Origin of the sequence: Streptomyces umbrinus (assembly GCF_030817415.1) — a bacterium.
In the GTDB taxonomy this organism is placed as follows: Bacteria; Actinomycetota; Actinomycetes; order Streptomycetales; family Streptomycetaceae; genus Streptomyces; species Streptomyces umbrinus_A.
The window spans coordinates 3,206,443-3,262,796 of sequence record NZ_JAUSZI010000002.1 but is presented as its reverse complement, the minus strand read 5'-3'; the positions used below and the strand labels follow the sequence as shown (position 1 = coordinate 3,262,796).

51 protein-coding genes (1 of these 51 running past the window's edge) are annotated in these 56,354 nt (G+C 70.3%); 19 read left to right on the top strand and 32 right to left on the bottom strand.

The genetic code is table 11. From position 1 onward, the window contains the following. Window positions 1-26, top strand: the final stretch of a protein-coding gene (locus QF035_RS14380) for a LysR family transcriptional regulator (RefSeq protein ID WP_307520679.1). The gene continues 877 nt to the left of window position 1, outside the view; 26 of the gene's 903 nt are visible here — the last part of the coding sequence; the start codon falls outside the window, past its left edge; its stop codon occupies window positions 24-26. A 93-nt stretch (window positions 27-119) separates the two neighbouring features. Here QF035_RS14380 and QF035_RS14375 read toward each other — a convergent pair whose 3' ends face one another. Beyond that, complete coding sequence (locus QF035_RS14375; RefSeq protein ID WP_307520677.1) at window positions 120-971, bottom strand: phosphotransferase enzyme family protein; 852 nt, start codon at window positions 969-971, stop codon at window positions 120-122. A gap of 224 nt (window positions 972-1,195) precedes the next feature. On the opposite strand from QF035_RS14375, the gene QF035_RS14370 reads away from it, so the two are divergent. The 6 genes from QF035_RS14370 to QF035_RS14345 all read left to right on the top strand — a co-directional run bounded on the left by QF035_RS14370 (window position 1,196) and on the right by QF035_RS14345 (window position 8,240). After that, a complete protein-coding gene (locus tag QF035_RS14370; RefSeq protein ID WP_373466651.1) occupies window positions 1,196-2,152 on the top strand; it encodes a carbohydrate ABC transporter permease in 957 nt (318 codons plus the stop codon). Beyond that, entirely contained in the window at window positions 2,149-2,982 is an 834-nt protein-coding gene (locus QF035_RS14365) for a carbohydrate ABC transporter permease (protein ID WP_307520674.1), read from the top strand. Before QF035_RS14370 ends, QF035_RS14365 begins: the two co-directional genes overlap by 4 nt. Then, window positions 2,982-4,274 (top strand): ABC transporter substrate-binding protein, encoded by a 1,293-nt coding sequence (locus QF035_RS14360; protein WP_307520673.1) that lies wholly within the window; start codon window positions 2,982-2,984, stop codon window positions 4,272-4,274. The genes QF035_RS14365 and QF035_RS14360 overlap by 1 nt, the downstream gene beginning before the upstream one ends. Window positions 4,275-4,791: 517 nt before the next feature. Next, a complete protein-coding gene (gene erm / locus QF035_RS14355) occupies window positions 4,792-5,574 on the top strand; it encodes an ErmE/ErmH/ErmO/ErmR family 23S rRNA (adenine(2058)-N(6))-methyltransferase (RefSeq protein WP_307520671.1) in 783 nt (260 codons plus the stop codon). A gap of 65 nt (window positions 5,575-5,639) precedes the next feature. Further along, window positions 5,640-6,854, top strand: coding sequence for a macrolide-inactivating glycosyltransferase (gene mgt / locus QF035_RS14350; RefSeq protein WP_307520670.1), 1,215 nt, complete (start codon window positions 5,640-5,642; stop codon window positions 6,852-6,854). A 330-nt stretch (window positions 6,855-7,184) separates the two neighbouring features. Further along, entirely contained in the window at window positions 7,185-8,240 is a 1,056-nt protein-coding gene (locus QF035_RS14345) for a CDP-alcohol phosphatidyltransferase family protein (RefSeq protein ID WP_307520669.1), read from the top strand. Window positions 8,241-8,316: 76 nt separating this feature from the next. On the opposite strand, the gene QF035_RS14340 is transcribed toward QF035_RS14345, so the two are convergent. Next, a complete protein-coding gene (locus tag QF035_RS14340) occupies window positions 8,317-10,599 on the bottom strand; it encodes an MMPL family transporter (protein WP_307520668.1) in 2,283 nt (760 codons plus the stop codon). Between the two features lie 463 nt (window positions 10,600-11,062). Here QF035_RS14340 and QF035_RS14335 point away from each other — a divergent pair, with 463 nt between their 5' ends. Both QF035_RS14335 and QF035_RS14330 read left to right on the top strand, forming a co-directional pair. After that, window positions 11,063-11,608, top strand: a complete 546-nt coding sequence (locus QF035_RS14335; RefSeq protein ID WP_373466950.1) for a DUF1697 domain-containing protein — start codon at window positions 11,063-11,065, stop codon at window positions 11,606-11,608. Further along, a complete protein-coding gene (locus QF035_RS14330; RefSeq protein ID WP_307520665.1) occupies window positions 11,601-11,984 on the top strand; it encodes a nuclear transport factor 2 family protein in 384 nt (127 codons plus the stop codon). The genes QF035_RS14335 and QF035_RS14330 overlap by 8 nt, the downstream gene beginning before the upstream one ends. On the opposite strand, the gene QF035_RS14325 is transcribed toward QF035_RS14330, so the two are convergent. Together QF035_RS14325 and QF035_RS14320 are read right to left on the bottom strand one after the other, a co-directional pair. After that, window positions 11,956-12,855, bottom strand: coding sequence for a transglutaminase-like domain-containing protein (locus QF035_RS14325; protein WP_307520663.1), 900 nt, complete (start codon window positions 12,853-12,855; stop codon window positions 11,956-11,958). The two genes, QF035_RS14330 and QF035_RS14325, sit on opposite strands and share 29 nt — an antisense overlap. A 54-nt stretch (window positions 12,856-12,909) precedes the next feature. Continuing rightward, window positions 12,910-13,779, bottom strand: a complete 870-nt coding sequence (locus tag QF035_RS14320; protein WP_307520662.1) for an aldo/keto reductase — start codon at window positions 13,777-13,779, stop codon at window positions 12,910-12,912. Between the two features lie 38 nt (window positions 13,780-13,817). Here QF035_RS14320 and QF035_RS14315 point away from each other — a divergent pair, with 38 nt between their 5' ends. The 4 genes from QF035_RS14315 to QF035_RS14300 all read left to right on the top strand — a co-directional run bounded on the left by QF035_RS14315 (window position 13,818) and on the right by QF035_RS14300 (window position 17,816). Then, window positions 13,818-14,855: a ketopantoate reductase family protein gene (locus QF035_RS14315; RefSeq protein ID WP_307520661.1), complete on the top strand. Its 1,038-nt coding sequence runs from the start codon at window positions 13,818-13,820 to the stop codon at window positions 14,853-14,855. Between the two features lie 79 nt (window positions 14,856-14,934). Further along, complete coding sequence (locus tag QF035_RS14310; RefSeq protein WP_307531111.1) at window positions 14,935-15,522, top strand: TIGR03086 family metal-binding protein; 588 nt, start codon at window positions 14,935-14,937, stop codon at window positions 15,520-15,522. Between the two features lie 315 nt (window positions 15,523-15,837). After that, on the top strand, window positions 15,838-16,470 hold the full coding sequence (locus QF035_RS14305; RefSeq protein WP_307520660.1) for an SMI1/KNR4 family protein: 633 nt from the start codon (window positions 15,838-15,840) through the stop codon (window positions 16,468-16,470). Between the two features lie 104 nt (window positions 16,471-16,574). Next, window positions 16,575-17,816 (top strand): lanthionine synthetase LanC family protein, encoded by a 1,242-nt coding sequence (locus QF035_RS14300; protein ID WP_307520659.1) that lies wholly within the window; start codon window positions 16,575-16,577, stop codon window positions 17,814-17,816. Window positions 17,817-17,868: 52 nt separating this feature from the next. On the opposite strand, the gene QF035_RS14295 is transcribed toward QF035_RS14300, so the two are convergent. The 21 genes from QF035_RS14295 to QF035_RS14200 form a co-directional block, all read right to left on the bottom strand. After that, on the bottom strand, window positions 17,869-18,369 hold the full coding sequence (locus tag QF035_RS14295; RefSeq protein WP_307520658.1) for a hypothetical protein: 501 nt from the start codon (window positions 18,367-18,369) through the stop codon (window positions 17,869-17,871). Between the two features lie 241 nt (window positions 18,370-18,610). Further along, window positions 18,611-19,348, bottom strand: a complete 738-nt coding sequence (locus QF035_RS14290) for a sirohydrochlorin chelatase (protein WP_307520657.1) — start codon at window positions 19,346-19,348, stop codon at window positions 18,611-18,613. A 6-nt stretch (window positions 19,349-19,354) separates the two neighbouring features. Further along, entirely contained in the window at window positions 19,355-20,245 is an 891-nt protein-coding gene (locus tag QF035_RS14285) for an ABC transporter permease (protein WP_307520656.1), read from the bottom strand. Further along, on the bottom strand, window positions 20,232-21,020 hold the full coding sequence (locus QF035_RS14280) for an ABC transporter ATP-binding protein (protein ID WP_307517768.1): 789 nt from the start codon (window positions 21,018-21,020) through the stop codon (window positions 20,232-20,234). Before QF035_RS14280 ends, QF035_RS14285 begins: the two co-directional genes overlap by 14 nt. Window positions 21,021-21,068: 48 nt before the next feature. Next, window positions 21,069-22,181: an aliphatic sulfonate ABC transporter substrate-binding protein gene (locus QF035_RS14275; protein WP_307520654.1), complete on the bottom strand. Its 1,113-nt coding sequence runs from the start codon at window positions 22,179-22,181 to the stop codon at window positions 21,069-21,071. Window positions 22,182-22,441: 260 nt separating this feature from the next. Further along, window positions 22,442-23,797, bottom strand: coding sequence for a sulfate adenylyltransferase subunit 1 (locus tag QF035_RS14270; RefSeq protein WP_143641816.1), 1,356 nt, complete (start codon window positions 23,795-23,797; stop codon window positions 22,442-22,444). Window positions 23,798-23,799: 2 nt separating this feature from the next. Beyond that, window positions 23,800-24,741: a sulfate adenylyltransferase subunit CysD gene (gene cysD / locus QF035_RS14265; RefSeq protein ID WP_307520653.1), complete on the bottom strand. Its 942-nt coding sequence runs from the start codon at window positions 24,739-24,741 to the stop codon at window positions 23,800-23,802. After that, complete coding sequence (gene cysC / locus QF035_RS14260; RefSeq protein WP_373466650.1) at window positions 24,738-25,313, bottom strand: adenylyl-sulfate kinase; 576 nt, start codon at window positions 25,311-25,313, stop codon at window positions 24,738-24,740. The genes cysD and cysC overlap by 4 nt, the downstream gene beginning before the upstream one ends. A 2-nt stretch (window positions 25,314-25,315) precedes the next feature. After that, window positions 25,316-26,065 (bottom strand): phosphoadenylyl-sulfate reductase, encoded by a 750-nt coding sequence (locus tag QF035_RS14255; RefSeq protein WP_307520652.1) that lies wholly within the window; start codon window positions 26,063-26,065, stop codon window positions 25,316-25,318. Further along, complete coding sequence (locus tag QF035_RS14250) at window positions 26,062-26,241, bottom strand: hypothetical protein (RefSeq protein WP_055616311.1); 180 nt, start codon at window positions 26,239-26,241, stop codon at window positions 26,062-26,064. The genes QF035_RS14255 and QF035_RS14250 overlap by 4 nt, the downstream gene beginning before the upstream one ends. 178 nt (window positions 26,242-26,419) lie before the next feature. Further along, window positions 26,420-28,117 (bottom strand): nitrite/sulfite reductase, encoded by a 1,698-nt coding sequence (locus tag QF035_RS14245; RefSeq protein WP_307520651.1) that lies wholly within the window; start codon window positions 28,115-28,117, stop codon window positions 26,420-26,422. A gap of 147 nt (window positions 28,118-28,264) precedes the next feature. Next, entirely contained in the window at window positions 28,265-28,348 is an 84-nt protein-coding gene (locus tag QF035_RS55770; protein ID WP_313904670.1) for a putative leader peptide, read from the bottom strand. Window positions 28,349-28,487: 139 nt separating this feature from the next. Further along, window positions 28,488-29,057, bottom strand: coding sequence for a GNAT family N-acetyltransferase (locus tag QF035_RS14240; protein WP_307520650.1), 570 nt, complete (start codon window positions 29,055-29,057; stop codon window positions 28,488-28,490). Window positions 29,058-29,135: 78 nt separating this feature from the next. Further along, the gene (locus QF035_RS14235) at window positions 29,136-30,539 is read right to left on the bottom strand and encodes a hypothetical protein (protein ID WP_307520649.1); all 1,404 of its coding nucleotides are present in this window, start codon (window positions 30,537-30,539) and stop codon (window positions 29,136-29,138) included. A gap of 269 nt (window positions 30,540-30,808) precedes the next feature. After that, window positions 30,809-32,098 carry a helix-turn-helix domain-containing protein gene (locus tag QF035_RS14230; protein WP_307520648.1) on the bottom strand — a complete coding sequence of 430 codons (1,290 nt, stop codon included), beginning with the start codon at window positions 32,096-32,098 and terminating at the stop codon, window positions 30,809-30,811. A 322-nt stretch (window positions 32,099-32,420) separates the two neighbouring features. Beyond that, window positions 32,421-34,055: an acyl-CoA dehydrogenase family protein gene (locus QF035_RS14225; protein ID WP_307520647.1), complete on the bottom strand. Its 1,635-nt coding sequence runs from the start codon at window positions 34,053-34,055 to the stop codon at window positions 32,421-32,423. 84 nt (window positions 34,056-34,139) lie between these two features. Further along, entirely contained in the window at window positions 34,140-35,129 is a 990-nt protein-coding gene (sbnA, locus tag QF035_RS14220) for a 2,3-diaminopropionate biosynthesis protein SbnA (RefSeq protein WP_307520646.1), read from the bottom strand. Between the two features lie 62 nt (window positions 35,130-35,191). After that, window positions 35,192-36,262 carry a 2,3-diaminopropionate biosynthesis protein SbnB gene (gene sbnB, locus QF035_RS14215; protein WP_307520645.1) on the bottom strand — a complete coding sequence of 357 codons (1,071 nt, stop codon included), beginning with the start codon at window positions 36,260-36,262 and terminating at the stop codon, window positions 35,192-35,194. Next, window positions 36,259-37,263 (bottom strand): TauD/TfdA family dioxygenase, encoded by a 1,005-nt coding sequence (locus QF035_RS14210; RefSeq protein WP_307520644.1) that lies wholly within the window; start codon window positions 37,261-37,263, stop codon window positions 36,259-36,261. The genes sbnB and QF035_RS14210 overlap by 4 nt, the downstream gene beginning before the upstream one ends. A 119-nt stretch (window positions 37,264-37,382) precedes the next feature. Continuing rightward, complete coding sequence (locus QF035_RS14205; RefSeq protein WP_307520643.1) at window positions 37,383-39,713, bottom strand: non-ribosomal peptide synthetase; 2,331 nt, start codon at window positions 39,711-39,713, stop codon at window positions 37,383-37,385. A gap of 65 nt (window positions 39,714-39,778) precedes the next feature. Next, window positions 39,779-42,274 (bottom strand): Pls/PosA family non-ribosomal peptide synthetase, encoded by a 2,496-nt coding sequence (locus tag QF035_RS14200; RefSeq protein WP_373466649.1) that lies wholly within the window; start codon window positions 42,272-42,274, stop codon window positions 39,779-39,781. An 802-nt stretch (window positions 42,275-43,076) separates the two neighbouring features. On the opposite strand from QF035_RS14200, the gene QF035_RS14195 reads away from it, so the two are divergent. Beyond that, the gene (locus QF035_RS14195) at window positions 43,077-44,228 is read left to right on the top strand and encodes a YihY/virulence factor BrkB family protein (protein WP_307520642.1); all 1,152 of its coding nucleotides are present in this window, start codon (window positions 43,077-43,079) and stop codon (window positions 44,226-44,228) included. 57 nt (window positions 44,229-44,285) lie between these two features. On the opposite strand, the gene QF035_RS14190 is transcribed toward QF035_RS14195, so the two are convergent. Beyond that, window positions 44,286-45,122 carry an NmrA family NAD(P)-binding protein gene (locus QF035_RS14190; protein WP_307520641.1) on the bottom strand — a complete coding sequence of 279 codons (837 nt, stop codon included), beginning with the start codon at window positions 45,120-45,122 and terminating at the stop codon, window positions 44,286-44,288. 80 nt (window positions 45,123-45,202) lie between these two features. Between QF035_RS14190 and QF035_RS14185 the strand changes: the two genes are divergently transcribed. Beyond that, window positions 45,203-46,138 (top strand): AraC family transcriptional regulator, encoded by a 936-nt coding sequence (locus QF035_RS14185; protein WP_307520640.1) that lies wholly within the window; start codon window positions 45,203-45,205, stop codon window positions 46,136-46,138. Window positions 46,139-46,148: 10 nt separating this feature from the next. Next, window positions 46,149-46,883 (top strand): helix-turn-helix domain-containing protein, encoded by a 735-nt coding sequence (locus QF035_RS14180; protein ID WP_307520638.1) that lies wholly within the window; start codon window positions 46,149-46,151, stop codon window positions 46,881-46,883. A gap of 71 nt (window positions 46,884-46,954) precedes the next feature. Here the strand turns inward: QF035_RS14180 and QF035_RS14175 are convergent, their stop codons facing one another. Continuing rightward, complete coding sequence (locus tag QF035_RS14175) at window positions 46,955-47,356, bottom strand: VOC family protein (protein ID WP_307520637.1); 402 nt, start codon at window positions 47,354-47,356, stop codon at window positions 46,955-46,957. A gap of 89 nt (window positions 47,357-47,445) precedes the next feature. Further along, complete coding sequence (locus QF035_RS14170; protein WP_307520636.1) at window positions 47,446-48,309, bottom strand: LysR family transcriptional regulator; 864 nt, start codon at window positions 48,307-48,309, stop codon at window positions 47,446-47,448. 93 nt (window positions 48,310-48,402) lie between these two features. Between QF035_RS14170 and QF035_RS14165 the strand changes: the two genes are divergently transcribed. After that, window positions 48,403-49,140: an SDR family oxidoreductase gene (locus tag QF035_RS14165; protein WP_307520634.1), complete on the top strand. Its 738-nt coding sequence runs from the start codon at window positions 48,403-48,405 to the stop codon at window positions 49,138-49,140. Here the strand turns inward: QF035_RS14165 and QF035_RS14160 are convergent. Further along, window positions 49,127-50,515 (bottom strand): amino acid permease, encoded by a 1,389-nt coding sequence (locus QF035_RS14160; protein ID WP_307520632.1) that lies wholly within the window; start codon window positions 50,513-50,515, stop codon window positions 49,127-49,129. The genes QF035_RS14165 and QF035_RS14160 overlap by 14 nt on opposite strands. 187 nt (window positions 50,516-50,702) lie before the next feature. Here QF035_RS14160 and mmuM point away from each other — a divergent pair, with 187 nt between their 5' ends. Further along, window positions 50,703-51,704: a homocysteine S-methyltransferase gene (mmuM, locus tag QF035_RS14155; protein ID WP_307520630.1), complete on the top strand. Its 1,002-nt coding sequence runs from the start codon at window positions 50,703-50,705 to the stop codon at window positions 51,702-51,704. Between the two features lie 12 nt (window positions 51,705-51,716). Here the strand turns inward: mmuM and QF035_RS14150 are convergent, their stop codons facing one another. Then, a complete protein-coding gene (locus QF035_RS14150) occupies window positions 51,717-52,745 on the bottom strand; it encodes a LacI family DNA-binding transcriptional regulator (RefSeq protein ID WP_307520628.1) in 1,029 nt (342 codons plus the stop codon). Between the two features lie 379 nt (window positions 52,746-53,124). On the opposite strand from QF035_RS14150, the gene QF035_RS14145 reads away from it, so the two are divergent. After that, window positions 53,125-54,702: a carboxylesterase/lipase family protein gene (locus QF035_RS14145; RefSeq protein WP_307520627.1), complete on the top strand. Its 1,578-nt coding sequence runs from the start codon at window positions 53,125-53,127 to the stop codon at window positions 54,700-54,702. Window positions 54,703-54,753: 51 nt separating this feature from the next. Here the strand turns inward: QF035_RS14145 and QF035_RS14140 are convergent, their stop codons facing one another. Together QF035_RS14140 and QF035_RS14135 are read right to left on the bottom strand one after the other, a co-directional pair. After that, window positions 54,754-55,431, bottom strand: coding sequence for a ThuA domain-containing protein (locus QF035_RS14140; protein WP_307520625.1), 678 nt, complete (start codon window positions 55,429-55,431; stop codon window positions 54,754-54,756). A 91-nt stretch (window positions 55,432-55,522) separates the two neighbouring features. Then, window positions 55,523-56,227 (bottom strand): hypothetical protein, encoded by a 705-nt coding sequence (locus QF035_RS14135; protein WP_307520624.1) that lies wholly within the window; start codon window positions 56,225-56,227, stop codon window positions 55,523-55,525. Window positions 56,228-56,354: the final 127 nt, after the last annotated feature.

The following is a 56,354-nucleotide window of genomic DNA, read 5'->3' as shown; positions in this document are numbered from 1 at the left end:
CCGGGACGATCCGCGACCGCGGCTGACCCCTCTTATTTTGGGCTCGGTTCGCCTCCGGCGCGCCCCTTCGGCTCACTCGCCTATCGGGCATTCGAAGGGCGCAGTCCAAGAGAGCAGCCTCAGAAGGGGTACCAGCGAACCGTTTCGTCGCCGTCCCGCAGTGACGCCACCCGGCGCTCGAACTCCGCCAGCGCCTTCGGATTGCTCGGTGCGTGCTGGGAGACCCAGGCGCAGCTCGCCGTCTCGCGGGCCCCGCGCAGTACCCCGCAGCCGTCCCACTCGCGTACGTCCCAGCCGTACGTCCGGGTGAACGCGTCGTACGCCTCGGCGGGCAGCCCGTACCGGTCGCGGGACAGCGCCATGACCACGAGGTCGTGTTCGCGAAGGTCGGTGGAGAAGGTCTCCAGGTCGACCAGGACCGGCCCGTCGGGGCCGATGTGGACGTTGCGGGGCAGCGCGTCGCCGTGGATCGGGCCCCGCGGCAGATGCGGGGTGAGTGCGGCGGCGGCCGTGGCGAAACCGTCGCGCCGGTCCCTCAGGAACGCGGCGTCCGCCGGGTCGATCGCGTCGCCCGCCAGCCGCAGCCACCGCTCGACCCCGCCCAGCAGCTCGCGGCGCGGCAGCGCGAAGGCGGGGGAGGGCAGGGCGTGCACCAGACGCAGCAGCCCGGCGAGATCGCCGGGTGCGGCGGGACGTACGGGAGCGGGCAGCCGGTGCCACACCGTCACCGGGTGACCGGCCACGGACCGCGCCTCGGACTCGGCGGCCCGCACGGCGGGGACGCCCGCCCCGGCGAGCCAGACGGCGATGGCCAGTTCCCGCCGCGCCCGGTCGAGCAGCTCGGCGTCGCGGCCCACCTTGACCACCAGGTCACCGGCGGCGAACACGGCGTTCTCGCCCAGCGCGAGCAGCTCCGAGCCCCGGTCGAACCCCGCCTCGGCGAGCACGCCCCGCGCCTGTGCCTCGTCCATCACTCGCCTCCCGTGGAGCCCTTGGTTCTCGTCCGGTTGTCCTGCGGTTCTCGTCGCGTCGGCGGTCGAGATCACGCCATACGCCGCCCAGTGTCGCATTCACACTGGTGAGAGCCCTCGGGAGGGTGTGTGCGCTGTCTTGACGGCGTGTCAGTACGTCAGCACGATGACGGGGGCCGCCGGGACGGCCAGACCCGTACGAGCCGCCCAGAGGAGCTGATTCCGTGACATCGGCGACCGTGAGGAAGCGGTCAGTGAAACGGTCAGCGAGAGGTGCGCCGGATGGCGGAGGCGGAGGCGCGGGTGACCGTCTCGTCGACCACGGCGCCTGGTTCCTGGTGCTGCCCGCGCTGATCCCGATCCTGGTGCTCAGCGTCGGACCGCTCCTCTACGGCATCGCGCTGGCGTTCACCGACTCCCAGTCGGGCCGCACCGAGCCCACACAGTGGATCGGCACCCTCAACTTCCAGGACCTGCTGCACGACACCCTGTTCTGGGACTCGTTCCGGATCGGCCTGCTGTGGGCGGTGGGCGTGACGATCCCGCAGTTCCTCCTCGCCCTCGGCCTCGCCCTGCTGCTCAACGAGAACCTCCGCTTCCGCTGGCTGGCACGGTCGCTCGCGATCATCCCGTGGGCGATGCCCGAGGTGGTGGTCGGCATCATGTGGCGGCTCGTCTACAACCCGGACGCGGGCATCCTCAACGAGACGATCCGCGACCTGGGCCTGGGCGATGGCCGTGACTGGCTGAGCGGCCTCGCCACCGCCCTGCCCGCGGTGATCGTGGTCGGCGTATGGGCGGGCATGCCCCAGACGACGGTCGCCCTGCTCGCAGGACTGCAGAACACACCGCGCGAACTGCACGAGGCGGCCGCGATGGACGGCGCGGACGCCTGGCGCCGCTTCCGCACGGTGACCTGGCCCGCCCTCAAACCGGTCGCGCTCGCCATCACCGCGCTCAACTTCATCTGGAACTTCAACTCCTTCGCCCTGGTGTACGTCCTGACCAACGGCGGTCCCGGCGGGCGCACCCGGCTGCCGATGCTGTTCGCGTACGAAGAGGCCTTCCGCTACGGGCAGTTCGGGTACGCGGCGGCGATGGGGTGTGTGATGGTCGCGGTGATCTCGGTGATCCTCGCGCTCCATCTGGTCGGCCGGCTGAGGGGAGGCGACGACGCGTGAGGACTCGGAAATCGGCTCGCGCGGGACAGTACCTCGCGCTTCTCGCCTATCTCGTCTTTCTCGCCTTCCCGTTCCTCTGGCTGATCTCCACCGCCTTCAAACCGCCGCGCGAGCTGGGGAGTCTGCATCCGACCTGGATCCCCAAGGACCCGACCCTCGCCAACTTCCGGCAGGCCTTCGACGAACAGCCGCTGCTGGACGCCGCGTTGAACTCGCTGATCGCGGCGGTCGGCGCGGCGGTGATCGCCGTACTGATCGCGACCCCGATGGCGTACGTCATGGCCCGGCACCGCACACGGCTCGCGAGGGCGGCGACCGGCTGGGTCGTGGTCAGCCAGGCGTTCCCGTTCGTGCTGGTGATCATCCCGTTGTTCCTGGTCCTGAAGAACCTGCGGCTGATCAACTCCGTGCCGGGTCTGATCATGGTGTACGTCGTGTGGGCGCTGCCGTTCGCACTGTGGATGCTCGTGGGGTACGTACGGGCCGTGCCGACCGAGCTGGAGGAGGCCGCGGCCGTGGACGGGGCCGGCAGGCTGCGGACGCTGGTCTCGATCACCGCGCCGCTGCTCGCGCCGGGGATCGTGGCCACGGCGCTGTTCGCGTTCATCAGCGCGTGGAACGAGTTCTTCTTCGCGCTGGTGCTCCTCAAGACCCCGGAGAAACAGACCCTTCCGGTCGTCCTCACGCACTTCATCGGCGCGGAGGGCGTGGCGGACCTCGGGCCCCTCGCGGCCGCCGCGTTCCTGGCGACCCTGCCCTCGCTGGTCGTCTTCGCGGTCATCCAGAAACGGATCACGGGCGGGATGCTCGCCGGGGCGGTGAAGAGCTGATGCGGACGAAACGGCTCGTCGCGATGGGCGTGGCGCTGCTGCTCATGGGCAGTGCGGCCTGCACCGGCGGTGACGGCGGTGCGGAGGACGGCAGGATCACCCTCCGCTTCCAGTCCCTCGCCTGGCAGGAGGAGTCCGTCGACGTCAACAAGGAGCTGGTGAAGGAGTGGAACGCCACCCACTCGGACGTCAAGGTCGAGTACGTACAGGGGAGTTGGGACAGCGTCCACGACCAGCTGCTCACCTCCTTCGAGGGCGGTGAGGCGCCGGACATCATCCATGACGCCTCGGACGACCTCGCGGACTTCGCGTACGGCGGGTATCTCGCGGATCTGCGTGACCTGCTGCCGGAGCGGCTCAAGTCCGATATTCCGCAGCGGAGTTGGGAGACCGTGACCTTCGGGGACGGGGTCTACGGGGTGCCGTTCCTCCAGGAGCCGCGCGTTCTGATCGCCAACGCCAAGTGGCTGCGGGAGTCGGGCGTACGGATTCCCACGCCCGAAAAGCCCTGGACCTGGGGTGAGTTCAGAGAGATCACTGATGAACTGGGCGATGAGGAAGGTAAGTACGGTGTGGCCTGGCCGCTCAAGGAGCCCGTCTCGGCGACCCTGAACCTGTCGCTCGCGACCGGCGGGCAGTTGTTCCACCGGGGTGCGGACGGCAAGGTGCGGATTCGGTTCGGGGCCGGCGACGAGGTGGTGCCCCGGACTATTCACGACCAGGTCAACACCGATGGCAGCGCGTCGAGTTCGACGCTCGGCAGCGGTGGGTCCGACACTCTCCCCGGCTTCTTCGGCGGCAAGTACGCGATGGTTCCGCTCGGGTTCTCCTACCGGCAGCAGATCGTGCAGCAGGCGCCGAAGGGCTTCGAATGGCAGGTGCTGCCCGCGCCGGCCGGTGCGGATGGGCTCACTCAGGGGGTTAGCCCTCAGACCCTGTCCGTTGCGGAGGACAGTCCGCACAAGAAGGAGGCCGCCGCGTTCATCGGCTTCCTGCTCCAGCCCTCGAACATGGTGCGGCTCGCGCTCGGCGACTGGATGCTGCCCACCGGTACGGGGGCACTCCGGGATCCGGCGTTGCGTGTCGAGGAGGACGGGTGGGCGATCGGGGCGGGGCTTGCGCGGTATCTGCGGTCGGCACCGGCGCAGTCCGTGCGGGGGTATCCGGAGTGGAAGGACAAGGTGGCTACGCCTGCGTTTCAGGAGTACTACAGCGGGGCGATTGGGCTTGGTGAGTTGCGGGAGCGGTTGGTGAGGGACGGGAATCTGGTGCTTGCGCGGTATCAGAGGTGACGGTTCGCTGCCGCTGGGCTTGGGGGATGGGGTGGTTTGCTGGGTGCCGGTTGGTGGGGGCTGGTCGCGCAGTTCCCCGCGCCCCTAAAAGATTGCGCCGTTCCCCGCGCCCCTAAAAGCCCGCGGGTCGTCTGGCCCCTGGACGGACGTGCGGGGCGCTACTGGGAGGTGCGCGGTTCCTCGCGCCCCTGGAAGGCCCCGGGGGTGAAAATCGGTTGGCCGGGGCCGGCCCGGACGCCTAGCGTGCCGGGTGTGGGTATCAATGCGATTTTTTCTTCCGGTCTTGGCCGGGGCTGTGCGTACTCCGTTCGGATGCGTTGCGCCCCCGGTGCCCTGACCGGCCCGGGGATCTGCGCTCGCTGACGGCATTTGCCGCAGGGGCGCCCCCTCTCACGTACGCCTTGAAGCAGGTACGCGGCTGACGCGTGCCCGCCTGTGCGCGTCCTTCTTTCTTGCCTTCCGGTCGGGGCCTTCGTCTGCCCGTTTTCGTCCTCACGGAAGACAAGGACCGCAGGCCATGGCCCGCCCCACCCACGTTTCGCGCGCGCTCTCGCAGAACTTCCTCACCGACCGCGCCACCGCGGACCGCTTCGCCCGGCTCGCCGTACCGCGGCCGCACCACCCGCCCCTGGTCCTCGAAGTGGGCGCGGGCAAAGGCGCGTTGACCGAGGTGCTCGCCCCACGCTGCCGGGAGCTGCTCGCCTACGAGATCGACCCACGACTGGTACCCGCCCTGCGCACCCGCTTCTCCGGAACCCCTCAAGTACGGGTGATCGGCGGCGACTTCCTTGCCGCGCGGCCACCGGGCAGCCCCTTCTCCGTCGTCGGCAACGTGCCCTTCTCACGCACCGCGGACGTCGTCGACTGGTGTCTGCACGCGCCCGGCCTGACGGACGCCACGCTCCTCACCCAGCTCGAATACGCCCGCAAACGCACCGGTGACTACGGGAGTTGGACCCTGCTCACCGTCCGCACCTGGCCGCGCTACGAGTGGCGGTTCCTCGGGCGGGTCACGAGGGCGAGGTTCCGGCCCGTGCCCCGGGTCGACGCCGGAATCGTACGCATCGAGCGACGCCGTACCCCGCTGCTCGACCGGACCTCCTACGACGACTGGCGGCACCTGGTCGAGCTGGGCTTCTCGGGGGTCGGCGGCTCGCTGCACGCCTCGTTGCGCCGCGCCCATCCGAGGCGCCGGGTGGATGCCGCGTTCCGGGCCGCGCGCCTCGACCCCCGTGTGCTCGTCGGGGAGGTGCCGCCCGAGCAGTGGCTGGGTCTCCACGACGTACTGGCGTCGCGGTGAGGCGCGTACGGCGGGCGGCCGTAATTGCATTGCACGAGACGTCTCGTCTCGCTTATGGTCGGCTCATGACCACCTCACACCCCGCCCACATCGCCATGTTCTCCGTCGCCGCCCACGGTCACGTGAACCCGAGCCTTGAGGTGATCCGGGAGCTCGTCGCCCGCGGGCACCGGGTCACGTACGCGATTCCGCCCGCCTTCGCCGAGAAGGTCGCGGAGACGGGGGCGGAGCCGAAGCTCTGGAACTCGACGCTGCCGTCCCCCGACGACGACCCCTCGGCATGGGGGACCACGCTCCTGGACAACGTGGAGCCCTTCCTGGCCGACGCGATCCAGGCGCTTCCGCAGCTCGTCGAGGCGTACGAGGGCGACGAGCCGGACCTCGTGCTGCACGACATCACCTCGTACCCGGCCCGTGTCCTCGCGCACCGCTGGGGTGTCCCGGCCGTCTCGCTCTCGCCGAACCTCGTCGCCTGGGAGGGGTACGAGGAGGAGGTCGCCGAGCCCATGTGGGCGGAGCCGAAGCAGACCGAGCGGGGCAGGGCTTACTACGCGCGCTTCCATGCCTGGCTGGAGGGGAACGGGATCACCCGGCATCCCGATCCGTTCGCCGGCCGCCCCGACCGTTCCATCGTCCTGATCCCGAAGGCCCTCCAGCCGAACGCCGACCGGGTCGACGAGTCGGTGTACACCTTCGTCGGCGCCTGTCAGGGCGACCGAGCCGCCCAGGGGGTGTGGCGGAGGCCCGACGGTGCCGAGCGTGTCCTCCTCGTGTCCCTGGGCTCCTCCTTCACCAAGCAGCCGGCGTTCTACCGCGAGTGCGTGAAGGCGTTCGGTGATCTGCCGGGCTGGCACGTGGTGCTGCAGGTCGGCAAGCACGTTGCCGCCGCGGAGCTCGGGGAGGTGCCGGGGAACGTCGAAGTGCGGGACTGGGTGCCGCAGTTGGCGATCCTCAAGCAGGCCGACGCCTTCATCACGCACGCGGGTGCCGGCGGCAGCCAGGAAGGGCTGGCCACCGCCACGCCGATGGTCTGTGTGCCCCAGGCCGTCGACCAGTTCGGCAACGCCGACATCCTTCAGGCGCTCGGTGTCGCCCGGCACCTGCCGATGGAGGAGGCGACGGCCGAGGCCCTGCGCGAGGCCGTACTCACCCTCATCGGCGACCCGGACGTCGCGCGGCGGCTCAAGGAGATCCAGGCGGGAATGGCGACCGAGGGCGGCACGGCGCGCGCGGCGGATCTGATCGAGGCGGAAATCCCCAAGACCACCAGGGGTGCATGACCGAAGCTTTACCCAGCCCTGAAGGGTGTGATCACGTCACCGTCAGCGAAATCGGGTGACTGTCCGCGAACCGGCGTGACCGTGCGCGAACTCAGAATTCCCACGGGTCACGGTTGTACGTCAACGGTGAAGCCATGGCGCCCTTTGGATAACGGGACGGTCATTCGATAACGCTCGGATAACGCCGCATCCGCCCGATCGGGGCATCGACCGGGTTACTGGGTTGGACGGCTACCCCCTGCCAAAGGTTGCACAGGTCTCTTCTTGTTCCTTGTATGAACACCTTCCTAGCTTGAGGTGAACTCACTACGAACGCTGGGAAGTTGATCAATGCGCCGAGACATACCGCCCCTCGCCGAGGTGCGTCGCATCACCGAGAAGAAGCGTGACGCGTGGTGGACCGTGCTGCTCGTCGACCCGGTGGCCACGCCGTTGGTGAGGCTCACCGCGATGCGTACGAGGATCACGCCGAACCAGATCACCTGGGGGGCGTTCCTGCTCGGCCTGGTCTCGGCGGCCTGCTTCGCCTTCGGCGACTGGCGGTGGCTGATCGCCGGTGCCCTCGTCTACCACCTGAGTTTCATCCTCGACTGCATGGACGGGAAGGTGGCCCGGCTGACCGGCCAGGGCTCCGTCTTCGGGGCCTGGCTGGACTTCGTCTTCGACCGCATCCGGGTGGCGGTGTGCGGAGTCGCGCTGATGGCCGGGCAGCACGACCGCACCGGTGACACGGTCTACATCTGGCTGGCCCTCGCGGTCGTCGGGCTCGACACGCTGCGGTACATCAATTCCCTGGAGATCTTCAAGATCCGCTACAACATGCGCAAGCAGATCAAGGCGCGGGTGCGGGAAGCCCGCCGCGCGGAGAACTCCGCTGAAGTCGCCTTCATGGAAGACCTGTTGCGCAACAATCCCTCGGCGGACATCGAACACGACATCCGCAAGACGTCGACCCTGTCCGAGCCGAACTCTGAGCAGGTCTCCGAGGCGAACTCCGAGCCGGTTTCCGAAGCAGGCTCCGAAGCGGTATCCGAGCCGCGCTCCGAACCCGGTTCGGAAGAAGCCACCGACGTTCCCCAGAAGCCCCAGGGCCAGGTCATCGACCTCCAGCAGGAGTTCCGCCACCGCTTCCCGGTCTATCTTCGGATGCGGTCCTTCCTCCTGCGCCACCGGATTCGTACGCACCTGGTGAGCGGTATCGAATTCCAGATGGGCGTCTTCATCGTCGGCCCGCTCCTCGACGCGGTCATCGAGGCGACCCTGGTCTCAGGCGCCCTGCTTCTCGTCTTCGAACTCGCCATCATCTACAAGCTGTTGCTCTCCACGCGTGACTTCACCCGCACCATCGACTCCTTCGAGCGGGACGAGGTCGCCACGGCAGCCTGATCCGGCGGGCCGCACACGACGGCGTGGCCGGGGCGAGTGCCCCGGCCACGCCGTCGCTGTGCGGTGGTTCGGTTCGTCAGACCCCGACCCTCTCCCCTTCGACCGCCGGAGGCGGCGGCGAGGCCGCGGCCTCGGGGGACTCGTCGTGGCTGAGGTCCGGCAGGCGGTTCAGCCACTTCGGGAAGTACCAGTTGCGTTCGCCGAGGAGTGCCATGACCGCCGGGAGCAGTACACCGCGGATGATCGTCGCGTCGATCAGGACCGCGGCCGCGAGGCCCACGCCCATCTGCTTCATGGACTGCATGGACAGCGTGCCGAAGATCGCGAAGACGGCGACCATGATGACGGCGGCGCTGGTGATGACACCGGCCGTGGTGACCACCCCGTGCTGGATGGCGTCCCGGGTCGTCAGCCCCCGCAACCGCGCTTCACGGATTCGCGAGACGACGAACACGTGGTAGTCCATCGAGAGCCCGAAGAGGATCACGAAGAGGAACAGCGGCAGCCAGGTGATGATGGCGCCCACACCCTCCGCGCCCACCAGCGAAGCGCCCCAGCCGTGCTGGAAGACGGCGACCAGGATGCCGTAGGCCGCCCCGACCGAGAGGAGGTTGAGGACGATCGAGGTGATCGCGATCGTCAGCGAGCGGAACGACAGGAGCATCAGCAGGAAGGCGAAGATCACGACGAAGGCGAAGACCGGTGCCACCGCGCTGACGAGCTGGTCGTTGAAGTCCTTCGAACCCGCCACCTGACCGGTCACCGGCGCCTCGACCCCGTCGACCTTGCCGAATGTCGCCGGACGGACCTCGTCGCGGATGATCTCCAGGCTCTTCTCGGCCTTGTCGAGGTTCGATCCGCCCACCAGCGGTACGTACACGAAGGCGACGTTCTGCGAATCGTGCACCTGGACCTCGACCGGACCGCGCGAGGCACCCGAACTGACCGCCTGCTCACGGAAGTCGGCGATCGCGGACTTCACCTCGGCGGAGTTGATGTCGGCGGCCTTGACGACCACCTCGGCCGGGTCGGAACCACCCGGGAAGGCCTCGTTGACCCGCTCGTACGTCGCCACGATCGGCAGCGAGTCGCCGAACTCCTGGTCCAGTGTGAGGTTCTGGGTCTTCATGCCGAGGGCAGGGGCCGCGATGGCCAGCAGCGCACCGGCCGCGACCACCAGCGAGATCGCCGGCTTCGCCAGCACCACCCGCAGGACGCTCGTCCAGAACCGGCTTCCGTTGTCGCCCGAACGGCCGTTGCCGGAACCGCCGTTGGTCTTGCGCCGCTTGTCCGGGTGCAGGAACGGGATGCGCCCCTTCTCGACCCGAGTACCGAGCAGCGAGAGGACCGCGGGCAGCACCGTCACCGAGCCGACCATGGCGACCGCCACGACCATCAGAGAGGCCAGACCCATCGCCTTGAAGGTGGCGATTCCGGTGAACAGCATGCCCGCCATCGCCACGCACACAGTGACACCGGAGACGATGATGGCGCGGCCGCTGGTCGCCGCGGCGATCCGCAGCGCGGTCTCGGGGTCCCTGCCCGCCGCGCGCTCCTCGCGCTCACGCCGCAGATAGAACAGGCAGTAGTCGACGCCGACCGCCAGGCCCACGAGCAGCATCACGGAGCTCGATGTGTCGTCCATCGGCTGGATGTGGCTGACGATCATCATCAGGCCCATCGTGGCCACGATCGCGGTGATCGCGAGCAGGACCGGGACCAGGGCCGCCACCAGCGCGCCGAACGCGACCAGCAGGATGCCGAGGGCCACGGGGACGGCGGAGTACTCGGCCTGCTTGAAGTCGTTGCCGAACGCGTCGTCGAACGTCTTGTTCATGCTGGCGCCGCCGATCTCCTCGATCAGCACCGACCCATGGTCCTTCTGCACCTCCTCGACGGCCTTCAGCACGGGCTCCACCCGGTCGCCCGCCGTCTCCGCCTCACCGCGCATGTCGAACTGCACGAGGGCGCTGCGGCCGTCCTTCGAGATGGTGTCCGTGTCGTATGGCGAGGTCACGTTGGTCACCTTGCCGGTGCCCTCGACCGCCTTCATCACGGCGTCGACGGCGGCGCGGAACTCTGTGCTCGTCGCCTTGACACCCGCGTCCCTGCCCTGGACGAGAACGGTCTCCCCGGCCGGCTCGTCGATCCCCGCTTCCTCCGCGATGGCCGCGGCCCGGCCGGTCTCGCCGCTGAGCTGGTCGCTGTCCTTGAGTTCGACCGTGCCCGCCGCAGAGCCGAGCCCCATCGCCAGAACGACGAACAGCACCCAGATTCCGACGGCCGCCCAGCGGTGCCGGGCACTCCAGCCGCCGGCCCGGGCAGCTATGCCCCGTACCCGCGTGTCTCTGTTACCCATGACGGGCTTGCCCCCTCGTCCTCGGTGCCGGCCCCCTGCCCGCACCTTCTGTTTCGAAGGTATGGGGCGGATAAGGACCTCTCGTCGTGCTGCCCGGTGAGGTGCGGGGAGCCCGAGTCCTCCCCTCGGACCCCGCGCCCTCAGCACTGAGGAGGATGAAAGCCCCTTACATGTAAAGCGGCACCTCGGGGGTCGTGATCAGGGTGTCCGATCCGTCCCTCCCTCCATCCCCCTCCGTCCCCGACCGGGTCCGATCTGCCGGGGAAGATCCTCTTTGGTGTTACGAAAGTTTGTTGAACAAGTCACAGCTGTGTGCGGGGGTTGAACTGAGCGCGCCCATCGGCCAGGGTTTTGAGCCAACCGGCCGGTAACTTCGGGTGTCCGGCCGCCCGGAAGCCGCGGCCGTCGTGCCCACCCCCACGGGGCACGACGGCCGCTTTATGGTGTGCGGATGACTCAGGGCATGACGACGTACGCGGCACTGCTGCGCGGGATCAACGTGGGCGGCAGCAGGAAGGTGCCGATGGCCGAGCTGCGCACCCTCATGGAGGGCCTCGGGTACGACGGTGTCCGTACGCATCTCCAGAGCGGGAACGCCGTCTTCTCCAGCGACCACGGCGACGAGGACGCGCTCGCCGCGGAACTGTCGGGGGCGCTGGAGAAGCGCTTCGGCTTCACGGTCGACGTCCTGGTGCGCGACCACGCCTATCTGCGGGCCGTCATCGACGCCTGTCCGTTCCCGGCCGCGGACCTGGAGGCCAGGCAACTGCACGCCACCTACTTCTCCGAGCCGGTCGACGCCGAGCGCTACGCGTCCATCGACCAACAGGCCTTCCTGCCCGAGGAGTTCCGCCTCGGCGACCGCGTCCTCTACCTGTACGCACCCGACGGCCTCGGCCGCTCCAAGCTGGCGGAGAACCTGTCGAAGCCCCGGATGACGAAGGGTATCATCGCCACCTCCCGGAACTGGAACACCGTCACCAAGCTCGCGGAGCTGACCAGTGGCTGACCACGGCCCCGCAGTCGAGGCGGCCATCGAGGGCGAACTGCGCCTCCTCGACCCGGAGATCCGCCGCTCGCCCGAACTCCTCGGGGCGCTGCTGCACCCCGACTTCCACGAGTTCGGCGTCTCCGGGCGGCACTGGGACCGGGCCTCGATCATCGACGCACTGGCCGCGGCGAAGGAACCGGGGACCGGCCCGGGCATCACCTCCCGGGTGACCGGCGTCGAGCTCGCCCCCGACCTGGTCCACCTCACCTTCGACACGGAGCACAACGGCCGTCACGCGCACCGGAGTTCGTTGTGGCGGCGGACGGGGGAGGAATGGCTGCTGTACTTCCACCAGGGAACGCCGTTCAGCCCCGAAGGCTCTCGGGGAGCCTGACCTGCCGGACGCCGAGGTAGGTCGTGTGCGAGGTGATCTCCGCCGGGACGGTGAGGCGAAGGTCCGCGTACAGGCGCCGGATCTCCTCGGGTGACACGGCCTCGGTGGCCGTCGCCGCGGCCACCGCGTCGAGCAGCGCGAGATCGTCCGCGGTCACCTCCGGCTCGTCCTTCGCCGCGAGCCCCCACGCGTCCCACGGCAGCACCTCCACCCCGCCGAGCGCCGCGAGATCCCGTACGACGTTGCAGCGTACGAACCACAGGCCCTGCAGGGGGCCCGTGGGGAGGGGGACCCCGAAGTTGTGGGGGTCCGCGTCGCCCGTCCGGCATGCCCGCCAGGCGGCTCCGGCGACGAGGAACTGGTCCCGCGGGACGTCCAGCGGATCGAAGGGCACGTCGTGCGCCCCGTCGGCGACCTGGGCGTCCGCGAGCCGCCAACTGCCGTCCGACAGACGGTACTCGGTGACCCAGTGGTCCCCGTGGGTCACGGGGGAGGAGCCGTCCTCGAAGTACGTGGCGAAGCCGCACCGGACCCGCGCGGGGGTGCCCGTAGCCCTCAGGAACGCGCACATCAGCAGCGCGAAGTCCCGGCACGTACCGGCGAACCGCTCGCCCAGCTCCCGGTGTTCGGTGAGCGGAGCCTGTGAGCGCTCGCGCAGGATCCGCAGGATCTCGCTCACGTACCGGGCCTCGGCGTCCTCGTGACGGCGCTCCTCGGGCATCGCGTACCCGAAGTGACCGCCCTCCTCCCGGTGGATGAGCAAGTTCCGTACGAGGGCCCCGAGTTCACGTGGGTCGGCGGGCAGATCGGCCGGTACGGCTCCGGGGTCGCTGTACGGGCTCTGCTTGAGGTGGAAGTCGTTGGAGTCCATGCCCCGGAGCGTGGAGTCTGCCCCAGGGGCAAGGTCAAGCACGGTCGAGCGAGGTCAACTCAGGGCGTCGAGGCGGGACATGTCCTCCGCGCGGAGCCGTACGGCGGCCGCGTCGAGGTTCTCCTCCAGATGCGCGAGGGAGCCCGTGCCGGGGGTCGGGCAGAGCACGGGGGAGCGGTGCAGCAGCCAGGCCAGGGCGATCTGCCCGGGCGACACTCCGTGGGCGGCGGCGATGTCCGCGGACACTCCGTGCGCTGCGGCGATGTCCGTGCCCGCCCGGTCCGTGGTCAACGAGCCGTTGCCCAGCGGGAACCAGGGCAGGAACGCGATGCCGTGCGCCTCGCACAGCTTCAGCAGCGGCTCCGAGGCGCGGTCGGTGAGGTTGTACCGGTTCTGCACGGACGCGATGTTCGTCAACTCCCGTGCGGCTTCGAGCTGTCCGGGCGTCACCGAGTCGAGCCCGAGGTGCCGGATCTTGCCCTCCCGGCGCAACTCGTCGAGCGCGCCCAGCTGTTCGGCCATCGGCACGTCCGGGTCCAGCCGGTGCAGCTGGTACAGGTCGATCGTGTCGAGACGCAGCCGTCGCAGACTCGCCTCGCACATCGCCCGCAGCCGCTCGGGCCGCCCCTCGATGTGCCAGGCGTCCGGACCGGTGCGTACGACACCGCCCTTCGTGGCGATCACCAGGCCGTCCGGATACGGGTACAGCGCCTCGGCGACGAGTTCCTCGGCGACCGACGGGCCGTAGTTGTCCGCCGTGTCGATCAGCGTGACCCCGCGCTCGACCGCCCGCCGCAGAACGGCCACCGCGTCCCGGGCCTCACCACGCGGCCCCCAGTAGCCCGGCCCGGTCAACTGAGCGGTGCCGTAACCGAGGCGGCGTGCGGGCAGCTCTCCGGCGAGCTGAAAGATTTCCGGAATCATTGATGGAGCGTACACACGCCTGTGGCAGGCTCGGACACATGCGCTACATCATCATCGGAGCAGGGGCTGTGGGTGGGGCCATCGGCGGTCGCCTCGCCGAATCGGGACACGACGTGGTGCTGGTCGCGCGGGGCGCGCAGTACGAGGCGCTGCGCGAGCGGGGGCTGCGCCTGGTGACCCCGGACGGGCCGCACACCCATCGGCCGTCCGTCGTGGACGGGCCGCTCGCGCTCGGCGAACTGGGCGCCGACGACGTGCTCGTACTCGCCGTCAAGACGCAGGACAGCGAGGCGGCGCTGGAGGCGTGGGGGCCCGTGCCCGTGGCGGGCGGGGGCACGGCGGCCGAGCGGCTGCCGTTGGTCTGCGCGCAGAACGGCGTGGAGAGCCAGCGGCTCGCGCTGCGCCGCTTCCGGCGGGTGTACGGGGTGTGCGTGTGGCTGCCCGCCACGTTCGTCGAGCCGGGGGTGGTGTCCGCCGCCGGTACGCCGCTCACCGGGATCCTGCACCTCGGCCGCTATCCGCACGGCACGGACGAGACGGTACGGAGCATCGCCGCCGACCTGTCCGCCTCCCGCTTCGAGGCGCCGGTCGTGGCCGATGTGACGCGCTGGCAGTACGCCAAGCTCCTCGGCAACCTTGCCAACTCGATCGAGGCGGTCAGCGGCGTGCTCACCAGTGAGGAGGGCATCGCCCTCTACGGCCGCGTGCGTGCCGAGGGCGAGGCCGTGCTCGCCGCGGCGGGCATCCCCTACGCCTCCGAGGAGGAGCAGAAGGAGGCCCGCGCCGACAAGATCCGCTTCGAGCCCTTCGACGGGTCCGAGCGGGGTGCCGGCTCGTCGTGGCAGTCGCTGAACCGCGGCACGGGGACGATCGAGGCGGACTATCTCAACGGGGAGATCGCCCTGCTGGGGCGGTTGCACGGCGTACCGACGCCGCTCAACGACCTGCTGCAACGGCTCGCCAACGACTTCGCTCGTGAGCGGCGGGCGGCCGGTTCGATGCCGGTGGACGAGCTCGTACGGCTGGCCGGAGACGCTGTCGCGTTTGTTCAAGAGGGTGCGGGGCCGCGTCCCTAGCGTGGGACGCATGGACAAGAACGCGAACACGAAGGCGGGCAAGAGCCCGGACCAGGAGAGCGCGAACGCGCCCTACACGATGGAGAGCCTCTACCCGTCCATGGTCGAATGCGCCGCCGAGGCCGCACGGGTCGCGCGCGGGGTCACCGCGGAGCGGCTCGCCGGGACCACCCACTGTCCGGGCTGGGACGTCCGGGCTCTGGTCAACCACTGGGTGCTCTACACCTCTCACGGTCTGGAGCATCGGGCGCTGCGCAAGCCGCTGCCCGAGTCACTGACCGAGCGGGACTTCGCCGCCGAGCCCGGGTGGGCGTCGGCGTATGCCGCCCAGCTGGACCGGGCGGTTGCCGTGTGGGCGGATCCGGTGGTGTGGGAGGGGGAGGTGGACCTGGGCATGGGGTCCATGGCCGCTCCCGAACTCGCCTCGATGATCGTGAAGGAGATGGCGGTGCACGGCTGGGACGTCGCTGCGGCGACCGGCCAGGAATACCGCATCTCCGACTCGGCGGCCCGCGTCATCCTGAACGTCGTCGTCACCCACGGCGACCTCTACCGCCAGTACGACGGCTTCGCCCCCGCGGTCCGGGTGCCTTCCGACGCCCCCGTCTTCGCCCGAGCCATCGCCTTGAGCGGCCGCGATCCCCGCCTGTCCCACACGGCCTCCTGAACGAACCTTTCCTCGCCCCGCCGCCCCTACCCATTCCCGTCCCTTTCCGGGGGATCCGCCCCCAGGCCCCCGCATCGCGCTGAACGCGCTCGTCCTCAAACGCCGGACGGGCTGGGTGGGTGGGGGTTGGCGGGGGTGGGAGGGTCGACCGTGGGTGGGGAGATCGGTCTGGACGGCCTTGTCCTCAGCCGCCGGAAGGGCTGAACGTGGGGGGCAGCCCCGTTTCGGCTTGAGTTTGGACCTCAGTTGGCGGGATTCCATGGCGTGCACGACGCCGGGCGACGGTGTGTCAGTGTCGGCCGTTAGTCTCCCGCTGTGGGCGAGATACAAGGCCAGGACGATGGGCCGTCCTTTGCGTGGCGGGATCTGCTGCAGCGCTGGAGCGATGAGTGGCTCGATCCGGTGCTGCATGAGCAGGAACGCACTGAACCGTTCCCCGACGGGGTACGCAGGGCCCGTTGGCTGGGTGCCGCCGGGGCCACCTGCGAGGAAGTCGGCGCGCTGGAGGACCGCCTTGGCGTCACGCTGCCGATGGGCTACCGCCAGTTCCTGCTGACGAGCAACGGCTGGCTCAACACCACCCACGGCATAGACAGGATCCTGGCGGCCCAAGAGGTGGGATGGACCCGGGACCTCGATTCCGACCTCGTCACCGACTGGACCAGCGGATACGGCGATGCCGACTCTCGGGTCGATGACGATCAGTACTTCGTCTACGGCGAAGCCCAGGACCCGGTCTCGATCCGGCCCGAGTACCTGCCGTACACCTTGAAGATCAGCCATACCCCGAACGCCACGGACGTCTACCTCCTCAACCCAGGCGTGGTCACCCCGGACGGTGAGTGGGAGGCCTGGTATCTCGCCCACTGGCTGCCCGGCGCGGTGCGCTACCGGTCTTTCTGGGACCTGATGAACGACGAGTACAGGAACTTCCGCGACGAGCGGTAGCCCGTTGCGCAGCCTGGCGGCACTCGCAGGGCAGCAGCTACTGAGCTGCACGACGCCCCGAACGTGAGTCTGAGACGGCCCAACGGCTGTGGAACGCTGGGGCGATGATCACTAGCGCACCGGATGACGCGGAGTCCCTTGCAGTCGGGGCCCTTGAGTGGCTGCTGAAGGCTGCCGGGGACGTCGACGACGGCTTGACCTGGCCGGACATTCTCGCCAATGGCGAGTTCAACCCGACGCTGTACAACGGGACTTCGGGAGTGCTGACGGCCCTCCTGGACGCATGGCGGTACTTCGCCGATGACCGTTACGCGGACGCGGCCCTGCGTGGTGCCCGCAGTGTCGCTGACGCAGTCGACGACTGGGAGGACAACGGCCTGTACACGGGAGTGGCCGGGATGGCTGTCGCGTTACAGGGCGTGCACCGAGTGCTTGGCGACACCGCGGCGGGGGTGTCCGCCGAACGAGCCCTGGACGTCTTGCGGTCCCGCTACGACGGCGCAGGGTGGAACGACTACTACGAACTCATCGTCGGAAACGCCGGCATCGCCATCGCCGCGCTGGAGTGCGGCGACCTCGACCTCGCCCAGCTGGCCGTCGACCGCTACCCGCGCACTGCCGAACCCAGCGCCTGTGGCGTTCAGTGGGAGATCCGGGCCGGCGCAGTACCGCGCTTGCACCACATGTCGCACGGCACCCTTGGCATCGTCTACGCGCTCGCCGCCGTGGGCCGGGCCGCCGACCGCCCGGATCTCGTCGACCTTGCACTGGCCGGTGCCGCCGATGTCGTCTCCCGCGACGAAGCCGGTCCGGAAGGCTTCCTCGTCGCGCACTCCGACCCGCAACAGCAGCACGAAAAGATCGAACGCCACAGCTACGGCTGGTGTCACGGCCCGGCCGGCGACGCCCAGGTGTTCCGCCTGCTGAGCCAAGTTCTGCCCGACGACCCCGGCTGGGCCTCCCTCGCCGACCGCTGCTGGCACACCGTCGTCAACTCCGGCCTTCCGCGACGACTTCGTCCCGGCTTCTGGGACAGCAACGGCCGCTGCTGCGGCACTGCGGGGGTCCTCGCCCTCGCCTGCGACCGTCAGGTCGAACGCGGTGACAGCAGTGACTTCGCCGACGTCCTCGTCGCCGACCTCGCAGCCCGCGCGAGGACCGATGGCGACGGCGTCAGCTGGTCCAACATTGAACACCGTGAGACGCCCAGCGATCTTGCCCCAGCCACCGGTTGGGCCATGGGCAGCGCGGGCATCATCCGTGAACTCCTTCGCCACGCCCGCATCACCGCGAACCGCGAACCGAGGTACACCGTCCCCTTCCCGGACCACCCGCCCACCGACTGAACTCGTCCCTTATAACCAGGGGCGCAGTGGGCCTCGGGCGCCGGTAAGTAGCTCAGGCGGCAACCAGTGAGGCGTGGATCCGACTGATGGCGCGCAGGACCTCGTCCCGGTTCTTCGCCCGCTTGATCCATGCCGGAAGACGGGCCACCAAGGTCATATTTTGTCCGGTGTCGTACCAGGGCGCTCGTTCTCGCAGTGACGCTTGGGCGAAACGGCGGATCAGGTCGAGATGCTCGAGGTTGTACGCCCACAACCACCCATGCCGACTCTCGACCTGGAGCCAGAGCGGCATACCGAAGTACGGATCCGTCGCGGGTTGAGCTGTGCCACGGGAGAGCGCGACAACACGGCCGCTCCACTCCCGTGACAGTCCGCAGCCACGACAGACCAGACGTCGCGGCCTGAACAGCATCCGGCCTCCGGGATCGGAGTCGTCGGGCGCTGGAACGACACGAGCGGCCTTCGTACAACCGGGGCATCGCACAATGATCGAGCTGATGAAGTCGTACTCGGTGCTGAGCGGATCCCGGAACCGACCGGAGAACAAGGCCATGCGCCGAGTATGCGACTGCCCCACAGATCAGCGCATCCCGATTCGACTGCTCACGCTCGGGCCCGCCGGCACCCTGCCAGAGCCGCACGAGGGTTGAGGGACAAGCACAAGCTCAGGGGCGCGGGGAACTGCGCGACCAGCCACACTCGGCCTGCACCCGAGGACTCACCCGGCGGGGTCTGGGGCGGAGCCCCAGAAGGATGGGACGGGTAGGGGCGGCGGGGGCGAGCAAACGCCCCGGTCAGGCGCCCACCGCCGTCAGCGCCGGGGTTCGGGCGGCGTCGTAGCGCTGCAGGAGTACGCGGGCCACCTCCGGGGACGCGCCCAGGACGTCGGCCAGGACGTCCGCCTCGGCTGCGCCCCGGGCGATCCGGTCCGGGAGGAAGCCGGGAGCCAGGACGTACGGCGCGACAGCCACCCGCGCGCACCCGAGGGCGCGCAACTCCCGCACCGCATCCCCCGTACGAGGCAACGACGCGGAGGCGAACGCAGGCCGCACGGCGCACCAACCGGTACGCCGCCACTCCCGCGCGATTTCTGCGATCACTGCGATCGCCTCCGGGTCCGTGGACCCCGCCGAGGCCAGTACGACCCCGGTCGAGGACTTGTCGGCGGGGGACAACCCCGCCTCGTACAACCGCCGTTCGAGCGCGGCGGTCAACAGTGGCGACGGGCCGAGCACCTCGGCCTGCCGGATCCTCAGCCGTGCCGGAGCCTCGCTCAGCACCGCCGGGATGTCCGACTTCGCGTGGAAGGCGCGGGTCAGGAGGAGCGGGAGCGCCACCACGTCACGTACGCCCTCCGCCGCCAGCGACTCCAACACCCCCGAGACCGAGGGGATGTTGAAGTCCAGAAAGCCGGTCTCCACGCGCACGCCCGGGCGCAGGGCCCGTACGCGTCGCACCAGGGCGTGCACGGTCGCGGCATGGCGCGGGTCGCGGCTGCCGTGGGCGATGACGAGAAGTACCGGTCGGGGCATGGGAGTTCAGCTCTTCACGAGGAGACCGCGGCTGCGCAGTACCCGCCGCTCCAGCGGGCTGAAGATGAGCAGGTCGATGGCGATTCCGACGATCAGGATGAGGAGGATGGCGAGGAAGACCATGGACATGCTGTTGGCGGTGCGGCCGTTTTCAAGGAGCTGGCCGAGGCCGATGCCCAGGTCGGGTGAGGAGGCGATGATCTCGGCGGCCATCAGTGAGCGCCAGGAGAAGGCCCAGCCCTGCTTGAGGCCGGCGAGGTAGCCGGGCAGTGCGGCGGGGATCACGATGTGCCAGGTGCCGCGCAGTCCCGTGGCGCCCAGGGTGCGGCCGGCCCGCAGGTAGAGCGGGGGTACCTGGTCGACGCCGGAGACCAGTCCGTTGGCGATCGAGGGGACCGCGCCGAGGAGGATCACCGCGTACATCATCGAGTCGTTCAGCCCGAGCCACAGGACGGCCGGCGGCACCCACGCCACCGACGGCAGTGACTGCAGTCCGGAGAGGATCGGGCCGATGGCCGCGCGGACGAACTTCACCCGGGCGACCAGCAGACCCAGCGGCGTGCCGATCACGAGGGCCATGAGGAAGCCGAGCAGGCCGCGCGAGACGCTGGTCCAGATGTACTCCAGGAGCGTGCCCTGGAGCCAGGCCTCGCTGACCTCGTCCCAGACCGCGGACGGCGCGGGCAGCTTGTAGCTGTCGGTGACCTTCGCCCAGACCAGGACCTGCCAGACCACCAGTACCAGCGCCACGGCGACGATCGGGGGGAAGATCTTCTCCACGAAGGTCCTGCGGAACGGGGCCCGCCCGGTCTGGACGGTCTCCAGCGCGTCCAGGCCCGCTTCGAGTCCGGCGAGATCGTTGCCGTCCTTGACGGCTTTCGTCTCAGTGCTGGCCATGGCGGCGGATCTCCCCACGCAGTTGTTCGGTGATCTCGACGGACAGTTCCGCGACGGCGGAGTCCTCGATGCGGCGTGGCTGCGGGATGTCGACCGTCCACTCGTGCGCGATCCGTCCCGGGCGGGAGGAGAGCAGCACGACGCGTTCGGCGAGGCGGACGGCCTCGCGGACGTTGTGGGTGACGAACAGCACCGAGACGCTGGTCTCGCGCCAGATGCGGGTCAGTTCGTCGTGCAGCACGTCCCGGGTGATGGCGTCCAGGGCGGCGAACGGCTCGTCCATCAGCAGCAGTTTGCTGTCCTGGGCGAGCGCGCGGGCCAGCGCGACGCGCTGGCGCATCCCGCCGGACAGCTCGTGCACCCGCTTGCCGTAGGCGCCCGTCAGCCGGACGAGGGCCAGCAGCTCCTCCGCCTTGGTGCGCCGCTCCGCCTTGGCCACGCCGCGCAGTTTCAGGGCGAGTTCGATGTTCTTGCCCGCGGTCAGCCACGGGAACAGGGCGTGTTCCTGGAACATCAGGGCGGGGCGGCCGTCGGTACTGATGCCCCCCGCCGTCGGTTTGTCGAGGCCGGCGACGAGGTTGAGGAGGGTGGACTTGCCGCAGCCGGAGGCTCCCAGGAGGGTGACGAACTCGCCGGGTGCGACATCGAGGGTGATGTCGTCCAGGACGAGCTGGCGGCCGGCGGGTGTGGTGAAGGACTTCGAGACGTGCTCGATCCGCGCGGCGTATGCCACCGACGTAGTGGCGTCGGCGGCCTTGGCGAGGGCGGTTGCCATGGTCGTCACCTCCTGGGAACTCATGCGGACAACGGGGGTGTGCGGGGGTTACTTGACGCCGAGTCCGGCGTCGTCGACCGGGCTCTTGCCCTCGGCCTTGAGGACCTTGTTCAACGGGGCCAGGTCGTAGATGCCGTCCAGCTTCGGCTGCTTGAGCAGGCCCGCCTTGACCGCGTGGTCGGCCTCGGTGTTCAGGGTGGAGGCCAGCGGGTCGTCGGTGAACTGGATCGACTTCCACGCCGGGTCCAGCACATTGGCGGGCAGCGGCTTGCCGGACAGCTCCTGCAGCTTGGCGTTCGCGGCCGCCTTCGCCTTGTCCGGGTTGGCGTTGATCCACGTGTTGGTCTTCACCGAGCCGCGCAGCACCGCCTGCACCACATCCGGGTGCTCCGTGAGGAACTTCTGGGAGACGATGATGTTGGTGATGACGAACTTCTTGTCGGGCCACAGGTCGGCCTCGTCCAGGAGGACCTTGCCGCCCTCGGCGACCAGCTTGGACGCGGTCGGCTCGGGCACCCACGCGCCGTCGATGGACCCCGACTTGTAGGCGTCCGGGGTGATCTTGTTGTCGGTGCGGACCACCGACACATCCCCCTTGCCGCTCTGCGCGTCGACCTTCCAGCCCTGCTCGGCGATCCAGTTCAGGAATGCCACGTCCTGGGTGTTGCCCAGCTGCGGGGTGGCGATCTTCTTGCCCTTGACGTCCTTGAGGGACGTGACCTTGTCCGGGTTGACGACGAGCTTCACACCGCCGGAGGCGGAGCCGCCGATGATCCGCAGGCCCTTGCCGTCGGTGGTGCTGTAGCCGTTGATCGCGGGCGAGGGGCCGATCCAGCCGATGTCGATCGAACCCGAGTTGAGCGCCTCGATCTCCGCAGGCCCCGCGTTGAACTGGGAGTAGGTGGCCTTTGTACCGCCCAGTTCCTTCTGCAGCAGGCCTTCCTGGTCCCCGACCAGGGCGGTGGCGTGCGTCAGGTTCGGGAAGTAGCCGATCCGCACGGAGTCGAGCCCGTCGACCTTCTTGCCCGCGGCGGCGACCTTCGACGTGTCACCGTCCTTGGCCTCGGACCCGTACCCACAAGCGGTGGCGGCGAGCGCGAGAAGGGGCAGAGCGGCTACGGCGGCGAGGCCGCGGCGCAGCTTCCTTCGGGTGGCAGGCACGGGAGGTGTTCCTCTCGTCGGCCCGGCGGTCACGTCTCTCAGGTCGTGGCCGGGAGGTCGGCTGGTCTTCGCTTTCGCAGGCGGTGGGGAGCGATGACGCACAGACAGTGCGCGTGCTCAGGCCCCACCGGGGCCGTCACCTCTCCGCACATCGCGCCACCCCGCCCTGCCCGCTACCAAGCGCGCCGCTGCCGACGCGGCCGCCCTCCTTCGCGAACGTGGAGTAGAAGTCGGTGGATTGGAAGTCGTGGGAAGTCATGTCAGAAGTCCCAACCGTCGTCGTCCGCCTCGGCCTTGACCGGCTCCGGGGAGGCGAAGGACTCGCCGACCATGCCCGCGGTGAGCGTGGTGCCGTCGGACGGGTCGATCAGGATGAACGAACCGGTGCGCCGGGAGTCGGCGTACGAGTCGACGGGCAGTGGCTCGGCCGTACGGATCTTGACGCGGCCGATGTCGTTGGCGTCCAGGTGGCCCGGGTGCGGGTGCAGCGACAGGTCGTCGAGCGTCAGCCGGGACGGGATGTCCTTGACGAGCGCCTTGACCGTACGGGTGCCGTGCTTGAGCAGCACGCGGTGGCCGATGGTCAGCGGCGCGTCGGCCACGTGGCAGACGGTCGCCTCGATGTCCTGCGTCGTCGCGGGCGCGTCCTTGGTCGGCACGAGCAGGTCGCCGCGCGAGATGTCGACGTCGTCCTCCAGGAGGACGGTCACCGACTGCGTCGTCCAGGCCACGTCGACCGGTGCGCCGAGCAGGTCGATCGCTGAGATCCGCGACGTACGGCCGGAGGGCAGTACGGTGACCGACTCGCCGACACGGAAGGCGCCGGCCGCGATCTGGCCCGCGTACCCCCGGTAGTCCGGGTGCTCGGCGGTCTGCGGACGGATCACGTACTGCACGGGCAGACGCGCGTGGCAGGTCGTGAGGTCGTGGCTGACCGGGACCGTCTCCAGGTGCTCCAGGAAGGTCGGGCCGCCGTACCAGTCCATGTTCGCGGACGGGTCCACCACGTTGTCACCGGCGAGCGCGGAGATCGGGATCGCGGTGATCTCGGGGACGCCCAGCTCGGAGGCGTACGCCGTGAACTCCTCGGCGATCGCCGCGAAGACGGACTCCTTGTACTCGACGAGGTCCATCTTGTTGACCGCCAGCACGACGTGCGGGACGCGCAGCAGCGCGGCGATCGCCGCGTGGCGGCGGGTCTGCTCGACGACGCCGTTGCGGGCGTCCACGAGGACCACCGTCAGCTCGGCCGTGGAGGCACCCGTCACCATGTTGCGGGTGTACTGCACGTGTCCGGGCGTGTCGGCGAGGATGAACCGGCGCCGGGCCGTGGCGAAGTAGCGGTACGCCACGTCGATGGTGATGCCCTGCTCCCGCTCGGCCCGAAGACCGTCGGTGAGCAGCGCGAGGTCGGGCGTGTCCTGACCGCGGTTGCGCGAGGCGTGCTCCACGGCCTCCAACTGGTCGGTGAGGACCGACTTGGAGTCGTGCAGCAGGCGGCCGACGAGGGTGGACTTGCCGTCGTCGACGGATCCCGCGGTGGCGAAGCGCAGCAGGGTCGTCGCGGACAGCTGCTCGACCGACAGCGGCACGGTGGGTTCGGTGGTGCTCGTCATGGTTAGAAGTACCCCTCGCGCTTGCGGTCTTCCATCGCGGCCTCGGACATCTTGTCGTCGGCGCGGGTGGCGCCCCGCTCGGTGAGCCGGGAGGCGGCGATCTCGGTGATCACGGCGTCCAGTGTGGTGGCGTCCGAGTCGACGGCACCCGTGCAGGACATGTCGCCGACGGTCCGGTAGCGGACGAGACGGGTCTCGACCGTCTCGCCGTCCTTCGGGCCGCCCCACTCGCCGGCGGTCAGCCACATGCCGGCCCGCTGGAACACCTCGCGCTCGTGCGCGAAGTAGATCTCCGGCAGTTCGATGCCCTCGCGGGCGATGTACTGCCAGACGTCCAGCTCGGTCCAGTTGGACAGCGGGAAGACGCGGACGTGCTCGCCGGCGGCGTGCCGTCCGTTGTAGAGGTTCCACAGCTCGGGGCGCTGGCGGCGCGGGTCCCACTGCGAGAACTCGTCCCGCAGCGAGAACACCCGCTCCTTGGCGCGGGCCTTCTCCTCGTCCCGGCGCCCGCCGCCGAACACCGCGTCGAACCGCTCGGCCTGGATCTTCTCCGTCAGCGGCACCGTCTGCAGCGGGTTGCGCGTCCCGTCCGGGCGCTCCTTGAGGGCGCCGCGGTCGATGTAGTCCTGCACGGAGGCCACGTGCAGCCGCAGCCCGTGCTTCTTCACCGTGCGGTCGCGGTACTCCAGGACCTCCGGGAAGTTGTGCCCGGTGTCCACGTGCAGCAGCGAGAACGGCACCGCGGCCGGCGCGAACGCCTTCAGCGCCAGATGCAGCATGACGATGGAGTCCTTGCCGCCGGAGAACAGGATCACCGGCCGCTCGAACTCACCCGCCACCTCGCGGAAGATGTGCACCGCCTCGGACTCCAGAGCGTCCAGGTGGCTCAGGGCGTACGGGCTGTCGGTCCCCTCCTCGGAGACGTCGGCAACGGTCGTCGTCATGCGAGACCCCTCTCGGCGAGCAGCGCGTGGAGCGCCGCCGCGGACTCCTGCACGGACTGGGTGTGCGACTCGATGCGCAGATCGGGCGACTCGGGCTCCTCGTACGGGTCGTCGACCCCGGTCAGACCCGAGATCTCGCCCGCCGCCTGCTTGGCGTACAGCCCCTTCACGTCCCGCTCGCTGCACACCTCGACCGGAGTGGCGACATGCACCTCGATGTACGCGGCCCCGCTCGCCTGGTGGCGCTTGCGCACCGCCTCGCGGCTGTCCGCGTACGGCGCGATGACCGGCACCAGCGTCTTGACGCCGTTGCGGGCCAGCAGGTCGGCGAGGAAGCCGATGCGCTGTACGTTCGTGTGCCGGTCCTCGCGGCTGAAGCCGAGGCCCGCCGTCAGGAACGTACGGATCTCGTCGCCGTCGAGCACCTCGACGCGGTGGCCCTCCTCGCGCAGCCGTCCGGCCAGTTCGTACGCGATGGTGGTCTTGCCGGCGCTCGGCAGACCCGTGAGCCAGATGGTGGCTCCGGTCACTTGAATCTCCTGGTTCATCGAAGTCGCGGTCGTCGCAGTCATGGTCAGCCGTGCAGCCCGCACTCGGTCTTCGCACGGCCCGCCCAGCGGCCGGCGCGCGCGTCCTCGCCCTCCAGCACCCGGCGGGTGCAGGGGGCGCAGCCGACGGACGCGTAGCCGTCCATCAGCAGGGGGTTGGTGAGTACGCCGTGCTCGGTGACGTACGCGTCGACGTCGTCCTGCGTCCAGCGGGCGATCGGCGAGATCTTGACCTTGCGGCGCTTCTCGTCCCAGCCGACGACCGGGGTGTTCGCCCGGGTCGGGGACTCGTCGCGGCGCAGGCCCGTCGCCCAGGCGCTGTACTTGGTGAGCCCTGCTTCGAGGGGCTTGACCTTCCGCAGCGCGCAGCACAGGTCGGGGTTGCGGTCGTGCAGCTTCGGCCCGTACTCGGCGTCCTGCTCGGCCACGGTCTGGCGCGGGGTGAGCGTGATGACGTTGACGTCCATCACGGCCTCGACCGCGTCCCGGGTGCCGATGGTCTCCTCGAAGTGGTAGCCGGTGTCGAGGAAGACGACGTCCACGCCGGGCCTCGCCCGGGAGGCGAGGTGGGCGACCACCGCGTCCTCCATCGAGGAGGTCACGCAGAACTGCTTGCCGAAGGCGTCCACCGCCCACTGGAGGATCTCCAGGGCGGAGGCGTCCTCCAGGTCGCGGCCGGCCTGCTCGGCGAGAGCCTTGAGCTCGGCGTCCCGGCCGCGTTCAAGGTCGGTCTGATTCTTGCTGTCGGTATCGGTATCGGTCTGAACGGTCGTCATATCTCGTCCCCTCCACCGTCGTTGCGCTGAACCCCTCGGGACAACAGCCCGAGGAACTTCAGTTGGAAGGCTCGATTGCATGCCGCGCATTCCCACGCGCCGTGCCCCTGCTCGCTGGGACGCAGGTCCTCGTCGCCGCAGTAGGGGCAGTAGAAGGGCGCCGCGCGCTCACTCATGACAGCGACTCCCCTTTTTTCAAGGCTCGGTTCGCCTCCGGGGCGCTGAAGTCTCCGTCGACGGTCGACCGTGCTCGACCACTCGTTCCTCGCGGCCTCCGCGCTCCCCCAGACTCCGTCCGGGGGGACCCCCACGCCCTTTCGACGGAGGCGCGCCCCTTCGGCTCACTCGCCCAAATCACGACAACGCCTCCTCAGAAGCTCGCGTGGCCCAGGTGGCGAAGCGCTCGCCGTCCTCGCGCTCCTCCTCGAAACGCTTCAGCACGCGCTCGACGTAGTCGGGCAGGTCGTCCGAAGTGACCTTCAGGCCGCGGACCTTGCGGCCGAACCCGGCCTCCAGGCCGAGCGCGCCGCCGAGGTGCACCTGGTAGCCCTCGACCTGCTCGCCCTGGTCGTTCAGCATCAACTGGCCCTTGAGACCGATGTCCGCGACCTGGATACGGGCGCAGGCGTTCGGGCAGCCGTTGATGTTGATGGTGATGGGCTCGTCGAACTCGGGGATGCGGCGCTCCAGTTCGTCGATCAGCGAGGCGCCGCGGGCCTTGGTCTCGACGATGGCGAGCTTGCAGTACTCGATGCCGGTGCAGGCCATCGTGCCGCGCCGGAAGGGCGAGGGCTTGGCGGTCAGGTCGAGCGACTCCAGGCCCTCGACCAGCGAGTCGATCCGGTCCTGCTCCACGTCGAGCACGATCATCTTCTGCTCGACGGTGGTGCGCAGCCGGCCGGAGCCGTGCGCCTCGGCCAGTTCGGCGATCTTGGTGAGGGTCGCGCCGTCCACGCGGCCCACGCGCGGGGCGAAGCCCACGTAGTAGCGGCCGTCCTGCTGACGGTGCACACCGACGTGGTCGCGCCAGCGGGCCACCGGCTGGTCGGGGGCGGGGCCGTCGACGAGCTTGCGCTGCAGGTACTCGTCCTCGAGGATCTGGCGGAACTTCTCGACGCCCCAGTCGGCGACCAGGAACTTCAGGCGGGCGCGCGTACGCAGGCGCCGGTAGCCGTAGTCGCGGAAGATCGAGAGGACGCCGATGTGGACGTCCGCGACCTCGTCGAGCGGGACCCAGGCGCCGAGGCGCTGGCCGATCTTCGGGTTGGTGGAGAGGCCGCCGCCGACCCAGAGGTCGAAGCCGGGGCCGTGCTCCGGGTGGTTCACGCCGACGAACGCGACGTCGTTGATCTCGTGCGCCACGTCGAGCAGCGGCGAGCCGGAGATCGCGGTCTTGAACTTGCGGGGCAGGTTCGAGAAGTCCTTGTTGCCGATGACCCGGCGGTGGATCTCCTCGATGGCCGGGGTGCCGTCGATGATCTCGTCCTCGGCGATCCCGGCGACGGGCGAGCCGAGGATCACACGGGGCGTGTCACCGCAGGCCTCGGTCGTGGACAGCCCGACGGCCTCCAGACGCTCCCAGATCTCCGGGACGTCCTCGATGCGGATCCAGTGGTACTGGACGTTCTGCCGGTCGGTGAGGTCCGCGGTGCCCCGCGCGAACTCCTGCGAGATCTCGCCGATGACCCGCAGCTGCTGGGTGGTGAGGCGTCCGCCGTCGATCCGCACCCGCAGCATGAAGTACTTGTCGTCCAGCTCCTCCGGCTCCAGGATCGCGGTCTTGCCACCGTCGATCCCGGGCTTGCGCTGGGTGTAGAGGCCCCACCAGCGCATGCGTCCGCGCAGGTCGTTGGGGTCGATCGAGTCGAAGCCCCGCTTGGAGTAGATCGTCTCAATGCGTGTCCGCACGTTGAGACCGTCGTCGTCCTTCTTGAACTGTTCGTTGCCGTTGAGCGGGGTGTAGTGACCCACGGCCCACTGACCCTCGCCGCGGTGACGGCTCACCTTGCGGCGGGGCGTTGCGGCAGCGGGATTCTGTGGGGTGGCGGCCATGGTTCTACGTCCTTCGGGACAGGCGGATGCGGCTTCGACCTGCGTGTATGCGCGCATAGGGGCATACGTGCGCGTCTTTGCGCAAGGCGAGACAAAGGGGATGTCGGCAGTGCTGGGCTCGGAGTCAAAGGCCCCCGGTGCCTTGTGTCAGCAGGCCGGACAGATGGCGCTGGACATGCGGCCGAGGTCGACGTGCCGCCGACTCACCAAGGCAATTCCAGTTCCAGACATGACGGAAGCGTGTCACGGCGATCTGGACACAGTCCAGCTTCGTCCATGATGCGGACACCCTTGTCTCGCTATGCAAGACAAGGGTGGTGTCGGTCACACGGCCGGTCGTGTGGCCCGGATCCGGCCACGTCGTGCCAGGTCAGTTGCTGTGCGCCCCTGGCCAGGGCCCGGGTGCCGTCACGTCCGGCTCCTCCTCGACCTTGGTGTCGAAGAGCTTGAAGCCGCGGCGCAGGTAGTTGTCCATCGCGTGCTCGCCGTCCTTGCTGCATGTATGCAACCAGACGCGCTTGGTCTGCGCCCGCCCCGGCCAGCGGTCGGCCAGGTCCCAGGCCCGTGCCACGCCGTGGGAGAGGAGGTGCCCGCCGATGCGCCGGCCCCGGAAGGCGGGGATCAGCCCGAAGTAGACGATCTCCACGACGCCGTCGTCCTGCGGGTCCAGCTGTACGTATCCGGCGGGAGTCCCGCGGTCGTACGCGACCCAGGTCTCCGCGCCCGGCCGGTCCAGGTCCTCCTGCCACTGCGCGTACGTCCAGCCGAGCCGGTCCGTCCAGCGGATGTCGCCGCCGACCGCCGCGTACAGGTAGCGGCTGAACTCGGGGGAGGGCACCTCGGCGCGGACGATCCGGACGTCGCCGTCGGGGGCGGCGGCGGGCAGCTGGTCGGCCGGGGAGACCTGCTCCAGGGACCAAGTGGTCACAGCGATGCTCATGCGGGCCAGAGAACCACGAAGGCGGGCCCCGCTCCAAAGCGGGGCCCGCCTCCACGGGTGCTCACGTTGACGTTCGGATCACTCCACCGAGCCGTCGACCTCCGACAGCGGGACCGCGTACAGGACGCGCTCAGGGATGGCGGGCAGTTCCCATTCGTTGTCCTTGTTCGCCGCCCACTCGGTGAGGGTCCACAGCTCGCCGGTCTCCTGCCAGTACGACAGGGACTCGGTGTGCTGCCCCCAGCAGGCGTACGACCCGCCGCCCCCGCACTTCGCGGCCTTGGCGGTGCTCTCGTTCTGCCGCCAGAGCGTGCCGTGCCGGTCGCGGGTGCCCGGCGCGTACCCCGTGTACCAGTCGGCCTTGCTCGCGCCGCTCGGTTTGTGGGAGAGGACGCCCTGCAGCCCGACGGCCTTGGTCTCGTACGCCTCGTCGGCGTTCACGTTGTCACTGGCGTTGCTGCCGAGCAGGCCCGTGCGGTCGCTCGCGGTGCTGTAGTAGTAGCGCCAGACGCGGGCAGGCTCGCTGCCGCCCGAGCTGAACCACTCGTTCGCGACCAGGCTGTCCGGTGTCGACGTACGGTCCAGGGAGATCGAGCCGAAGCAGGGGACCGCGTTGTTGTTGCTCGCGGAACAGGCGCCGCCGGTGAGGTTGTACGAGCCGATGGCCGGCATCACGTACTGGTAGCCGCGTGCCGACCAGCCGCCACTCACCTTGCCGATCTCGGTGCTGTTGACGTCGGCCTGCAGGATGCGGTTCATGTCGAAGACGAACAGCGCGTTGTTGTGGTCGGCGCCGTTCTTCGCGGTGACGATCAGCTTGTCCTGATACCAGACCATGCCGCCGACGTGGGAGCGGACCGCTCCGAAGTCCTGGCCGCCGGAGAGCGGGGCGACCAGCAGGACCCAGCGGTACTTGAGGTCGTTCGGGTCGTTCGCGTCGATGAACGCGATCCGGGCGAGGCCCTTGTCGTCGGCCGGCTCGCCCGCCTTGTGGTCGTTGTGCGTCCAGCCCGCGAGGATGACCCGGTCGTTGCCCCACTTGCCGTCGTTGTCGGCGTCCCCGGAGGTGGTGACGGACTGCGGCAGCCACTTCTGTGTCGTCGCGTCCCCGCTGTCCCAGCAGTAGGCGCGGGTGGCGGTCGGTTCGACGGGCAGGGCGGCCGACTCGGTGGCGTCGCAGTCGGCCTTGTTCCGCATCGGGTGGTTGGCGCTGTTGAGGACGCCGCCGACCCCGACGTTCCCGCCCATTCCGCTCTGGAGCGTGTCGAGAGTCGTGCCGCTGACCAGGTTCTCGTGCAGCTGGAGCTTGTTGACCTCGGAGGACGAGGTGATCGACGTCAGCGGGCCCGGGTTGTCGCTCCCCGCGGCCTGCGAGGTGCTGATGATGGTGGCGGCGGCGGTGAGGGCGAGGGCGGTCCCGGACAGCGTGGCCCGCAGGACACGCCCCTTCTTCCGGCGGCGATGTCTGCCTCGAGATGTCATAGGTCCTCCCGTCGTCGGCCAACTGCCTCCTGCGATCCGGCGGTTGAGTGCTGGAGGGGACAGATGTGGGGGGCCGTGGGAAGGATGGTACGTCAGGGTGTGGCGAGTCCGGTCGAATACCCCGGAATAGGTCGGGAGCATTCGCTCTGCGGGTTGGGCGGGGGCGTTGTGTGTTGGGTGCGGGTTGGTGGGGGCTTGTCGCGCAGTTCCTCGCGCCCCTCAAAGGCAAGGGCTACCGCCCCCTAAGAAAAGGCAAGGGCTATCGCCCCCTACGAAGGGGCGGTTTGCCTTGTCCTCAGTACTCCCGGTGCCGTTGAGTGGGGGAGGAGGTGCAGGGGGTCGTCCGGCAAGGCTGTCTGGACCTCTGCTGCTTCGCAGAAACGATACGGCCGGTGGTCCAGGGCCGCGCCCAGATATCGGCGTACGCGAGACATCTCGGCGCGTACGGTCACCGTGCGGGTGGGATCGCCGAACAGGTCGTCGGCCAGTGCGGCGGCGCTGAGGCCGGTGCGGTGCAGGGCCAGGAGGTAGAGCAACTCGGCGTGCCGCGGGCTCAGTTCGTGGGTCCAGGTGCCGGTGACGCCCGTCACGGTCACCGACCAGCGGCGCGGCTGCGACAGGTCGAGGGCGATGCGGGTGGCACCGCGGGGCGCGGGCTCCTCGTCCGAGACACGCACCAGCCAGCCGCCGGGCAGCGGTTCCACCGAGCACCGGCCGAGCGTGGGCAGCCAGATCCGGTCGGCGCCGATCGTGCTGGGCAGCGCGAGCCTGTCCACGTACGGCATGCCGGTGATCGCGGCGGTCCAGCCGTCCTTGTCGACGGCGAGCGCGCGGCCGGTGACCCGGGCGAGGACCGGCGCGGCCACCGCGCGCAGCCGGTCGAGGGCGGTCAGGTGCCGCTCCCGCAGTTGCGCCTCGGCGAGTTTGGCCACCGAGTCGACCCAGGCGAGCGTCGCCGGGTGCATGGTCTCCCAGGGGCCGCTGATGTCCACGACCCCGATCATTCGGCCGTCGCACGGGTCGGTGATGGGCGCGCCCGTGCAGGTCCAGGCGGAGTGCGTGCGTACGAAGTGCTCGGCGGCGAAGACCTGGACGGGGCGGCGGGCGACGGCGGGCGTGCCGACACCGTTCGTGCCGACGACCTCCTCGCGCCAGTCCGCGCCGATCTCGAAGCCGAACCCGTCGGCCTTGCGCAGCACGGACCGGCTGCCCTCGCGCCACAACACCCGGCTCTGCGCGTCCGCCACGACCATGATGTGCTGGGTGATGTCCCCGACCGACAGCAGTCCCTGCCGCAGTACCGGAAGGACGTGCCGCAGCGGGGAGTCGCGCCGGCGCCGCTCGATCTCGTCGGGACCGAGCACTCCGGCCCGGAAGTCGTGGTCGGGGTCGACGCCGGAGCGCAGCATCCGCCCCCAGGACTCCCCGATGACCGGCCGCGGACCGAGCCGGGCGCGCTCTCCGGCCAGAGTCGCGTTGCGCACCTCGTCGAGCACCCGTGCCGCCTGCGCTGCGTCCACCGCGGCGAGCCGCGTCACGTCCATCGGCGAGTACACCACTGGGTCCTCCCGGAGAGCCTGAGCGGGCAACCGGCCCCGGCCGCCCGGCCATGGGACCCGCAACCCGTACTGACTGCATGTCTCATAGTGCCGTCTGTCCGTCGCGGAGGGCGACACTCCGGACGCGAAGCGGAGATTTCACGCAGGGTGCGGAGAGGTTGCAACCCCCTGCAACCCTGGTGAACTTCCCCCGCGTGTCCAAAAATTGGCGCAACGCCGCCTCGCGCGGCGTGCGTGCTCCGCTCAACGGGGCCATGGAACGGGGGTGGTGCCGTGTCGGCGCAGCACCACCCCCGTGCCCCGTACGCGAGTTGACGGCGGCTCAGGAAACGGGCCGCGCGCGCTCCACCACCGAACCGAGGTCCAGGGTGTGCGGCAGGGTCCCGAACGACGCTCCCCAGTCCCCGCCGAGGCGTGAGGCGCAGAACGCGTCGGCGACCTCCGGTGGCGCGAACCGGACCAGCAGCGAGCCCTGGAGCACCACCGCGATCCGCTCGACGAGGCGCCGGGCGCGTCCCTCGATGCCGTCCAGGTCGGCGAGTTCGGTCAGCAGGTTCTTGATCGCGCCGTCCAGCCGGTGGTCGGCGCCGCGGGCCTTGCCGACCTCCTGCAAGTAGGCGTTGAGCGCCGCCGGTTCGCGCTGCAGGGCGCGCAGGACATCCAGCGCCTGGATGTTGCCCGCGCCCTCCCAGACGGAGTTGAGCGGCGACTCGCGCAGCAGCCGGGGCATGCCCGACTCCTCCACGTAACCATTGCCGCCGAGGCACTCCAGGGCCTCCACCGCGACCGGCGTGCACCGCTTCGTCACCCAGTACTTCGCGGCCGGTACCGCGATCCGCAGGAACGCCCGCTCCTGCTCGCCCCCGTCGTCGTACGCGGCGGCCAGGCGCAGCCCGAGCGTCGTCGCGGCCTCCGACTCCAGGGCCAGGTCCGCGAGGACGTTCCGCATCAGCGGCTTGTCGATCAGCCTGCCGCCGAACGCCTCGCGGTACGTCGAGTGGTGGACCGCCTGGGAGACGGCCTGCCGCATCAGCCCCGCCGAGCCGAGCACACAGTCCAGCCGGGTCGCCGCGACCATTCCGATGATGGTGCGCACCCCGCGGCCCTCGTCGCCGACCCGGCGCGCCCACGTGCCGTCGAACTCGACCTCGGCCGACGCGTTCGACCAGTTGCCCAGCTTGTCCTTGAGCCGCTGGATGCGGAACACGTTCCGTGTGCCGTCCGCGAGGACCCGCGGCACCAGGAAGCACGTCAGCCCGCCGGGAGCCTGCGCCAGCACCAGGAAGCCGTCCGACATCGGCGCCGAGCAGAACCACTTGTGGCCCGTCAGCTCGTACGTCCCGTCCTCGGCCAGCGCTCGCGCGGTCGTCGTGTTCGCGCGTACGTCGCTGCCGCCCTGCTTCTCCGTCATGCCCATCCCGAAGAGCACGCCGGCCTTCTGCCCGGCGGGCCGCAGATCCTGGTCGTAGACCATGGACGTGAGGCGGGGTTCCCACTCGGCGGCGAGTGCCGGGTCGGTGCGCAGCGCGGGCACGGCCGCGTGCGTCATCGACAGCGGGCAGCCGTTCCCCGCCTCGACCTGCGCCCAGACCACGAAGGCGGCCGCGCGCCGCACATGCCCGCCGGGCCGTGACCACGCAGCGGTCAGGCCCGCCGAGACACCCTTGCCGAGCAGCCGGTGCCAGGACGGATGGAACTCGACCTCGTCGATCCGGTTGCCGTAGCGGTCGTGGGTGCGCAGCTTCGGCGGGTTCTCGTTCGCCAGCGTCCCCCACGCCTGGACCTGCGCCGATCCGGAGGTCCGCCCGAGGGCCGACAGATCGCCGTACGCCTCGTCGAGCAGCTGTGGGTCGAGGTGCCGCTCGACCGCCTCGACGAGGGCATGGTCGGCGTTGAAGACGTCGTACGAGACCAGTGGCGGAGCCTGGTTGGTCACGGTGTGGGTGCTGGCTGCCATGTCTGGGAACCTACCCCTCGGTACGGCGGTCGTCACCAAACTCCCGCCGCACCGGGCCGCGCCCCTTTCGCCCCGCCGTACCGGTCAGGCGGGGTGCGACAGGGCGGCCAGTTCGCCGGAGCCGCCGAGCGTGTCCTCGCCGTGCACGTTCACCCCCCAGCCCGGGCTGTGGACCGTGTCGAGGTAGCGCTCGCCGAGGTCCGGGGCGATCGCCACCGCCGTGAGGTTGCGCCGCCCGTAGCGGGCCAGCCAGTCGGTCGCGCCGCTGACCACCGTGCCGGTGGAGCCGCCGAACAGAAAGCCCCGGGCGGCCAGCCGGCGGCAGGCACGCAGCGTGTCCGGCTCCGGGACGTGCACGACGTCGTCCACGTAGGACTCGTCGAGCAGCGGCGGACGGACGGCCATGCCCAGGCCGGGGATCATCCGGGGAGCGGGCGGCCCCCCGAAGGTCACCGAGCCGACGGTGTCCACGGCCACGATCCGCACCCGGCGCCGCTGCTGCCAGAACCAGCGCGCGCAGCCCATCAGGGTGCCGGTGGTGCCGGCCCCGACGAACAGCACGTCCAGGTGCGGGAAACGACGGGCGATGGCCGGTGCCGTGGTGCGGTAGTGCGCGCGCCAGTTGCCCTCGTTGGCGTACTGGTTGAGCCAGACGTACCGGTCGTCCGAGGCGCACACCGCGCTCACGTACGCGATCCGCGCGCCCAGGAAGCCGCCGTGCAGATCGGGTTCGTCGATCACATGGACGACGCTCCCCAGCGCCTCCATCATCCGCCGGGTCGCCGGATTGCAGCGCGAGTCGGTCACGCACAGGAACCCGTAACCCCGGCTCGCCGCGATCATGCTCAGCGCCACGCCGAGGTTCCCGGACGACGACTCGACCATGACGGACCCCGGTCGCAGGACGCCCTCGCGCTCGGCCGCGTTGACCATCTCGGTCGCGGCCTTCAGTTTGACCGACCCCGCGAAGTTGAACCCCTCGCACTTCAGGAAGAGCGGCAGCCCCAGTGCCGCCCGCAGGTCGACGTAGAGGTCGTCCTCGTTGAACTGTGTGGGCTCGGATATGACGGGCATGATGTCCCCCCTCTTTCATGCGGCACGGCGCTGCGCTCCCCGCGTGGCGCGGTGCCCGCCGGTCAGCCGTACCGGCGCAGTTCGTGGAAGAAGCCGTCGACGACGTGCGGCTCGCCCCTTCGGGCCACCTCGTCGTGGACGAACTTGCCGACCGCGAGGTCGAGGACCCCGAGGCCGAAGGGCGAGAACACCACCGTCCGGTCCGCAGGTACGGTCACCCGCCCGCAGAGCACGTCGTCCAGCGTGCCGTCGAGGAAGTCGCGGCCACCGGTGAGCTGTTCGGCCAGATGCGGTGACGTGTCCGCCTTGAGGCAGTGCTCGACGTCGTCCACGAAGTTGGCCGAGTCGAGCAGGATCTCCGGCGCCAGGTCGCGCAGCGACACATGCAGCACGAGCGGGGCGTGCGAGAACCACGCCGGGTCGTGGATGTGCGGCTCGGCCGCGACGGTGGCGAAGACCAGCAGGTCGCTGGAGCGGATCAGCGACTCGGCACTGTCGTGCACGGTGATCCGGCCCTTGGCGCCCGACCGTTCCAGATAGCCGCTGAAGCCGGCCGCGCTGTCCGCGGACAGGTCGTACACCCCGGTCTCCTCGAACGACCAGCCGGTGGCGGCCAGATGGGTGTGGATGTAGCGGGCGATCAGACCCGTCCCGACGAACCCGACCCGGGTGGGCCGGTCGCGGTCGCGGCTGAGCCGGTCGGCCGCGAGCGCCGCCGAGGCCGCCGTCCGGGTGGCGCTGATGATCGAGCTCTCCAGGCACGCGAACGGATAGCCCGTGTCGTGGTCGTTGAGGATCAGCACGGCCGAGGCGCGCGGCAGACCGCTCGCCGTGTTCCCGGGGAAGCTGGAGACCCATTTCAGGCCGTCCACCCCCACCGGCCCGCCGATCGAGGCGGGCAGCGCGATGATCCGGGACGACGGACGGTCCGGGAAACGCAGGAAGTACGACGGAGGGTTCACCGAGTCGCCCGCGCCGTGCAGGCGGTACACCGACTCGACCAGGTCGACGATCTCGGACTCCCGCCCGTGCAGGGCCTCGTGGACCTGGGTGCCGGAGATGACGGTGAAGGGGGGAGCCGTCGGCGTCCCCGGTTCCGTGGTGGTCGTGCCGTTCTCGTCCGTGGTGGTCATGCGGCCCTCACTTCGATGGTCGGTGCGCAGTCGGTCAGCCGGACCGGGTCGCCCAGGGCGGCGAGCACCTCACGGGGCCCCTCGAAGGGCTCCCTGCTGTGCGCGGTGCGGATGTTGTCGACGAGCAGCAGGTCACCGGAGTGCCACGGCTCGCGTGCGGTGTGGGCCCCGTACACCTCGTTGATGATCAGTACGACGTCCTCGTCGATCGGATCGCCGTTGCCGTAGCGGGTGTTGAAGGGGAGCCCGTCGGAGCCGTAGACGTCCACCAGGTACTCGCGCACCTCGGGGTCCATGGTCCACTCGTTGAGGAACGCGATCTGGTTGAACCAGCAGCGCCGCCCGGTGACCGGATGGCGGACCACGGCGCTGCGGCGCTGCCGGGTGCGCAGGGAGCCGTCGCTCTGCCAGTCGAACTCGATGGCCTGCGCCCGGCAGTAGTGCTCGACGGCCACGCGGTCCTCGGTGCCGAAGGCCTCGGCGAGGCTCGCCCCGATCTCGTCGTTGTACGTCCTGGTGAGCAGCCAGCCCTCCCGCTCGAACCGTGCGGTGAGGGAGGCGGGCAGCGCGTCGAGCACGGCAGGCGCGTCGGCGACCGCGGTGGCCCCGCCCTGGTCGGGTGCGTCGAGGCAGGCGTACAGCATCAGGCCGGGGAACTCCAGCGCGTAGCTCAGCTCGTGGTGCATGCACATCTGCTGGTTCGGCGGCCACTTGGACGAGGAGTACACACCGTCCTCGTAGGTCCGCCGGGGCGCGAAGGACTCCCGGTCGGGCATCAGGGTCGTGGCCAGCCGGCGGAAGACGGCCGCGGTCGTGTCCGGGTCGCGCAGCCCCAGGCCGCGGACCAGCAGGCTGCCGTGCTCGGCGACGAAGGCCCGCAGCGCGTCGCGGTGTTCGGCCGCCCAGCCCGCCGTGTCGCCCGCGGCGTCGGCGCGCAGGATCGGAGGGCTGCCGGGGCGCAGGTCGACGTCCGGTAGCAACGTCGGAGATGAAGACGACATCAGGTGCTTCCTTTCGGCCTTGCGGTGTTCGGTCGTGCGGGTGTGCGGTGTTCCGGTCATGGGTGTCGTCGGTGCCTTCGGTTCCGTCTCTTTCGTGTCGTCGGCGTGGTCGGCCGTGGTCAGGAGGCAGTGGGGGTGTCCAGGAGCCCCGCCAGGTCCGCGAGGACCGGATGACGTGTGACGTCCTTGAGGGTGATCGCCCGGTCCAGGGCGATCGCGAGCTTCACCGCCGCGAGCGAGGTGCCGCCGCGGTCGAAGAAGTGGTCCCGGCGGCCGATCCGGTCGCCGGGGATGCCGAGCACCTGGGCCCAGGCCGCCGCCACCCGGCGCTCGCTCGCGGTGCCGGGCGCGTGCGTGCCCTCCCCCGCGGGCGAGCCGTTCCCGGCGGAGTCGAGCTCACCGGCGAGTCCGGTCAGCGTCTTCCGGTCGGTCTTGCCGTTGGCGGTCAGCGGCAGGCTCTCCCGCCAGTGGACGGCCGAGGGGACCATGTACGCGGGCAGCGACACGGCCAGCCGCTCCCGCACGGCCCCGGAGTCGAACCGGGCGGACCCGGCGCAGAAAGCCACAAGCCGCGTGCCGCCCACGACCACCACGGCGCCGTCCCGGACCCCGGGCACCCGCAGCAGCGCGTTCTCGATCTCGCCGATCTCGATACGGAAACCGCGGATCTTCACCTGGCTGTCCCGGCGGCCCAGGAACTCCAGCTTGCCGTCGGGCAGCCAGCGGCCGTGGTCGCCGCTGCGGTAGAGCCGCTCACCCGGGCGGTACGGGTCGATGGTGAACGCCGCCCTGGTCCGCTCGGGGTCGTTGACGTACCCGCGGCCGACACAGACTCCGGAGAAGACGATCTCGCCGGGTGCGCCGAGAGGTACGGGAGACAGGTCCTCGTCGACTACGTACACGCGCACGTTGGCGACCGGCCGCCCGAGCGGGACCCTGTCCTGGTCAGGCACCCGGGACATGACCTCGTGGTTGGTGTCGTCCGAGGTCTCGGTCAGCCCGTACGCGTTGGCCAGCCGGATGCCGGGCTCGGCCGCGAACCAGCGCTCGACGAGCTCCTTCTTCACCGCCTCCCCGGTGACCGACACGCAGTGCAGGTCCGGCAGTTCGCGCGGGCGCTGCTCCAACTCGGCGAGCACGGCCTCCAGATAGGACGGGACCACCTGGAGGACGTTGACCCGGCCTCCGGTGATCGTGTCCACGAACCGCGGGACGTCCAGGATCACCTCCTGCGCGACCAGCAGGGTCCGGCCGCCGACCAGGAGTGCGGAGACCAGCTGCCACAGCGAGATGTCGAAGCACTGGGGTGCGGTCTGGGCGACCACCTGGCCCTCGCCGACGCCCAGGTCGTCGAGCTTGGCGTGGACGTGGTTGAGGAAGCCGGCGTGCTCGCACATCGCGCCCTTGGGCTCGCCGGTGGAGCCGGAGGTGAAGTAGATGTAGGCGAGTTGGTCCGCGGAGACGGGGATGCCGAGGTCGCTGTCGGGGTGGTTCTCCGCGTAGGCCGTGTCGACGTGCAGGATGCGGGCGCCGGTGTCGGCCACGTCCAGGGTGGTGGTGCTGCCGTCCTCCGTCAGGACGAGTTCGCAGCCGGCGCGCGCCAGGGTGGCCGCGATGCGTTCGGCGGGGAAGTGCGGCTCGATGGGCAGATACACGCCGCCCGCCTTGAGGACGGCGAGGACGGCGGCCATCCAGTCCAGGTCGCGCTCCATGACCACGGCGACGACGTCCTCGCGGCGCAGCCCGCGGGTCAGCAGGGCCCGACCGAGCTGGTTCGCCCGGGAGTTGAGCTCCTGGTACGTCCACTCCTGGTCGCCCTGCACGGCCGCGACGGCTTCGGGGTGGGCCAACACCCTTTCCTCGAACAGCTCGTGGACCCGGCGGTCCGGCAGCTCGCGGTGCGGCCCCGCCAACCCATGGAGCTGCAGCCGGAGTTCGCCGTCGGACAGCAGACTCTGCCGGCCGGGCTCGGCGTCCGGGTCGGCGGCGAGCAGGCTGAGCGCGGTGAGGTGGTAGCCGGCGATCCGGGCGGCTGCGTCCGCGTCGAGGACGTCGGTGCGGTAGCGCAGGCGCAGGGTGTGGTCCTCGAACGCCACGTGCAGCACGGTGTCCTCGGGGCCCCGGCCGCCGTGCGGATCGAGCACGGTCTCGAAGGCCGCCGGTTCGTCTCCCGCCCTCTGCGCGGCCAGGTCCGCCTCGGCCTCGTGTATGTGGTCCAGCAGGTCGTGCCAGGAGCCGGTGCCGACGGTCAGCGGGCACGGCCTCGGCCGCTCGCCCTTCGCCGCCACGTATCCGACCGTCACCTCGCGCTCGCCGGACAGTGCGGCGAGGACCCGTGCGTGTGCGGCCAGGAGGGCGCGGGGTTCCCGCGACAGCCCGTCGGGCAGCGGGACTTCGTACTCCGCGGTGCCGGGCACCGGGTCGAGCGTCCACTTCGGGATAGTTTCCATGGTCTTGCTTCCCCCTGTTTGTCTTTCTTGTCCGTGCCGCGGAGCCTGTCCGTGCCGCGGAGCCGTCAGGAGCGCCGCTGGGCGACCGCCGGGTTCCCGCCCCAGTGGGCCCCCGCCGGTACTTCCTCGCCCTTCATCAGGAAGGAGTCGGCGGCGAGTACGGCGCCGTCGCCCATCGACGCCCCGTAGTGGACGAGCGCGCCGACGCCGAGCGTCACGCCGTCGCCGATCTCGATGTGGTCGGACTTGAAGGTGCCGTCCTCCTGCGAGTGCGACTGCACCTTGCTGTGCGCGCCGAGCGTGCTGTCGCTCCCGATGGCGGTGAGCGTCCGCTCGGTGATGTAGGCCCCGTCGTCGAAGACCCTGCGGCCGACACGGACCCCGAGCAGCCGCCAGACCAGGTTCTTGAACGGGGTGCCGTTGTAGACGCTGATGTGCCTGTCGGGGATCTTCCACAGCCGCTCGTGGCGCCAGAAGAGCGGGTCGTAGATGGAGTGCAGCCGGGGCTCCAGCGGACGGAACCGGCAGATCAGCCGCTCCACCAGCACGTAGTAGCCGGTGGTGAACGCGAGGCCGACGATCAGGGACGCGCCGATCAGCAGACCGCCCGCGGCGCCGAGCTCCCCGTACAGGTCGAAGGCGGCGAAGCCGAGGACCGTGAGCGCGAACCAGTCGAACCACCGGATGAACAGGAACAGGCCCATGGTGCGCAGGTTGTGCCGGTTCTTCGCGGCCAGGCGGCGGTGCAGCTCGTCGCCCTCACGGAGGTGGTCGAAGCGGGTGTCGCGCTCCACGGTCCGCGGGATCTCGAAGGGCGGCGAGCCCAGCAGGCCGACCCCCTCACGGATCTCGCCGTCGAGCGGGACCATCACCTTCGTCGCGAGCAGGCAGTTCTCGCCCGTGCGGCCCCCGGCGGGGTAGGCGATGTGGTTGCCGAGGAAGTTGTGCGCCCCGATCGACGTCCGCGTGACGCGGAACGACGTGCCGGAGAACTCGGCGTTCATGATCGACAGTCCGTCGGCGACCATCGTGCCGCTGCCGACGGTGGCCAGATACGGCGTCTCGTGCCCCACCTCCGTACCGAAGTTGGAGCCGGTCTGCTCGACGTGCGAGAGGTCGTAGCCGAGGGCCCGCAGGTAGTGGACGATGTACGAGCTGTCCCCGCACAGCCACTTGAAGAACTTGACGTTGGTCAGGCGAGCGACGGCACGCTGCACCGAGTAGTGGAAGCCGTAGAGCGGATAGACCCGGTCGGGTTCGAGGATCTGGTTCAGCAGCCGCGGCAGTACGGACACGGTGGCGAAGCCGATCAGGATGAAGACCACGAAGAGCGCGAGCGACAGACCGAGAGCCTCGGCGTAGAACCGCCCCGACGTGATGTGCTGCGTCTCCCGGTCGAGCAGCACCTCCAGCGAGGGCGCCACCGTGAGCAGCATGTACGTGCCCCCGACGAGGAACGGCACATAGAGGAACAGCGTCTGCAGCACGGTGGCCAGGCCGTAGCCCACCCGCCGCGCGGTGCCGCAGTCCGCGGGCGCGACCCGTACGTAGTCGACGTCCGTGCGCTGGGCGGGGGAGCCGTGCCAGTGCTGCCCGTCCGGCACCGACGCGCCGCCGTAGAGCGCGGACGAGTGGCCCAGCTGGGAGCCGTCACCCATGGAGGTGCCGATGTCGAGGACCGTCTTCTCACCGACGAAGACGTCCCGGCCCAGGGTGACCGGGCCGGTGCGTATCCGTCCGGCGTGAGCCTGGTAGCAGAGGAAGTAGGAGTCCTTGCGGATCACGGTGCCCGCGCCGACGGTGAACAGGTCGGTGCAGACCGGGACCGAGTGGGAGAGGATCGTGACGCCCTTGCCGATCTTCGCCCCGAGCGCCCGCAGATAGAGCACGAAGAGCGGGTTGCCGGCGAACAGGACCATCGGGTTGGCGTGCAGCAGTGCCTTGACGGTCCAGAAGCGCAGATAGGCCAGGCTCCAGACGGGGAACTCGGTCTCCTTCCAGCGGCCGACCAGCACCCACTTGGCCACCACCGGCAGCGCGCACACCCCGACGAAGACGGCACCGCCGAAGAGGGCCGACCGCAGATAGACGTCCACCACGCCCTCGCCGGCCGAGACCCAGTCGTACCCCTGAGCGGTGACGAGCCCGGAGAGCAGGCAGTACGCCGCGAAGACCAGGAACTGGAGTGCTCCGCACAGGACGTACCGTGCGGTGCTGCCCGGTGGGGGAGGCTCGGCCGGTTCGGGTGCGGGCGCCGGCGGCTCGTCCGGGACCTCGGCGAGCGCCGCCGCGAGCCCCCGGATCGTCGGGTGGCCGTATACGTCCCGCATCGACACGGCCGGCAGGTCGGGGTGCTTCCTGACCCGGGCGCAGAAGTGGGCCATCACCAGGGAGTTGGCACCGAGGTCGTCGAAGAAGTGGCTGTCGACGGGGACCCGCTCGACGCGTACGACACCGGCGAGCACCTCCGCGAGGACGTGTTCGGTGCCGTTCGCCGGGGCGTGGGTGGTCAGGGAGCCGGCCGGAACGGCGGTCGTGACCTCACCTGGATTTACCACCACTTGATCTCCTTGCTGATGATTACTGCTACTTGTGGACCGTTCGGAGTGATTGGTACTCCGGATGGGAATACGAAGGAATCACGCCCGCAGTTTCATCGGGCAGCCGAATTGGCTATGCCTGAGGCGTGGGTGAACCAGGGTGATTCCGATGTGATTCCGGTGTGCCGGAAGAAGGAGTTGTTCCGGAAGAAAGGCTCGGGCCGGAAGGAAGAATTGTGCTCAATGGAAATGAGATGGCAGACGAGAGGATATTGTTCGCCGAGTTTGCCGGAGTGTCTGGAGTGGCCGCGTGAAAAGGTGCAGAGCAGCACGGCATGATCCGCGTGGTTCCCACGCGGATCACGGGTAACGCGGCTGTGTCGGGCCCTGGTCCAGGCCTTTCTGAGTCCCCCGTGTCGTGGTGCACTGAGCCGTCCCCACGTGCCCAGCGGAATGCAATCCGAATTGTTTCTGTGTGCTCATGAACGGGTCAAGGGCGTTTCGTCCTATGGCGCTTTCTCGCCGTTCGAACCTTCATCGATTTCACCCCTGAATCGTCCCCTCCGTACGTGCGACCGGGGAACTCACTTCATGGATGGCGTATGTGCTGTCGCGCGTTCCGCTTCTGGAGGGTGAGTAATTCGGCCAACGCGGTCATGACAGAAAGCCGGTTCGATTTTCCTTTACGATTTCTGTCGGGTTGCTGCCGCTTTTCTTTCGTATGACGGAACCGGGAGGGGCGGAAGCGCGCCGCCGAGCACCTCGGACCCGGTCGTGGTACCGCGGGATGAGTGCAACCTCGCACGGCGGATACCTTTAGGGCGTGCAGCCAGCAAGTGAACCCCCTCAGAGTGCGCCCGGCCGTCTCCATCGGGCCCGTGCCCTCTATCGGAACGTCTCCAAGCGCAGGACCGCCTGGCTGCTGATCAAGGACACCGTCAACTCGTGCATCGAGTACCGGATCCTCGGACTCGCGGCGGAGGCGGCGTTCTTCACGCTGCTGTCCGTGCCGCCGCTGCTGCTCAGCATGCTCGGCCTGCTGGTCTACGTGGACGACTGGACCGGCGCCGACACCATCGCCAGCGTCGAGACCAACCTCCTGGAGGCGTCCCGCACGATCCTCACCGACAAGGGCGTCACACAGATCGCCGAGCCCGTCCTCCACGACGTCATGGAGGGCGGCCGCCCCGACGTCATCTCCCTCGGCTTCCTGTTCGCACTGTGGTCGGGCTCGCGCGCCGTGAACGTCTTCATCGACACCATCACCGTGATGTACGGCCTCGACGGCGTACGCGGCATCGTCAAGACCCGGCTCGTGGCCTTCGCGCTGTTCCTCGCGGCGCTGCTCATCGGCTCCATCGTGCTGCCGCTGGTCGTCGCGGGCCCGGACGCCGTGGTGGACGTCGTCCCCTGGTCGGAGAACGTCGTACAGGGTTTGTACTGGCCCGTCGTCATCGTGCTGTCCATCGCCTTCCTGACGACGCTGTACCACGTGTCGGTACCGGTGCGTTCGCCCTGGGTCGAGGACGTGCCGGGCGCCCTGGTGGCCCTCGCCATGTGGGTGCTGGGCAGCTTCCTGCTGCGCATCTATCTGACCAACACGGTCGAGGGCCCCAGCATCTACGGCTCCCTGGCCGCCCCCGTCGCCGTGCTGCTGTGGATCGGTGTCTCCGCCTTCGCGGTCCTTGTCGGCGCCGCCGTCAACGCGGCCATCGACCGGGTCTGGCCGGCCGCGGCCACCGCCGCCGCGCGAGCCGTCAACGAGCGGCTGCGCGCTGCGCAGGCCGCCGACCTCGTCGCCCGCGCGGCCGCGGCGAGGGCCCACCTCACCGACGACCCGGACGACCCCGACATGCCCTCCGAGTTCCCGGAGCGCTGGTCCCGCTTCCTGCCCCCGGAGGACGTGACCTCCCGGCTGCGGACCCATGCGAAGACCACACCCAAGAACGGCGACGAGACGCCTCCGCCGCAGTGAGCGCGACGGGGGCGCCAGGGCGCGCTCCGGAAACTTTCGGGGGTACGCCGGTGTCCGTCAGGCCTTCCACACGCCGGTCGCCGCGAGCTCCCGCGCGAAGTCCGTGAAGTCGCGCGGCGCGCGCCCCAGAACCTGCCGGACGGTCTCGGTGGACCGGGCGTTGCCGCCGTCGAGCAGCCCGTCGAAGACCTCCTCCATGAACGTGACCTCCTCGGGCGGCAGCCCGAACCCGGCCAGGATCGCCCCGTACTCCTTCGTCGACACCGGCACGTAACGGATCTCCCGGCCCGCCGCGGCGGTGATCTCCGCCATGGCCTCCCGGAAGGTGAGCAGCCGCGACCCCGTGATCTCCAGGGTCCGGCCCGCGTACGAGGAGTCCGTCAGCGCCTTCACGACGACGTCCGCGAGGTCCCGTGTGTCGATGAACGGCACCTTCACCTCACCGGCGGGGAACACGAACTCACCACTATGCACACCCTCCAGCAGCAGACCCTCGCTGAAGTTCTGGAAGAACCAGTCGGCCTGCACGACCGTCCACTCGGCACCCGACTCCCGCAGCGCCCGCTCGGCCGGCTCCGCCTGCCGCTCGCCGCGCGCCGACAGCATCACCAGACGGCGCACGCCGAGTTCCTGGGCCAGCCGCGCGAGGGCCGCGATGTTCTCCGCGGCACCCGGCGCGCCGATGTCCGGCGTGTACGCCAGATACGCCGCGTCCGCGCCGCGCAGCGCCTCGGCCCACGTCGAGGAGTCGTACCAGTCGAAGCGCACCTCGCTGCTGCGCGAAGCGGCCCGAACATCGAACCCGGCGGCCTTCGCGGACTCCGCCACCTGACGCCCCGTCTTGCCCGAGGCCCCCGTCACCAACACCGTCTCGTTCCGCGTGTTTTCCGTCATGAGCCCAGTCAACGGCCTGGCGCCGAAAGGGAACATCGCTGAAGCTCTCGTTCCCATAAGGGCGCGTCTACTCTGAGGTCATGGACGCACTCGCAGGCCTTCTGGAAGGTCCACGCGCGCGTGGTGCCTTCATGATCCGAGCGTGTTTCGAGCCGCCCTGGTCCCTGCGCATCGAGGACCGTGCCCCGCTCACCGTCATGCTCCTGGTGCGCGGGCATGCCTGGATCATGCCCGAGGAGGGGGAGCGGGTGCGGTTGCGGGCCGGTGACCTCGCCATCGCGCGTGGACCGGACCCGTACACCTGCGCCGACGACCCGGCGACCGTGCCCCAGGCGGTGATCCTGCCGAACCAGGTGTGCACGTATCCGGACGGCCGTTCGCTGAAGGGCCGGATGGATCTGGGCGTCCGCACCTGGGGCGCGCGGATCGACGGCTCGATGGTGATGCTGATCGGGACGTATCCGATGCACGGCGAGGTCAGCGGGCGGCTGCTGGACGCGCTGCCGGCGCTGCTGACCCTGCCCTCCGACGTGTGGGAGTGCCCGCTCACCCCGCTGATCATGGAAGAGATCGTGCGGGACGAGCCCGGCCAGGAGGTCGTCCTCGACCGGTTGCTCGACCTGCTGGTCATCGCCGCGCTGCGGGCCTGGTTCTCCCGGCCCGAGGCCGAGGCGCCCGCCTGGTACCAGGCCCTGGCCGACCCTGTCGTGGGCCGGGTCCTGCGGCTCCTCCAGGACGATCCGGCGCACCCCTGGACGGTCGCCTCCCTCGCCGCGAAGGCAGGCGTCTCACGGGCCGCGCTCGCCCGCCGCTTCAGCGAACTCGTGGGCGAACCCCCGATGACGTACCTGACCGGCTGGCGCCTCGCCCTCGCCGCCGACCGGCTGCGCGGCACCGAGGACACCCTGGAGGCGATCGCCCGCCAGGTCGGCTACGGCAGTGCGTTCGCACTGTCCAGCGCCTTCAAGCGGGTCTACGGGGTCAGCCCCCAGGAACACCGGACGAGGGCGGCGTAGCCTTTTGCCTGTGGCGGAGCCGTACGTGGACGAGTCGTACGTGGCCGTGTCGCCCGACCCGTACCGGGAGTGGGCGTCGCGGCTCCCGGGCGCGGTCGTGTGGACCCGTACCGCCGTGCCGGGCGACTCGGCGCCTGTGCTGCCCGACGGGTGCATGGACCTGCTGTGGACCGAGGGGCGGCTCTTCGTCGCCGGGCCCGACACCCGCGCGTACGTGAGCGGCGCGTCCGGCGGCACTCGGTTCGCGGGCGTCCGGTTCTTCCCCGGGACGGCGCCCGCCTATCTCGGCGTCCCGGCGCACGAACTGCGCGACCGGCGCGTCGACCTCGCCGATCTGTGGAGCGCGGGGGCCGTCCGGCGGCTGACCGAGCGGGTGGACGCGGCGGCCGATCCCGCCGCCGCGCTGGAGGCCTTGGCCGTGGCGCGGGCAGGCGATGTCGATCCGCCCGATCCGTGGGTGCGGGGCGCTGTCGCGGGGCTGTCCGCGGGACGTTCCGTCGCCTCGGTCGCGGACGCGGTGGGGTGGAGCGAACGGCAGTTGCACCGGCGGGCGCGGGGCGTCTTCGGCTATGGGCCGAAGACGCTGGCCAGGATTCTGCGCCTGCAGCGGGCACTGGGGCTGGCGCGGGACGGGGTGCCTCTGGCGGACACCGCCGTGCGGGCCGGGTTCGCCGATCAGGCTCACCTGGCGCGTGACGTACGGGAGTTGGCGGGGGCGCCGTTGGGGGAGTTGCTGCGGCGTTGAGGTTGGGGCCGGGTCCGTGAGTGGGCGCGTGCGGGTTCGGTGGGGGCTGGTCGCGCAGTTCCCCGCGCCCCTTACGGGGCGCTGCTCAGGGGTGCGAACAGGTCCACGCCGTTGCCGTCCGGGTCGCGTACGACTGCGTAGCGCATGCCCCAGTCTGCGTTCCAGGGCTTGAGTTCGGACGGGTGGCCGGCCGCCACCAGTTCCTCGTAGGTGGCGTCGACGTCCGCGGGGCTGTCGCAGGCGAAGGCCAGGCCGACCCTTCCCTCTCCCGTCGGCGGCTGCCAGCCGAGGTGGAAGGAGCGGATCGTGTCCTCCGTGTCGAGGGCGAAGCGCAGGCCGCCGGGCAGGTCCGCCTCGACGTGCGGCTGCTTCTCGGAGCCCTCGGGGAACTCGAGTCCCAGGCGGCGGTAGAAGGTCAGGGAGGCGGCCATGTCGGAGACGACGAGGCCGACGAGGTCGAATCGTGGAGTCATGGGGCCACCGTAGGGAGGGCGGTGGACGGCGGTCTTGAACGAATCGGACAGGGCCTGTGCGACAGCGGCACGGTTTCAGGACGTGCAGGTCATAGCCGCGTGGCCGTGCGGATCAGGCCCGCGAGGGCCAGGGAGCGGCTGTGGGCGGGCCAGGCGATGTGGGTGACGACCGGGGGTGCGTCGGTCAGGGGGACGGCGGCGTGCTCGGACCACAGCCAGGCGCGGGCGGAGTCGGGGAAGACGGCCACGGTGCGTCCGAGGGCGATCAGCTGGGCCAGCTGCGTCTGGTCGCGGATCTCGGGGCCAGGGCCGGGCGGGTACGTGCCGTGGCGGGGCCAGCGGGCGGCCGGAAGGCCGGGGATGTCGCTGACGTCGGCCAGGGTCAGTGACTTGTGCGCGGCGAGGGGGTGGTCGGCGGGCAGGATGGCGATCTGTCCCTCGGTCAGCAGTTCCTCGCTGTCGAACCCGGCGAGGGAGTTGAACGGCGCGTGCATGAGTGCCACATCGGCGCGGCCGTCGCGCAACAGCTCTTCCTGCTCGCAGAAGCCGCACGGCAGCACCTCGATCTCGGCGGCGTCGGGCTCGGCCGCGTAGGCGTCGAGGAGCTTCTGCAGTAGTTCGTGAGCCGCGGCGGCCTTCACCGCCAGCACCAGGCGGTTGCGGGGGCCGCCCGGACTGTCGGCGCCACCCGCGCGACGGGTGCGGCGAGCGGCGGCCGTGGCCGCGTCGAGGGCTGCGCGGCCCTCGTGCAGCAGTACCTCCCCGGCGTCGGTCAGGGAGACGCCGCGTCGGTTGCGTTCCAACAGGGAGACGCCGAGGCGCCGTTCCAACTGCTGGATCGCCCGGGAGAGTGGTGGCTGGGCCATGCCGAGGCGCTCGGCGGCGCGGCCGAAGTGCAGTTCCTCGGCGACGGCGACGAAGTACCTCAACTCGCGGGTCTCCAGGGTGTCCACGGCCACAGCGTAGCCCGGTGATACCTGCCGGGTATGACAGGACGCCGGATCGGTGTTGGCTGCGCTGCCCGTCCGCGAGCGAGCATCAACGGCATGAGCGAAACGAAGATCGCGCTGGTCACCGGCGCGAACAAGGGAATCGGGTACGAGATCGCGGCCGGTCTTGGCGCCCTCGGGTACCGCGTGGGCGTGGGAGCCCGCGAGGAGGTCCGGCGCGAGACCGCTGTCGAGAAGCTGCGCGCCGCCGGGGTGGACGCGTTCGGGGTTCCGCTGGACGTGACCGACGACCTGAGCGTCACCGATGCCGCGGAGCTGGTCGAACGGCAGGCCGGGCGCCTGGACGTCCTGGTCAACAACGCCGGTATCTCAGGGGAGATGGGGCCGGGGTGGATACAGGACCCGACCGCGCTCGACCTCGACCTGGTCCGCACGGTCGTGGAGACCAACGTCATCGGTGTCATCCGGGTGACCAACGCGATGCTGCCGCTGCTGCGGCGCTCGACGTCGCCGCGCATCGTCAACGTCTCCAGTTCCGTCGCCTCCCTCACCCGGCAGGCGGACCCGGACATCGAGATCGGCCCCGTCATGGCGGCCTACTCGCCGTCGAAGTCGTTCCTCAACGCCGTCACCGTGCAGTACGCCCGGCAGCTCGCCGACACGGACATCCTGATCAACGCCGCCTGCCCGGGTCTGGTCGCGACCGACTTCACCGGCTTCCAAGGACCCCGCACCCCTGAGCAGGGCGCGGCCACGGCGATCCGGCTCGCCACGCTGCCCGACGGCGGCCCGACCGGTTCGTTCTTCGAGGACGACGGCGTCATCCCTTGGTGACCCCGGACGACCGGCCGCCCTCGGACCGCCCCCGCAGCCACACATACACAGGGATCCCGGCGAACAGGAACAACACCCCCTGGTACACGGCCGCATACCCGGCGCCCGCGATCAGCCAGAACGAGAAGGCGAAGGAGAGGGCGGCGACGATCAGGTCGCGTGCCAGGCCCGCGGGGCGGACGCGATCGCGGGTGCCCTGGGCGAGCCAGTACAACTGGGCCGCGGCCGACAGGAGATACGGCACACACCCGGTGAAGGTGGTGATGAGGACGAGCACGCGGAACGTGGTGTCGGGTCCCGCCGTGTAGTTGAGGCCGATCAGGACCGTGCCGAGGGAGGCGCAGGCAAGGACGCCGAAACCGGGGACACCGCCCTTGCCCACGCGGGCGAACCTCGCCGGGAACAGCCCGTCGCGGGCGGCGGCGTACGGCATCTGGGCGCTCATCAGGATCCACCCGTTGAGGCAGCCGACCATCGAGGCGACGGCGACGATCGCGATGAGTGTGCCGCCCCAGTGGCCGCCGGTCATCGCGTCGACGGCGTCGGCGAACGGCGCGCCTGACTGGGCGAGTTGGCCGTGCGGGACGAGCCCGAAGACCGCGACCGTGCCGAGGAGGTAGACGAGTGCCGAGCCGAGCGTGCCCAGCACGCTGGCGCGGCCGACCGTGCGCTCCGGGTCGCGGACCTCGCCCGCGCTCATCGCGGCCGACTCGACGCCCAGGAAGCTGTAGAGGAGCAGCGCGGCGGAGGCGGCGAGCGCGCCGGACACGCTGTCGCCGGAGGCGTTGAACGGGCCGAAGTTGTCGGTGTCGATGAAGAAGAGCCCGACGGTGGCGACCAGGAGCAGCGGCACGAACTTCAGGATCGTCGACACGATCTGCACCCCGCCGACCCAGCGGGTGCCCGCGAAGTTCGCGGCGGCGGGCAGCCACAGCGCGGCCGCCGCCACGGCCGCCTCCAGGGCGCGGTTGCCGTCCAGCGGCAGCAGCACATCGGCGTATCCGACGGTCGCCACCGCGAGCGCGGCGATGCTGACCCAGGTCATGGTCCAGTACGACCAGGCCGACAGAAATCCCGCGAACTCGCCGAACGCGTCCCGCGGATAGACGTAGAGGCCGCCGGTCACCGGGCTGCGGCGCGCGAGTTTCCCGAAGAGCAGGGCCAGCAGCACCGCGCCCATGGACAGGACGACGAAGGCGAGCAGGCTGACCGTGCCGTACGGGGCGACGGTGGCGGGCAGCACGAAGATGCCGCCGCCGATGATGTTGCCCATGACGAGGGCGGTGGCGGCGGCGAGACCGAAGGTGCGGCGGGGTGCGGCCGGGGCCGGACCGGGGCGTGTTCCATCGGCCTCGGTGGTGCTGGGGGCAGTCATGGCACTTCCGGATTCCGTGGGGACGCGCCGCATCGCGTCCGGCGGCCACGGCGACGCCGGTCGACGCACTGCGGCGTACGGGGAGTGGGGAGGCCGTGATCGTAACCCCACATCCCACATGGTGGGCAATCTGTTCACACACTGGACACGTGCGGGCATCCGCCGCACCTTCGACTAGCGTCGTGACATGAGCAGCGACACCACCAGCGATCCCTCTCCCGCCGCCCCGCGCACCCTCACCCTCGCCGAGGCGCTCGCCGCCGGCACCGTCGTTCTCGACGGCGGTATGTCCAACCAGCTCGAATCGGCCGGGCACGACCTGAGCGACGAGCTGTGGTCGGCGCGGCTGCTCGCCGAACGGCCCGAGGCGATCACCGAGGCGCATCTGGCGTACTTCGAGGCGGGCGCGAACGTGGCGATCACCTCCAGCTACCAGGCGACCTTCGAGGGCTTCGCGGGGCGCGGCGTCTCCCGCGAGCGCGCGGCCGAACTGCTCGGGCTCAGCGTCGAACTCGCCCGCGAGGCGGCCCGGCAGGCCGAGGCGAAGGGCGTGCGCGAACCGCTGTGGGTGGCGGCGTCGGTGGGCCCGTACGGGGCGATGCTCGCGGACGGTTCGGAGTACCGGGGCAGGTACGGGCTGAGCGTCGCCGAACTGGAGGCGTTTCACCGGCCCCGCCTTGAGGTGCTGGCCGAGGCCGGTCCTGACGTCCTGGCCCTTGAGACCGTGCCCGACGCCGACGAGGCGCGGGCGCTGCTGCGGGCGGTGCGCGGGCTCGGCGTACCGGCGTGGCTGTCGTACAGCGTCGCCGGGGACCGGACCAGGGCCGGGCAGCCGCTGGAGGAGGCCTTCGCGCTCGCCACCGACGCCGACGAGGTGATCGCGGTCGGCGTCAACTGCTGCGCCCCCGACGACGTGGACGCCGCGGTGGAGACCGCCGCACGCGTCACCGGCAAGCCGGTCGTGGTCTACCCGAACAGCGGCGAGACCTGGGACGCCGAGGCGCGCGCCTGGACCGGCCGCTCCACCTTCACCCCCGAGCAGGTCGGCGGCTGGGAGCGGGCCGGGGCCCGGCTGATCGGCGGGTGCTGCCGGGTCGGGCCGGCGGCGATCACGGGAATCGCGGAAGCACTCGCCCGACCCGACTCACTAGACTCACTCGATTCGCCCAAGCCGCTCGACTCTGCCTGAGGGCGGGGCGGGTCAGCGGGGTGCCGTGCTCGCCCGTACCACCAGCCGCGTGGACAACTCCGTACGCGTCCCCTCCGGCTGCTCGCCCGCCATCATCCGCACCAGCAGGCGCATCGCAGTCGCCGCCATCTCCGCGAGCGGCTGGCGGACGGTCGTCAGGGCCGGTGAGGCCCAGTGGGCCTCGGGCAGGTCGTCGAAGCCCACCACGCTGACGTCGTCCGGGACGGACAGCCCCCGCTCGGCCAGCGCCCGGTACGCGCCCAGAGCCATGCGGTCCGAGCAGACGAAGACGGCCGTGGGCGGTTCCGGCAGATCGAGGAGCTCCAGCATCCGCCGGTGCGCGGCGCTCTCGTCGAAGTTGCCGTAGCGCAGGTACTCGGGGCGATGGCGCAGTCCGGCCGCCGCGAGGGCCGAGCGGTAGCCGGCGACGCGCGCGGTGCTGCACATCTTGCGGCGGTAGCCGGCGATGACGGCTATGCGTTCGTGGCCGAGGGAGAGCAGGTGCTCGGTGGCGGTCACCCCGCCGTGCCAGTTGGCCGCGCCGACCGAGACGACCCCGGGTGGCGGCTCCAGCACCGGGTCGATCAGCACGAACGGGATGCGGTGCTGGTCCAGCCAGGCGTACTGGGAGGCGGTCAGCTCGGCGAGGTTGAACAGCACACCGGAGGAGCCGCGCGTGGAGAGCTTGTCCAGCCAGCCGCGCTCCGGACGGCCGCCCCGGGTCCGGGTCAGGCCTGCCGAGACGACCACCTCAAGGCCGGCGTCGTGCGCCGCCTCCTCCACGCCGTGCAGGATCGAGCCCGACCAGGAGTTCTCCAGCGAGTGGACGACGAGGTCGACCAGGCCGGGCGACTTCACCGCGTCGAACCGGGGTCTGCGGACATAGCCGAGCCGGTCGAGCGCCTCCGTCACCCGGCGGCGGGTCTCCGGCGCCACGTCCTCCCGGCCGTTGACGACCTTGGAGGCCGTCGGTACGGAAACGCCCGCCTCACGTGCCACGACCGCGAGGGTCGGCCCGGCCACGCTTCCGGTACGCACCATGGAAGCCCACCTCTCCAGGCCCCGTCCCGAGGGCCGTCGAAAGTTTCGGGTAGAAAGCGCTTCCTACAGTAAGGCCGCGGTGACACGCCGTGGAAGAGCCGGTATTCAACGGAATTTCGCGGAGTCGAAACTTTCGAAATGTCGAACACGCAGGTCCTGGGCAGGTTGGCCGTGTCGCCCCGCTCTGTCGGACGGGCCGCCGCACGGCGGATTTCGCCCTCCTGGGACCGCCCTGGGGCCGATCCGGGCGGTCCTTGGGCCGTCCTGAACAGCCCTGGGGCAGCTCCAGGAGCCGCTCTTGGGCTGCGTGACACAGGGATTGTGTGATGCGCTGAGGGGGCGGGCCCTGTGGTTCCCGCTCAGGTGAGGAGATGGTCGAATGACCGAGGGTCCCGTGGTCAGCACCCCCTACGGTGCCGTCCGAGGCCGTCACGAGAACGGCCTCGCCGTGTTCCGAGGCATCCCCTACGCCGCCCCTCCCTTCGGCCCCCGCCGCTTCCGGCCGCCCGTCCCGCCCGAGCCGTGGGACGGCGTGCGCGACGCCGGTGAGTTCGGGCCGACGCCACCCAAGCCGCCGTACTCCGAGGCCTTCGCGAAGCTGCTCTCCGACCCGGTCGTGCCGGGTGACGACATCCTCAACCTGAACGTGTGGACGCCCGAGCCGGGCCCAGGCGCCCGCCTGCCCGTCATGGTGTGGATCCACGGCGGGGCGCTGACCCGCGGCTCGTCGGCGGTCCCGGTGTACGACGGCCGGTCCTTCGCCCGCGACGGCCTGGTGTTCGTCTCCCTCAACTACCGCCTGGGCATTGAGGGTTACGGCCTCTTCCCGGACGCCCCCGCCAACCCTGGCCTGCGCGACCAGCTCGCCGCGCTGGAGTGGGTGCGGGACGCGATCGCGGAGTTCGGCGGTGACCCGGACCGGGTGACCGTCTTCGGCGAGTCCGCCGGTGCGATCAGCATCGGGGCGCTGCTGGCGAGCCCGCGCGCCAAGGGGCTGTTCCTGCGGGCCGCGCTGCAGAGCGGCCCGCCCGAGGTGACAGAACGGGACAAGGTGCGGCGCCTGGTGCGGCGTATGGCCACGCGGCTGAAGATCCCCGCGACCGCCGAGGCGTTCGCCGCCGTCGACCGGGCCGCCCTGGCCGAGGCGCAGGCCGAGGTCGGCCGCCGTGCCAGCCCGGTCCTCGGGGGTCCCGCGTTCGGCATCGTCGTCGACGGAGACCTCGTGCCGCGCGACCCGCTGGAGGCCCTGCTCGACGGCGACGCGGCCCGGGACGTCGACCTGCTGCTCGGTTGGACCAGCGAGGAGTACCGGCTGTGGCTCGCGCCCACCGGCCTCCTGGAACGCATCGACCGGCTCGGCCCGGTCGCCCTGGCCGGCGCGATGGCCCGCTGCCGCTGCGGCCCCGAGGTCCCGCGCGGCTACCGGCTGGCCCATCCCGACGCGAGCACCGCCGACCTGGTGGGCCAACTGGTCACCGATTATCTCCTCCGCGTACCGCTGCACCGCCTGGCGGACGCCCACCCGGCACCCTCGTACGTCTACGAGTTCGCCTGGCCCTCCAACGTCCCCGGCCTCGGCGCCTGCCACGCCCTGGAGCTCGGCTTCGTCTTCGACACGGCCGACGTGCCCGAGGCCGCGAAGCTCGCCGGGCCCGGCGCACCGCAGGCTCTCGCCGACGAGATGCACTCGGCGTGGGTGCGGTTCGCCGTCGAGGGGGATCCTGGGTGGCCGGTGTGGGACGCCACGCATCCGGTACGGGTCTTCGGGGCGGGGGAGCCCGCGGTCGTGCACGGGCCCCGGGATCGCGAACTCGCCCTGTGGGAAGCCGAGTTCGCCGCCTCCGAGGTCGCGGCCGACCCTGCCGACCCTGCCGACCGGAAGACGCAGAGGCCGGGTGCGGTGCCGCTGTCGGTCGTGCGGCGGCTTCGGAGGCCGGGAGGTGTGCGGCGGGGGTGACGACCGAGGGGCCGCCCGCCTCTCACAGAGTAATGAGGGGCCGTCCGCCTCTCACGGAGTGCGGATTCGCCCCGCCCAGCCGATTCCGCCGAGCAGATGCTGCCGGAAGGCCGGATCCTCGTAGGCCTCCGAGGCGTGGCCGAGGGCGGTGTAGAAGACCCGGCCCGCGCCCTGTTCGCGGCACCACACGAGCGGATGGTCGTCGCCCATGCCGCCTCCGTCGTACGAGGACTCGTCGGCGGAGACGAGCACGCGCACCGCGTCGCGCGGGTTCGTGCGGAAGTCGTACCACTCGTCGGTGAACTCCCAGACGGCGGGCAGATGCCGGGTCGCGGGGTGATCGCGGTCCTCCACCACCGCCTTGCCCGGCTGGTGGTCGGGGTGCCGCGCGAACCTGGCCCCGAGCAACTCGCCGTAGTAGGGCCAGTCGTACTCCGTACAGGCCGCCGCGTGCACTCCTACGAAGCCGCCGCCCGCCTCGACGTACGCGGCGAGGTGCTCCCGGCCTGCGGGCGTCAGGATGTCGCCGCTGGTGGAGAGGAAGACGACGGCCGCGTACCGGCCGACGGGGGCGTCGAAGAAGTCGGGGGCCTCCGTCGCGTGGACGGTGAAGCCGTGCGCGGCACCGAGCGACCGCACGGCGGCGATACCGTCGGGTATCGACTCGTGGCGGTAGTCCGTGGTGCGGGTGTGGACGAGGACACGGGGTTCTGGGCGCTGCGCTGCCATGGGATCCGACTCTATGGTGCGCCGGCGCACGGGTCGGAGGACCGGCGGCAGAGGCGGGAGTCCGAAATTTTCGGTCCGGCGGGCCGGTCGCTCAACCCGACGCGCCCACCTCGTTGTTGGGCGCCCCGTCGCCGACCGGCGGCAGGTCCCCGCGCTCGACCGGCTCGGTGGCGGTGCCCTCGGGCGCCGGTGGCAGGAGGGCGGTCAGCTCGGCGGCGTCCGGGTGGTGGGTCGCCTTTGCGGCCTCGCGCAGAAGGGCGCGGTCCAGCCGGTTCGCGTCACCGACGAGCCGGATCACATGGCCGTCGCGCGGCAGGGCGTACTCGTGCCGGCCACCGGCCTTCCGGTACCAGGCGTCCCCGTCGCGCTCACAGGCGACCGACTCGCCCGACCCCTGCCCCACTTGGGTCTTCGCGCAGTTCCCCGCGCTCAAAGTGCCCCGGTCCACGAAGAGTTCGAACTGGGCGTGGGTCTTCTGGGAGAAGTACGCGGCATGGAACCCGTCGCCCCCGAACACCCCCACCGACTGCTGTGCCACGGCGAACCCCGGGGCCTCGGTGACATAGACGAGCTCCGGCGCGATCCCCAAGGCCCCGGCACGGGTGGCGAGTTCGGCGGGATCGGCGGGATCGTCCGACCTGCCCGTGCCCTCGTCGGCACCTGCCGTGTCCGTGCCGGCATCGGCCGATCCGCCCGTGCCGGCCCCGGCTCCCGCCTCCTCCGTACCGCAGGAAACGAGCAGCAGGGGCAGGAGCAGCAGCGGCAGGAGACGCACGGCACGCAGGGCACGGATCATGGGCCCCATCCTGCCGCACTGGTGTTTCCCTCCGGTGCGATTGGCGGCTGTCGTACGGGCTCGTGCAGGCAGCGGCCCTAGGCTCGTGCCGGCAGCGACCCCTAGGTCGTGTCCCCGACCCCTTTCC

Coding starts and splice junctions, on each gene's coding strand:
- QF035_RS14270 (WP_143641816.1), bottom strand. CDS start 23,797: ATGACGAGCACCACCGAACCCACCGTGCCGCTGTCGGTCGAGCAGCTG.
- cysD (WP_307520653.1), bottom strand. CDS start 24,741: ATGACGACGACCGTTGCCGACGTCTCCGAGGAGGGGACCGACAGCCCG.
- QF035_RS14255 (WP_307520652.1), bottom strand. CDS start 26,065: ATGACGACCGTTCAGACCGATACCGATACCGACAGCAAGAATCAGACC.
- QF035_RS55770 (WP_313904670.1), bottom strand. CDS start 28,348: ATGTCTGGAACTGGAATTGCCTTGGTGAGTCGGCGGCACGTCGACCTC.
- QF035_RS14210 (WP_307520644.1), bottom strand. CDS start 37,263: ATGTCGTCTTCATCTCCGACGTTGCTACCGGACGTCGACCTGCGCCCC.
- mmuM (WP_307520630.1), top strand. CDS start 50,703: ATGAGCAGCGACACCACCAGCGATCCCTCTCCCGCCGCCCCGCGCACC.
- sbnB (WP_307520645.1), bottom strand. CDS start 36,262: ATGACCACCACGGACGAGAACGGCACGACCACCACGGAACCGGGGACG.
- QF035_RS14245 (WP_307520651.1), bottom strand. CDS start 28,117: ATGGCCGCCACCCCACAGAATCCCGCTGCCGCAACGCCCCGCCGCAAG.
- QF035_RS14345 (WP_307520669.1), top strand. CDS start 7,185: ATGCGCCGAGACATACCGCCCCTCGCCGAGGTGCGTCGCATCACCGAG.
- QF035_RS14145 (WP_307520627.1), top strand. CDS start 53,125: ATGACCGAGGGTCCCGTGGTCAGCACCCCCTACGGTGCCGTCCGAGGC.
- cysC (WP_373466650.1), bottom strand. CDS start 25,313: ATGACTGCGACGACCGCGACTTCGATGAACCAGGAGATTCAAGTGACC.
- sbnA (WP_307520646.1), bottom strand. CDS start 35,129: ATGCCCGTCATATCCGAGCCCACACAGTTCAACGAGGACGACCTCTAC.
- QF035_RS14175 (WP_307520637.1), bottom strand. CDS start 47,356: ATGACTCCACGATTCGACCTCGTCGGCCTCGTCGTCTCCGACATGGCC.
- QF035_RS14375 (WP_307520677.1), bottom strand. CDS start 971: ATGGACGAGGCACAGGCGCGGGGCGTGCTCGCCGAGGCGGGGTTCGAC.
- QF035_RS14160 (WP_307520632.1), bottom strand. CDS start 50,515: ATGACTGCCCCCAGCACCACCGAGGCCGATGGAACACGCCCCGGTCCG.
- QF035_RS14280 (WP_307517768.1), bottom strand. CDS start 21,020: ATGGCAACCGCCCTCGCCAAGGCCGCCGACGCCACTACGTCGGTGGCA.
- QF035_RS14320 (WP_307520662.1), bottom strand. CDS start 13,779: ATGATTCCGGAAATCTTTCAGCTCGCCGGAGAGCTGCCCGCACGCCGC.
- QF035_RS14295 (WP_307520658.1), bottom strand. CDS start 18,369: ATGGCCTTGTTCTCCGGTCGGTTCCGGGATCCGCTCAGCACCGAGTAC.
- QF035_RS14140 (WP_307520625.1), bottom strand. CDS start 55,431: ATGGCAGCGCAGCGCCCAGAACCCCGTGTCCTCGTCCACACCCGCACC.
- QF035_RS14360 (WP_307520673.1), top strand. CDS start 2,982: ATGCGGACGAAACGGCTCGTCGCGATGGGCGTGGCGCTGCTGCTCATG.
- QF035_RS14135 (WP_307520624.1), bottom strand. CDS start 56,227: ATGATCCGTGCCCTGCGTGCCGTGCGTCTCCTGCCGCTGCTGCTCCTG.
- mgt (WP_307520670.1), top strand. CDS start 5,640: ATGACCACCTCACACCCCGCCCACATCGCCATGTTCTCCGTCGCCGCC.
- QF035_RS14300 (WP_307520659.1), top strand. CDS start 16,575: ATGATCACTAGCGCACCGGATGACGCGGAGTCCCTTGCAGTCGGGGCC.
- QF035_RS14250 (WP_055616311.1), bottom strand. CDS start 26,241: ATGAGTGAGCGCGCGGCGCCCTTCTACTGCCCCTACTGCGGCGACGAG.
- QF035_RS14205 (WP_307520643.1), bottom strand. CDS start 39,713: ATGGAAACTATCCCGAAGTGGACGCTCGACCCGGTGCCCGGCACCGCG.
- QF035_RS14225 (WP_307520647.1), bottom strand. CDS start 34,055: ATGGCAGCCAGCACCCACACCGTGACCAACCAGGCTCCGCCACTGGTC.
- QF035_RS14285 (WP_307520656.1), bottom strand. CDS start 20,245: ATGGCCAGCACTGAGACGAAAGCCGTCAAGGACGGCAACGATCTCGCC.
- QF035_RS14185 (WP_307520640.1), top strand. CDS start 45,203: ATGGACGCACTCGCAGGCCTTCTGGAAGGTCCACGCGCGCGTGGTGCC.
- QF035_RS14165 (WP_307520634.1), top strand. CDS start 48,403: ATGAGCGAAACGAAGATCGCGCTGGTCACCGGCGCGAACAAGGGAATC.
- QF035_RS14315 (WP_307520661.1), top strand. CDS start 13,818: ATGCGCTACATCATCATCGGAGCAGGGGCTGTGGGTGGGGCCATCGGC.
- QF035_RS14325 (WP_307520663.1), bottom strand. CDS start 12,855: ATGGACTCCAACGACTTCCACCTCAAGCAGAGCCCGTACAGCGACCCC.
- QF035_RS14335 (WP_373466950.1), top strand. CDS start 11,063: ATGACGACGTACGCGGCACTGCTGCGCGGGATCAACGTGGGCGGCAGC.
- QF035_RS14310 (WP_307531111.1), top strand. CDS start 14,935: ATGGAGAGCCTCTACCCGTCCATGGTCGAATGCGCCGCCGAGGCCGCA.
- QF035_RS14150 (WP_307520628.1), bottom strand. CDS start 52,745: ATGGTGCGTACCGGAAGCGTGGCCGGGCCGACCCTCGCGGTCGTGGCA.
- QF035_RS14340 (WP_307520668.1), bottom strand. CDS start 10,599: ATGGGTAACAGAGACACGCGGGTACGGGGCATAGCTGCCCGGGCCGGC.
- QF035_RS14240 (WP_307520650.1), bottom strand. CDS start 29,057: ATGAGCATCGCTGTGACCACTTGGTCCCTGGAGCAGGTCTCCCCGGCC.
- QF035_RS14290 (WP_307520657.1), bottom strand. CDS start 19,348: ATGCCCCGACCGGTACTTCTCGTCATCGCCCACGGCAGCCGCGACCCG.
- QF035_RS14235 (WP_307520649.1), bottom strand. CDS start 30,539: ATGACATCTCGAGGCAGACATCGCCGCCGGAAGAAGGGGCGTGTCCTG.
- QF035_RS14190 (WP_307520641.1), bottom strand. CDS start 45,122: ATGACGGAAAACACGCGGAACGAGACGGTGTTGGTGACGGGGGCCTCG.
- erm (WP_307520671.1), top strand. CDS start 4,792: ATGGCCCGCCCCACCCACGTTTCGCGCGCGCTCTCGCAGAACTTCCTC.